Annotated in this window: 35 protein-coding genes and 16 pseudogenes (2 of these 51 only partly in view); all 51 read right to left on the minus strand. The window is 39.5% G+C overall.

Annotated features, from left to right (window positions below):
* Positions 1–763, minus strand: partial view of a PTS fructose transporter subunit IIABC gene (locus RGF10_RS17695; protein ID WP_318504347.1) — the start only. 1,121 nt of this gene lie to the left of the window's left edge; only the first 763 of its 1,884 coding nucleotides appear in the window; the start codon lies at positions 761–763; the stop codon falls past the left edge of the window.
* A pseudogene (pfkB, locus tag RGF10_RS17700) lies at positions 763–1,687 on the minus strand (1-phosphofructokinase). The gene RGF10_RS17695 and the pseudogene pfkB overlap by 1 nt, the downstream one beginning before the upstream one ends.
* Complete coding sequence (locus tag RGF10_RS17705) at positions 1,684–2,433, minus strand: DeoR/GlpR family DNA-binding transcription regulator (protein WP_318504354.1); 750 nt, start codon at positions 2,431–2,433, stop codon at positions 1,684–1,686. The pseudogene pfkB and the gene RGF10_RS17705 overlap by 4 nt, the downstream one beginning before the upstream one ends.
* 186 nt (positions 2,434–2,619) lie before the next feature.
* Positions 2,620–3,487, minus strand: a pseudogene (locus tag RGF10_RS17710) (2-oxoacid:ferredoxin oxidoreductase subunit beta).
* 1 nt (position 3,488) lies between these two features.
* Positions 3,489–5,225, minus strand: coding sequence for a 2-oxoacid:acceptor oxidoreductase subunit alpha (locus tag RGF10_RS17715; RefSeq protein ID WP_318504360.1), 1,737 nt, complete (start codon positions 5,223–5,225; stop codon positions 3,489–3,491).
* 590 nt (positions 5,226–5,815) lie between these two features.
* A complete protein-coding gene (spoVS, locus tag RGF10_RS17720) occupies positions 5,816–6,076 on the minus strand; it encodes a stage V sporulation protein SpoVS (protein WP_147532215.1) in 261 nt (86 codons plus the stop codon).
* Positions 6,077–6,259: 183 nt separating this feature from the next.
* Positions 6,260–7,058: pseudogene (locus RGF10_RS17725) on the minus strand (TIGR00282 family metallophosphoesterase).
* Positions 7,059–7,394: 336 nt separating this feature from the next.
* Entirely contained in the window at positions 7,395–8,954 is a 1,560-nt protein-coding gene (rny, locus tag RGF10_RS17730) for a ribonuclease Y (protein WP_318504376.1), read from the minus strand.
* Between the two features lie 767 nt (positions 8,955–9,721).
* Positions 9,722–10,153: pseudogene (locus tag RGF10_RS17735) on the minus strand (DNA recombination/repair protein RecA); the annotation flags it as partial.
* Between the two features lie 395 nt (positions 10,154–10,548).
* A pseudogene (locus tag RGF10_RS17740) lies at positions 10,549–10,965 on the minus strand (DNA recombination/repair protein RecA); the annotation flags it as partial.
* Positions 10,966–11,318: 353 nt separating this feature from the next.
* Positions 11,319–11,483: pseudogene (locus RGF10_RS17745) on the minus strand (DNA recombination/repair protein RecA); the annotation flags it as partial.
* 790 nt (positions 11,484–12,273) lie between these two features.
* Positions 12,274–13,524, minus strand: coding sequence for a competence/damage-inducible protein A (locus tag RGF10_RS17750; RefSeq protein ID WP_318504384.1), 1,251 nt, complete (start codon positions 13,522–13,524; stop codon positions 12,274–12,276).
* Positions 13,525–13,549: 25 nt separating this feature from the next.
* Positions 13,550–14,129 (minus strand): annotated as a pseudogene (gene pgsA, locus RGF10_RS17755) (CDP-diacylglycerol--glycerol-3-phosphate 3-phosphatidyltransferase).
* 174 nt (positions 14,130–14,303) lie between these two features.
* Complete coding sequence (locus RGF10_RS17760; RefSeq protein WP_318504403.1) at positions 14,304–15,230, minus strand: helix-turn-helix domain-containing protein; 927 nt, start codon at positions 15,228–15,230, stop codon at positions 14,304–14,306.
* 32 nt (positions 15,231–15,262) lie between these two features.
* The gene (locus tag RGF10_RS17765) at positions 15,263–15,970 is read right to left on the minus strand and encodes a DUF3388 domain-containing protein (protein WP_318504409.1); all 708 of its coding nucleotides are present in this window, start codon (positions 15,968–15,970) and stop codon (positions 15,263–15,265) included.
* A 263-nt stretch (positions 15,971–16,233) separates the two neighbouring features.
* Positions 16,234–16,492, minus strand: a pseudogene (locus RGF10_RS17770) (DUF3243 domain-containing protein).
* Positions 16,493–16,619: 127 nt separating this feature from the next.
* Positions 16,620–17,344 (minus strand): annotated as a pseudogene (gene ymfI, locus RGF10_RS17775) (elongation factor P 5-aminopentanone reductase).
* A 69-nt stretch (positions 17,345–17,413) separates the two neighbouring features.
* Positions 17,414–18,707, minus strand: a pseudogene (gene yfmH, locus RGF10_RS17780) (EF-P 5-aminopentanol modification-associated protein YfmH).
* Positions 18,707–19,987 carry an EF-P 5-aminopentanol modification-associated protein YfmF gene (gene yfmF, locus RGF10_RS17785; RefSeq protein ID WP_318509563.1) on the minus strand — a complete coding sequence of 427 codons (1,281 nt, stop codon included), beginning with the start codon at positions 19,985–19,987 and terminating at the stop codon, positions 18,707–18,709. Before yfmF ends, yfmH begins: the two are co-directional and overlap by 1 nt.
* 137 nt (positions 19,988–20,124) lie before the next feature.
* Positions 20,125–21,123: an ABC transporter permease gene (locus tag RGF10_RS17790; RefSeq protein ID WP_318504413.1), complete on the minus strand. Its 999-nt coding sequence runs from the start codon at positions 21,121–21,123 to the stop codon at positions 20,125–20,127.
* Between the two features lies 1 nt (position 21,124).
* Positions 21,125–21,961, minus strand: a pseudogene (locus RGF10_RS17795) (ABC transporter permease).
* 19 nt (positions 21,962–21,980) lie between these two features.
* Positions 21,981–22,202 carry a hypothetical protein gene (locus RGF10_RS17800; RefSeq protein WP_318504424.1) on the minus strand — a complete coding sequence of 74 codons (222 nt, stop codon included), beginning with the start codon at positions 22,200–22,202 and terminating at the stop codon, positions 21,981–21,983.
* Positions 22,199–23,722, minus strand: a complete 1,524-nt coding sequence (locus RGF10_RS17805) for an ABC transporter ATP-binding protein (protein ID WP_318504435.1) — start codon at positions 23,720–23,722, stop codon at positions 22,199–22,201. The genes RGF10_RS17800 and RGF10_RS17805 overlap by 4 nt, the downstream gene beginning before the upstream one ends.
* A 149-nt stretch (positions 23,723–23,871) precedes the next feature.
* Positions 23,872–24,978 (minus strand): BMP family lipoprotein, encoded by a 1,107-nt coding sequence (locus tag RGF10_RS17810; RefSeq protein ID WP_318504441.1) that lies wholly within the window; start codon positions 24,976–24,978, stop codon positions 23,872–23,874.
* A 75-nt stretch (positions 24,979–25,053) separates the two neighbouring features.
* Positions 25,054–25,780 (minus strand): annotated as a pseudogene (locus tag RGF10_RS17815) (GntR family transcriptional regulator).
* 369 nt (positions 25,781–26,149) lie between these two features.
* Positions 26,150–28,511: pseudogene (locus tag RGF10_RS17820) on the minus strand (DNA translocase FtsK).
* A 129-nt stretch (positions 28,512–28,640) separates the two neighbouring features.
* A complete protein-coding gene (locus tag RGF10_RS17825; protein ID WP_318504448.1) occupies positions 28,641–28,850 on the minus strand; it encodes a YlzJ-like family protein in 210 nt (69 codons plus the stop codon).
* A complete protein-coding gene (locus RGF10_RS17830) occupies positions 28,847–29,575 on the minus strand; it encodes a ClpP family protease (protein WP_318504454.1) in 729 nt (242 codons plus the stop codon). The genes RGF10_RS17825 and RGF10_RS17830 overlap by 4 nt, the downstream gene beginning before the upstream one ends.
* 121 nt (positions 29,576–29,696) lie before the next feature.
* Positions 29,697–31,363, minus strand: a pseudogene (locus RGF10_RS17835) (ribonuclease J).
* Positions 31,364–31,615: 252 nt separating this feature from the next.
* On the minus strand, positions 31,616–32,482 hold the full coding sequence (gene dapA / locus RGF10_RS17840) for a 4-hydroxy-tetrahydrodipicolinate synthase (protein ID WP_318504459.1): 867 nt from the start codon (positions 32,480–32,482) through the stop codon (positions 31,616–31,618).
* A gap of 23 nt (positions 32,483–32,505) precedes the next feature.
* A pseudogene (gene dapG / locus RGF10_RS17845) lies at positions 32,506–33,739 on the minus strand (aspartate kinase).
* A gap of 114 nt (positions 33,740–33,853) precedes the next feature.
* Entirely contained in the window at positions 33,854–34,909 is a 1,056-nt protein-coding gene (asd, locus tag RGF10_RS17850; protein ID WP_318504466.1) for an aspartate-semialdehyde dehydrogenase, read from the minus strand.
* Positions 34,910–35,098: 189 nt separating this feature from the next.
* Positions 35,099–35,692: a dipicolinate synthase subunit B gene (locus tag RGF10_RS17855; RefSeq protein ID WP_318504479.1), complete on the minus strand. Its 594-nt coding sequence runs from the start codon at positions 35,690–35,692 to the stop codon at positions 35,099–35,101.
* Positions 35,689–36,591, minus strand: a complete 903-nt coding sequence (gene dpaA / locus RGF10_RS17860) for a dipicolinic acid synthetase subunit A (RefSeq protein ID WP_318504492.1) — start codon at positions 36,589–36,591, stop codon at positions 35,689–35,691. Before dpaA ends, RGF10_RS17855 begins: the two co-directional genes overlap by 4 nt.
* A 662-nt stretch (positions 36,592–37,253) precedes the next feature.
* Entirely contained in the window at positions 37,254–37,502 is a 249-nt protein-coding gene (locus RGF10_RS17865) for a YlmC/YmxH family sporulation protein (RefSeq protein ID WP_318504498.1), read from the minus strand.
* Between the two features lie 118 nt (positions 37,503–37,620).
* On the minus strand, positions 37,621–38,856 hold the full coding sequence (locus tag RGF10_RS17870) for a M16 family metallopeptidase (RefSeq protein WP_318504503.1): 1,236 nt from the start codon (positions 38,854–38,856) through the stop codon (positions 37,621–37,623).
* A gap of 229 nt (positions 38,857–39,085) precedes the next feature.
* Complete coding sequence (locus RGF10_RS17875; protein WP_318504512.1) at positions 39,086–40,030, minus strand: polysaccharide deacetylase family protein; 945 nt, start codon at positions 40,028–40,030, stop codon at positions 39,086–39,088.
* A gap of 271 nt (positions 40,031–40,301) precedes the next feature.
* Entirely contained in the window at positions 40,302–42,422 is a 2,121-nt protein-coding gene (gene pnp, locus RGF10_RS17880; protein WP_318504519.1) for a polyribonucleotide nucleotidyltransferase, read from the minus strand.
* A gap of 281 nt (positions 42,423–42,703) precedes the next feature.
* Complete coding sequence (rpsO, locus tag RGF10_RS17885) at positions 42,704–42,973, minus strand: 30S ribosomal protein S15 (protein ID WP_318504525.1); 270 nt, start codon at positions 42,971–42,973, stop codon at positions 42,704–42,706.
* 146 nt (positions 42,974–43,119) lie between these two features.
* On the minus strand, positions 43,120–44,073 hold the full coding sequence (gene ribF, locus RGF10_RS17890) for a bifunctional riboflavin kinase/FAD synthetase (protein WP_318504530.1): 954 nt from the start codon (positions 44,071–44,073) through the stop codon (positions 43,120–43,122).
* Between the two features lie 28 nt (positions 44,074–44,101).
* Positions 44,102–45,025: a tRNA pseudouridine(55) synthase TruB gene (gene truB, locus RGF10_RS17895; RefSeq protein WP_318504535.1), complete on the minus strand. Its 924-nt coding sequence runs from the start codon at positions 45,023–45,025 to the stop codon at positions 44,102–44,104.
* Positions 45,026–45,259: 234 nt separating this feature from the next.
* Positions 45,260–45,628, minus strand: a complete 369-nt coding sequence (gene rbfA, locus RGF10_RS17900; RefSeq protein WP_318504540.1) for a 30S ribosome-binding factor RbfA — start codon at positions 45,626–45,628, stop codon at positions 45,260–45,262.
* A gap of 16 nt (positions 45,629–45,644) precedes the next feature.
* The gene (locus RGF10_RS17905) at positions 45,645–45,926 is read right to left on the minus strand and encodes a DUF503 domain-containing protein (RefSeq protein ID WP_318504546.1); all 282 of its coding nucleotides are present in this window, start codon (positions 45,924–45,926) and stop codon (positions 45,645–45,647) included.
* Complete coding sequence (infB, locus tag RGF10_RS17910) at positions 45,926–48,157, minus strand: translation initiation factor IF-2 (protein WP_318504552.1); 2,232 nt, start codon at positions 48,155–48,157, stop codon at positions 45,926–45,928. Before infB ends, RGF10_RS17905 begins: the two co-directional genes overlap by 1 nt.
* Before the next feature lie 19 nt (positions 48,158–48,176).
* On the minus strand, positions 48,177–48,479 hold the full coding sequence (locus RGF10_RS17915; RefSeq protein WP_318504558.1) for a YlxQ family RNA-binding protein: 303 nt from the start codon (positions 48,477–48,479) through the stop codon (positions 48,177–48,179).
* A complete protein-coding gene (gene rnpM, locus RGF10_RS17920; protein ID WP_318504564.1) occupies positions 48,479–48,760 on the minus strand; it encodes an RNase P modulator RnpM in 282 nt (93 codons plus the stop codon). The genes RGF10_RS17915 and rnpM overlap by 1 nt, the downstream gene beginning before the upstream one ends.
* Before the next feature lie 17 nt (positions 48,761–48,777).
* Positions 48,778–49,899, minus strand: coding sequence for a transcription termination factor NusA (nusA, locus tag RGF10_RS17925; protein WP_318504570.1), 1,122 nt, complete (start codon positions 49,897–49,899; stop codon positions 48,778–48,780).
* A gap of 107 nt (positions 49,900–50,006) precedes the next feature.
* Entirely contained in the window at positions 50,007–50,474 is a 468-nt protein-coding gene (gene rimP, locus RGF10_RS17930) for a ribosome maturation factor RimP (RefSeq protein WP_318504575.1), read from the minus strand.
* A 219-nt stretch (positions 50,475–50,693) separates the two neighbouring features.
* Positions 50,694–54,956: pseudogene (locus tag RGF10_RS17935) on the minus strand (PolC-type DNA polymerase III).
* Positions 54,957–55,271: 315 nt separating this feature from the next.
* Entirely contained in the window at positions 55,272–56,975 is a 1,704-nt protein-coding gene (locus tag RGF10_RS17940) for a proline--tRNA ligase (RefSeq protein ID WP_318504581.1), read from the minus strand.
* Between the two features lie 217 nt (positions 56,976–57,192).
* A protein-coding gene (gene rseP, locus RGF10_RS17945; protein ID WP_318504596.1) for an RIP metalloprotease RseP crosses the window boundary here: on the minus strand, positions 57,193–57,671 show its 3' end. Its footprint extends 781 nt past the window's final position; only the last 479 of its 1,260 coding nucleotides appear in the window; the start codon falls outside the window, past its right edge — the gene reads right to left on this strand; it ends in the stop codon at positions 57,193–57,195.

The following is a 57,671-nucleotide window of genomic DNA, read 5'->3' on the forward strand; positions in this document are numbered from 1 at the left end:
CCTGAGGTTTGCGAATTCCATCAGCAACAGCCGTTTCAATGACATGCTTTCCTTTAAAGCGAGCCATTTCCACTTTTGTATCCGCTGCAACAATAACCGCTGTTGCATTTTCAATTTCTTCTTGAGTTAACACATTCTTCGCTCCACCAGAACCGTTTGTTTCAACTTTAATCTCTACACCCAGTTCAGCTGCTTTCGCTCGAAGGGAATCTGCAGCCATATAAGTGTGGGCGATACCAGTTGGGCAAGCCGTTACAGCAACGATAAATTGCTTTTTACCCGCCATGCTTTGCTCTTCTTTTTCATCCTGGGAATCATAGCTATCGATAATCGAGATCACTTCTTGAGCAGTCTTAGCATTTCGTAACTTTTCACGTGCATCCTCATTCATTAATATAGAAGATAAACGAGACAACGCCTCTAAATGAGTATTGTTTGCACCTTCTGGGGCTGCAATCATAAAGAACAAATGGGCAGGCTGGCCATCAAGAGATTGATAGTCTACGCCTTGCGTTGATTTTCCAAAGGCAATCGCTGCTTGTTTCACAGCAGTCGTCTTTGCATGTGGGATTGCAATACCTTCCCCAATTCCCGTTGTACTTTGGCTTTCTCTTGCTAGAATAGCCTTTTTATATGCATTTTTATCTGTAAGTTTACCAGCTTTGTCAAGTACAGTAACAAGAGCATCAATCGCTGACTCTTTCGTCGTGCCTGGGATTGATAGAGTGATCGTATCCTGAGTTAATAATTCAGTAATTTTCATTAGGCTCTCTCCTTGTATGGTTGGATGTTTACTTCATGGCGTAATTGTTCTACTTTATCAAGCGTACAAAGTCCAATTGAAAAGGCCGTTGCACTACCTGATGCGACGCTATATTGAAAAGCAGCGTCAAAATCACCTGATTCTCTGTATTTCGCTAAAAATCCAGCTACCATAGAGTCACCAGCACCTACTGAACTTTTCACTTCTCCTACCTGGAACATTAGCGATCAATACTGTTTCTTTGTTGATAAAAACTGCCCCACTTCCTGCAAGTGAAACGATTACATTTTGAGCTCCTCTTTCAACGAGCTTTTTCCCATAATAAACCGCTTCTTCACAGGTTGTTATTTCAGCTTCGAAAATTTCTCCCAGTTCATGATGGTTAGGCTTAATCAGAAATGGATGATACGGCAATACCTTCATTAACAGTTCACCTTCAGCGTCGACAACAAATCCAGCCCCATTTTCAGCACAAATCTTAACAAGCTCTTCATAGGTCGTTTTTGGTAATGTCGATGGAATGCTTCCTGCTAAAACAAGGACATCTTCACGGGTTAATTTTTTAATTTTTTCCTTTAATGCATCAAAATCAGCCTGTTGAATGTTAGGTCCCTTTGCATTGATTTCTGTTTCTTTTTCTGTTCTAACCTTAATATTGATTCTTGTATCTTCTTTCACCTGAACAAAATCCGTAGAGATTGATTCATTTTGAAGATAATCTTCAATATACTTTCCAGTAAAACCACCAATGAAACCAAGGGATTTACTAGGTACACCCATTACATTTAAAACTCTTGAAACATTTATGCCTTTGCCACCAGGAAATTTGTCTTCTCGGCTTGAGCGATTCAACTCACCTGGATGAAATTCTTCTAATTGGACAATGTAGTCAACTGAAGGATTTAAAGTTAATGTGTAAATCATGTTGTCACAACCTTAATTGTAGTTTTGCTATGGTACGTTTCTATCGATTCATGATTCATTTCGTTTGTAATAATGACTGCTTCATGCAGATCGGCAATTTTCGCAAAAGCAATTTCCGAGAATTTTGAGTCATCGGCTAATACAAATGCCTCGCGCGATAATTCGATTGCTTTTTGTTTAATCATCGCCTCTTCCTGGTCTGGCGTAGTGTATCCATACTGAGGATGAATTCCGTTTACTCCCATAAAGCATTTATCAAACCGATAGTTTTCAAGACTTAGTAATGCACCCCGTCCGATGATGGCTCCGGTTTTCTTCTTGGCTTGACCACCGACGAGAAAAAGGTCAATTCCTTTTTCCATTATTGGACTGACATGCATTAATCCATTTGTTACAACGACAATATTATCTGGTAAGAATGGAATCATCTCAAAAATAGTCGAGCCTGCATCAAGATAAATACAATCGCCTTCTTCCACCAAGCCTGCTGCAAAATGAGCAATTTCTTTCTTCATTTGAAGGTTTTTGGATGATTTTTCTGTCATGCTCATTTCCTGCAGTTTTCCTTGGAGTAGTGCAGCACCTCCGTGAATTCTTTTTAGGAATTTCTCTTCCTCTAATTGAGTAAGATCACGACGAATCGTTGATTCAGAGCTATTTGTTAAATCAACAAGATCCTGTATTTTCACGGTGTTTTGTTCTTTTAAGATTTTTAAAATTAATTGATGTCTCTCTGGAGTTAACATATTCATCACCCCTTTGAACAATATATTACTGCAAACGATTCCATAAATCAATCACAATCTTTCAATTTCAATCAATTACCACCAAAATATTTGACAGATTGTGAACGTTTTTAGGATGTCCTTCATTTTCTAGAACATACTAAAAACCCGCTAGGTTAGAACCTAGCGGGTTTGGAAAGTCTATTTTTATACGAATTCTTCAACAAGCTTGTCAAAGTATTCTTGGTCTAATTCAAGGTTTGCTTGAGTTAGAGGTTTTTCTGAGTAGCCAGAAATTAAATCTTGGTAAGATTTTCTTTCTGTATTTTGATAAATTAGTCCAGTTAATAGACCTTTGTTTTCCATCAATGATTGCATCGCTTTTTCGCGATTTGATGGATCATAGCCTTCAATTGAGCTAGTTTTTGTTAAGTTTTCTTTAAACCAGTCATAAGTGTTCACTTTATTATAAGTTACACATGGACTAAACACATTGATTAAAGAGAAGCCTTCATGTTTGATTCCTGCTTCAATTAGAGCAGTTAAATCCTTCAAATCAGTAGAGAAGCTTTGAGCAACAAATGTTGCACCAACTGTTAAGGCAAGTTCAATTGGTGAAATCGCTTGTTCAACTGATCCCATAGGCGTTGATTTTGTTTTAAATCCAGCAGCTGAACGAGGAGATGTCTGCCCCTTCGTTAAACCATAGATTTGGTTATCCATTACAATGTAAGTAATGTTGATGTTACGACGGATTGCATGGACAGTATGACCCATACCAATTGCGAATCCATCACCGTCACCGCCTGAAGCGATAACCGTTACATCACGGTTTGCCATTTTCACCCCTTGGGCGATTGGCAATGCACGACCATGGATACCGTGGAAGCCATATGAGTTAATGTAACCGGAAATACGTCCAGGAACAACCGATACCAGAGATTACAGCTAAGTTTTCAGGCGTTAAACCGACATTTGCAGCTGCACGTTGAATTGCAGCTTGCACTGAAAAGTCTCCACATCCAGGACACCAGTTTGGTTTCACATCATTACGAAAGTCTTTAAATGTGGCCATTTTAGAACAACTCCTTGCATTTTGAATGAACTTCATGCGGCAAGAACGGATTTCCGTCATACTTCACAATTTTAACCAACTTATCAGCACATGGAACATTCATTTTAATGATGTTAGCAAGCTGACCAGTTGCGTTGTTTTCAACTACTGCAATTTTCTTAGCAGAATTGATTAGTGGTAGCATTTCATCAAGCGGGAATGGGTGGATTAGACGCATATGTGCGTGGTTTACCTTTAATCCATCTTGCTCTAAACGAACAATCGCTTCTTCAATTGCACCTCTAGTAGAGTTGAAACCAACAATTAGTAGATCGGCATCCTCATGCGGAGCGTTTTTGTAGACTGGTGTATTAAATTTCAAGTTTGCTATTTTTCTAAAACGCTTATCCATCTGTGCAATACGATTTGCAGCAGATTCAGACGGTTTACCTGTTTCAGCATGTTCTACCCCAGTTACATGGTGGATACCATTTTTCATACCAGGAATAGTACGTGGAGAAACTCCATCCTCTGTTACTTCATAACGTTTAAAGTAGCCTTTATTTTCAACCTCAGGAAGCTCTTCATTAACTAGCTTACCACGGCGAATTTCGATTTTACTATAATCTAGCGGTTCAACTGTTTGTTTACCAAGTGATAATTGCAGGTCTGTTAATAAGATGACTGGCAATTGGTACTCTTCTGCTAGATTAAATGCTTCAGCAGCATCATAGAATGCCTCTTCAACTGTACTTGGCGCCATTACAATCTTTGGAATTTCACCATGTGTTCCGTAGATCATTGCCATTAAATCTGATTGCTCTTGCTTAGTTGGTAGACCAGTAGATGGACCACCACGTTGTGTATCAACAATAACAATAGGAGTTTCTGTGATACCTGCTAGTCCGATTGCTTCCATTTTTAATGAAAGACCAGGACCTGCAGAAGCTGTAATAGAACGAACTCCAGCGTAGTTAGCACCGATAGCCATTGTTGCAGCTGCGATTTCATCTTCTGTTTGAATAACAGCTCCACCTAATGCTGGTAATTTCTTAATTAAATATTCCATAATTTCAGAAGCAGGTGTTATTGGATAAGCTGCCATGAAGCGACATCCACCAGCCATTGCTCCCATTGCGATTGCATCATTACCAATCATAAACAGACGCTTTTGGCCATCCGCTTTTTCAAGATGCATTGGTTCAATGCCATCATTAAGCTTTTCCTTCATATATTCAAAACCAGAACGAATTGCTTCCATGTTTTTGTCAACGACTTGCTGACCCTTTTTACCAAAGATCTCTGTTACTACTTCTTCGAATACATGAATATCAAGGTCTAGCACGGCACTAGTTGCCCCGATTGCTACCATGTTCTTCATTAATGAAGTACCAAGTTCAGTCGCGATTTCTGTGAATGGAACCGCATACAATGAAGCCTTTGTATCTGCTGGTTGTTGTGGATTAAACTTTGCATCTGCCATGATAACTCCGTTGTCGTGGAGTTCTTTATAGTTTAGATCAATCGTTTCTTGGTCAAATGCAACCAAAATGTCAAGATCATCTGAGATGGAACGAACTTCTTTCGTACTTACGCGGATTTTATTATTTGTGTGGCCGCCTTTAATACGAGATGAAAAGTGACGATATCCATACAAATAGTAGCCTAAACGATTTAAGGCTATGGAAAATATTTCCCCTGTACTTTCTATGCCTTCCCCTTGCTGCCCGCCAACTTTCCATGAAAGCTGATTAATCATTTCTTACACCCCTTTGGATACGTTAAGAAAATATGTAGAATATTTTTACATTCTCAGTGTAGCACCTTCCTCAGCAATTCACTAGAAATTAACCTTATTGAAAAAAGAATTTCCTATAAAATTTTTAAAGTATGGTACTAAACGATTACAATTCTAGACCTTACTGTCAAAAATTGCAACCCTTAAAGACTAAATTTTGACGAAAATGTGAATATTTTTTTATTTTAAGAAATATTATTGATTTGCTTCAAAAAAAGTGATTGATTACTCGTCTATTTAAGTGGAAAAACCCTATAAATACAAGGGATTATCTGTTTTATAACGATATTGGCATTTTGCCAAATTAAACATTTGTATTTGTATATGTATTTTAAAATAGTTTTTTTATGGAGTTGGAATATGATTCAATATTTGGGGTTTAGAAAATACACAAAAAAAACCCTGTTTGCAATTGCACCAAACAGGTATTTTGTGTATAACCTTCTATTGTTTTTTAAAAATAACACTTTAACCAATATTGAAAAGTGCGTTCCCATTTATAGCTAGCCTTCGAACAGTCACTAGCTAACTACAATTCTCATTACCTTTGTCTATCTTGGTTCTACAATTAGCTTTATCGCTGTACGTTCTTCGTTGTCAATTTTAATATCTGTAAATGCCGGGATACAAATTAAATCGACTCCACTTGGTGCAACGAAACCTCTTGCGATGGCAACCGCCTTTACGGCTTGATTCAATGCACCTGCGCCAATTGCTTGTATTTCCGCAGCTCCTCTTTCACGTAGAACACCAGCAAGCGCACCTGCTACAGAATTAGGATTAGATTTTGCTGAAACTTTTAATATTTCCATTCCTGGCTCCCCCTCGTTTAATTCCCGATCCCGCATGTTCAGTTACATGAACAAATCAGGTGTAAATCATTCCATTGCTACTATATTCGCTCAATGGAGGAGTTATTCCAGCTTGGACGAAAAAACAAGCATGGACGCTTATCCATGCTTTAAAAAGTAATTTTTGATTTAAACTGAATTTTATTATGAGAAAAACGGATGATCATCGTTGATAAGGATTCGTTCAATTTTCTTAGCTGTTCCGTTTTTCTTATCGATGTCAATTAAAACCGCACTCAGCTGAGTTCGACCTGCTTTTGGTACCTCAAATCGGCTTGGAAGACTAGTCAAAAACCTCCTAATAACCGCGTCGCGTTCAACACCTAGAATTCCATCATAAGGACCTGGTCATACCAACGTCGCTAATATAGGCAGCACCAGACGGCAGAATACGCTCATCAGCAGTCTGAACATGGGTATGAGTACCTACAATAGCTGATATTCTCCCATCCAAATACCACCCCATTGCTTGCTTTTCACTAGTTGCTTCTGCATGGAAATCAATAAAAATAATCGGTGTCCGCTTTCGTGCTTCTTCGACCAATTCATCTGCCTTTGTAAATGGACAATCAATTGTCGGCATAAAGGTCCGCCCCTGTAAATTTATAATTGCCACCTCATCTTGATTTACCTTTAGGTAGACAATTCCAGTTCCTGGTACGCCTTCTGGAAAGTTTGCCGGACGAACTAAATATTTCGCTTTATCAATGAACTCGAAAATCTCCCGATTATCCCAGGAATGATTACCAAGCGTTACGGCTTGGGCACCAATTTCAAGGAAGCTTCGATAAATTTCTTCCGTTATTCCTTTTCCACCTGCTGCGTTCTCACCATTTATGATCGTTAAAGTTGGTCGGTATTTCTCCTTTAGCTTCGGAACATACTCCTTGATCATATCTCGACCAGGGGATCCTACAACATCTCCTACAAACAAAATTCTCATCTTTATTTCCTTTCCAATTACAATGATTTCTGTGTTTCATTTTAGCATAGTTCCATATTGAAGCATACACAACGACTTGATGAAGCTAAGTACGTTTCAAGTATTCCATCACTTTCGCAGAGGATAAGAAAAGCGCAAGCGCCTCGCTCAGCGACGTATGGACTGGAGCCATCCCGACTGAGATAAAGGAAACACGATGAGCACGATAGTGCGAATCGATGTTGACTTAATGAGGGTGAAGTCCACTAGGCGCTAGGCGCTGAAGCTAGACACTGTTCTATTTCAAAAAGTTAAACTTTCTTATCCTATAAAAAAAGCGGTGCTTAGTGCACCGCTTTATTTTGCATATTCTACTGCTCTTGTTTCCCGAATAACCGTCACTTTTATATGACCTGGGTAATCAAGTTCTTCTTCAATTCTCTTTCGAATATCTCGCGCTAAGCGATGTGCTTCCAAGTCATCGATTTGTTCCGGTTTAGCAATAATCCGGATTTCTCGACCTGCTTGAATCGCAAACGACTTTTCAACGCCATCAAACGACTCTGAAATCTCTTCAAGCTTTTCGAGTCGACGAATATAGTTTTCAAGAGTTTCGCTACGTGCTCCTGGTCTCGCAGCAGATAATGCGTCTGCAGCAGCAACAAGGACGGCAATGGTTGAAGTTGGTTCAGTATCTCCATGATGGGAAGCAATACTGTTAATAACAACTGGGTGTTCCTTGTATTTCGTAGCAAGTTCTACCCCAATCTCAACATGGCTTCCTTCCACTTCATGGTCAATTGCCTTACCAATATCGTGAAGTAATCCGGCACGACGCGCTAATGTTTCATCTTCACCTAACTCAGCAGCCAATAATCCAGAAAGCTGAGCGACTTCAATTGAATGCTTTAACACGTTTTGGCCATAACTTGTCCGAAACTTCAATCGGCCAAGAATCTTAATTAGATCCGGATGGAGCCCATGAACGCCTACCTCGAAGGTAGTGTGTTCACCAATTTCGCGGATATGCTCATCAACCTCACGGCGAGCTTTATCCACCATTTCTTCAATACGTGCAGGATGGATACGTCCGTCTTGTACAAGCTTATCAAGAGCTAAGCGGGCCGTTTCTCTACGAATTGGGTCAAACCCTGACAAAATAACCGCTTCTGGAGTGTCATCAATAATGAGATCAATTCCAGTTAATGTTTCGAGAGTACGGATATTTCGTCCTTCGCGTCCAATAATTCGACCTTTCATCTCATCATTTGGTAGGTTTACAACAGAAACAGTCGTCTCTGCTACATGGTCAGCCGCACAACGTTGAATCGCAAGTGACAGTATTTCTTTTGCCTTCTTGTCCGATTCTTCTTTAATACGGTTTTCGCTTTCTTTGATCATGATTGCAGTATCATGGGCAAGTTCCTGTTCCATACGGTCCAAAATGATGTTCTTTGCCTCTTCACGCGATAAGCTTGAGATGCGTTCTAATTCAGCTTGTTGCATTCGTACCATCTCATCCACTTTGCTTTCCATCTCTTCAATATGCTGTTGTCTTTGGTTAAGAGTATCCTCTTTTCTTTCTAATTGGGCTTCACGCTTGTCTAACGATTCGTCCTTTCGATCAAGATTCTCCTCTTTTTGCAGCAAACGGTTTTCTTGTTTTTGCAGTTCATTTCTTCGCTCTCGAACCTCACGTTCAGCTTCTGTACGAAGCTTGTGAATTTCGTCCTTTGCTTCTAACAGTGCTTCCTTTTTTAACGCTTCAGCTTCTCGCTTTGCATCTTCTAAAATCTGCTCTGCAGCACTAGTTGCACCAGCAATCTTTGCTTCAGCAATGGACTTACGAATAAAATAGCCAACAACCGCACCGACGAATAGGCCAAGCAAAATGGAGATGATCGCAATAGGTTCCATCGTTTCACCTCCTCTTGCTATGATCTTTTAATACATTTCTTAACATGTCGGCATGTACACTGGTTTCTCACATCAATATACAGCACGAGGGCTTTTAACATTTCACATACTCATAAAAATGTAAAATATACATCTTCAATTGTAAAGCTGTGGAATTTTATTGTCAAGGGTTTCCCCCTTGTGATATCTAGTTTTCCCAATTAATGGGTTTTCTAATGCCGTATTTTGGAAATAATTTTTTGTTTGTAGTGCTGAGGCTTCATATTGGGTGTGTGGAGGTAAGATAATAGGATGAATTTAGGTATTTTCGGATGAACGTTATCATTTTTTTGATTTAAGAACTTGGATCATATTTCGAGAAAGTCGTGCATATCAGAAAAACTTGTATCATAAGGATTGGGAAACATGCATATTTTCTCGAAGTCGGATCATATCGGATTGAAAGTCGTGCATATTTTTTCAAAGTTTTATCATATATTTTTTGACTTGAATCATATATGGCTTTTCGCGTGCATATATGAAAAATCGGGTGCATATATTTCTGCAAAAATATCATTTCTTATTAAAAATACAGGTTATATTAAAGATATTTATTTGGAAGTTTAAAATAAGAACAACATTTTTTATTAAAACGATAGAAAATTACCCAGTTTATCGAAATTGACCTGTATATTAAAGGGGTTTCCTCTATTTGCCTCATTCTCTTTACTTTCTAACCAAATAATAGAAAAACAGCAAAGCCGAAATATGGCCTTGCTGCAAAATATTTAGTCTATTAAATCAAGTTCCTCTTGATCATCAGTCTCTGTAACGGTCTTTTCAGCGTCTAAGTTATAGTGATCGCGAATTTTTTGTTGAATCTCAGAACGGATTTCTTTGTTTTCTTTTAAATAAAGCTTCGCATTCTCACGACCTTGACCAACGCGTTCGTCATTGTATGAATACCAAGATCCGCTCTTTTGAACGATATCAAGCTCTGAGCCCATATCGATAATTTCGCCTTCTTTAGAGATACCTTCTCCGTACATAATATCAACTTCTGCGACACGGAAAGGAGGAGCCACTTTATTTTTAACAACTTTAATCTTTGTCTTGTTACCAACAATATCGTTACCTTGTTTTAATTGTTCAGCACGACGCACTTCAAGTCGAACAGTTGAGTAGAACTTAAGGGCGCGTCCACCTGGTGTTGTTTCTGGCATATTCTATAGATTTACCATTTCTATAGTGCGGACTATCTCTTCATCTCCAAAATAGAGAGCCTTGCACTTCCAGCAGCAGCCTATCCTCTGCCGTACCCTACTCAGTTTACTTAAATAGCACTTTTCGGTAGTCTCTACACCTTCCTTATGGATTTAATAAGGCTTGGCACGGTATTACCCATAAATATGGAGGGCTTCACCGTTAGCAGCTATTACAGCCACACCCCTAGGCAAAAGGGTTCACAAGGTTTTTTTCATGCTATCGCTAGCAAGGGAAACCCAGAGTAAACTCCTTAATTTTGTTAATTACACCGTTTAAATCTTCGAGTTCATTTTCATGGATAATCTAAGAATTAAATCGGTGAAAATCAAAATTAAGCAACTACAAGTTGATTTCCGAACATAACACCAACTTTTTCACGAATTTGGTTGATGAAAATGGCAATTGTTTTTGATTTGTTGATGGCACCTGATAATTTACGAAGTGCTTGTGACATTAAGCGGGCTTGTAAACCTACGTGGGCATCTCCCATTTCGCCTTCAATTTCCGCTTTTGGTACAAGTGCAGCTACAGAGTCGATGACAAGGATGTCAACTGCGCCACTGCGTACAAGTGCTTCAGCGATTTCTAATGCTTGCTCACCTGTATCTGGTTGAGAAAGAAGCAATTCATCAATGTTTACACCTAAATTTTGAGCATATACTGGATCAAGGGCGTGCTCAGCATCAATAAATGCTGCTTGACCGCCTTTTGCTTGAACTTCAGCAATTGCGTGTAGGGCTACAGTGGTTTTACCAGATGATTCGGGCAGGATTGTTATACACAAGGCTTTTTATCCTTGCTTCTGGAGGTCACCCTCATCATTACACGCTCTGGTAAACGTGTAACTACAGTTGGTCGTTTCCAACTCAGCTCAGCGTACATATTCTCCCTCAGCATGATCTGTTAGGGAAGGGACACTCTTGCCAGGATTATATTCTACATTTAGTAGGTTCACCTGGTACGCGTTACGGTACTTGATGCTTTTTAATTCATCCAGTTACCTCGGAATTTTCTCAAATTATGAGATGTTTTCCGATTTTGCCCCTTTCATCTTGCCAGTTTCCCAACAAGCGGGCGATATTCGTATCTTTAGAAAATCAATAAAGTTACGAATCACTCACCATAAATCTCAATAATTCTTCCTCGAGGGTACCCACCTACTCCTAGTGCTATGTCCAATGCAAGCGATCCACTTGGAATAGTGGAAATCTTGCGGTCGGTTTGCTCACCAAGTTTCATGATGGAGCCTTTACCGAATTGTTTTTCTATTTGTTTCAATGCCATTTCTAAGGCAGCTTGACGATCATTTGCCACTTCTGTTCCTCCTTTATAATAACAAGGAAGAAAAAGCAGTAATTCCTGTACGTTTCTATGATCAAACTTTGATTTGACCAAAACCTATTGGCTTTCACGTGGTGATTCTTGTGATCGCTGTTTTTAGTTAAACGTACTTTTCACCTCTTTCCCTTCCTTGTCTCATCTCAAAACCTATTTATAATATAACTGCTTTTTTTTTGTTTGTCCACAAAAACATCGAACATTTATTCGCTTTTTTCTATGCCAATATTTCGGGTAAAAATAAAACTTTCCCCTATGAAAAATTGAAATTCCGAGGGGATTTTTTACTATAAAATACAAATTCGCATACAAACAACAAAGTTACAAATATATCTTTTAAATTTGGTTGTTTATTGCTAGAGAGTCTTTCGATTTCAGGTCAAATCAACAGAATGGGAAAAAACAAAATTGACTTATTTAAAAAACACTTAAGGCAGCGGACATGTGTTCCGCTGATATGAACAAAAAGTGTTGTTTTGATAGGCTAAACGGACAACAGATTCTCTATTTAATCATTATTTGGGATATTTCAGTGGTTTTTATATAAATAAGGCACCATATGTCCTCTTAATTCTTGCAAAACGATTATATTATAAAATAAAGAACCATATGTCCGTTCCATAACCTATAGCTCAGACTAATCTGGGACTAAGCGGGGTCAAAAATCTTTCAACCAAAAGGGGTTCAGAATATGACATTCCGAACCCCTTTTGTCGACAATCACACAGAATGCCAACTAAGCATTCTGTGTCTCTGATAATTTTTTTATTAATAAGTAGAAGCCATGCTTCACGGTGCGACTGCGAACCGCATCACGGTTACCGGCAAGGAGAAGCTTTTTAACGAAGGTTGGTTTTCCTTCGATATGAAGGCCGATATAAACCGTTCCAACCGGCTTTCCTTCTGATTCGGTAGGTCCGGCAACACCTGTAAAGCTTATGCCGATATTCGCTCCCATTAGGTCTGCAACATTGCGCGCTAATTGTTCTGCGCAGGCTTCACTAACGACTCCGTCTGTATCTATAGTTTCTTTTTTCACATGGAGGATGTTTGCCTTCACTTCATTCGTGTAGCAAACGACTCCTCCTTTTAAAATCTGACTGGATCCAGCGACAGATGTAATGTTCTGCTGATACAAGCCTCCTGTTAGTGATTCAGCGCAAGCAATGGTCAGACCTTGCTGCTGTAATAGTTTCATTGCTTCCTCGAGCAGAGAGGTTTCATCATAACCATAGAGAAACTCACCAACACGTTTCCTGATTTCAGCTTCCGTTGAATCAAGTAATCTCTCAGCCTCTGAAACTTCTGCGTGCTTGGCAGTTAATCGCAATGTCACTTCCCCATCAGCTGCGAGCGGTGCAATGGTCGGATTCGTTTGTTGTTCTATTAAGTCATCAATTTCTGTTTCGAGTGTTGCCTCGCCAATTCCGAAGAAACGGAGCACTCTTGATACAATTTTTTCTCGATCGGTTTGTTTTGATAATAAATAGTTAAATCCGTAATGAGCCATCATTGGACCCATTTCACTTGGTGGTCCCGGAAACAGCATATATACACGCTTATCGTGTGCTAAGGCCATGCCAGGTGCCATGCCATTATCATTTGGTAAGACATGTGCGCCTTCTAATACTAAGGCCTGCTTACGATTATTTTCGGTCATCGTCCGATTCGTTTTCGCAAAATAATCCTCAATGGATTTTAAGGCATCTTGATCAAAGACGAGTTTTTTGCCTAAATGGGCCGCAATCGTTTCCTTAGTTAAATCATCTTTTGTTGGTCCAAGTCCACCGGTAAAAATAATTAAATCTGAGCGAGCTTCAGCAATTTCCAGTGCAGATTTCAACCGTAATGAATTATCACCAACAACGGTGTGATAGAAAACATTTATCCCTAGATCAGCGAGCTGCTTTGAGATAAACTGCGCATTCGAATTCACAATTTGACCTAGTAAAAGCTCTGTTCCTACCGCAATGATTTCTGCGTTCAAGATGATGCCCCCTTAGTTGATCCTATTATTTTGAATTCACTAGTACTTCTTTATTTTTTGCAAAATAGTCCCAACCTGACCAAATCGTAAAGATTAACGCCACCCATAGTGCAATTAAATCAAAACGAATATTGATTAGTTCAAAGATCGTATTATGTAGTAGTAATGCAGAAATGGCGACGATTTGCGCCCAGGTTTTGATTTTTCCTAACATATTTGCGGCAACCACTTCTCCAGTGCCTGCAAGAATCAAACGAAGTCCAGGTAACAGCAAATTCACGGCTGATGATGATAATAACAATCCATGAAGGTGCAAATCCAAGCTCAACCAACACGATTAAGGCTGCAGAAACTAACAGTTTGTCAGCAAGTGGGTCTAAAAATTTGCCCATATTGGTAACCAAATTATATTTTCTGGCAAGATGGCCATCAATCCAATCTGTTGTAGAAGCAATAATGAAAATAAGCGCTCCGACAAAATGGGTAACCGGCATCTCAGCCCCGATAAAGCTCATCTCTCCCCAATTAAAATCTACAACCATTACAATAAGGAATAATGGGATTAAACAAATTCTCGACACAGTAATCTTATTAGGTAAATTCATATTATATTTCCTCCCAAAAATAGAAAAGCGGAAGCGGCTTGCTTAGGGGCGACAGGCATAAGGCGAGCCCTGCAGGAAATCCTGATTTCCGGAAGGGATTGACTTATGACCCCGAGCCCCTAGCCGCTGCAGCTAGACAAATAGAAAAGCGAAAAATAGCCATCGGGTTGATGACTATTGGTTCGTTAATACGTAGCGAATCGTAATATCTTGACGAACTTCATCTGCAGGTGGCACAGCATATTCAAGCTTTTGCCCGTTCACGTAAATCTGGGTATCAAGTGTGCGGCCTACCACGATGACAGCTTCAGTTTCTTTTGAAAAATCAAAGGTTTGACTATCGGTTGCTCCAGCTTTTAGCATCCCTTGATAGAAAGATGTCCCTTTGCCATTTAAAATATTTACCCAAGTTTCTCCAGTCGTTGCCACCTTTAATTCAAACTTGTCCGTATTTTTAAGCTCATAGGTGGTCTCGCTACCTTGAGCTGTTACAACAGCTAAGGCTTGGGTTGTTGTTTTATCCTTTTTTTCTTCTTTATCACTGCTAGACTGTTCTTTGTCAGTGGCAGCTTCATCCGTTTTTTTGTCTTCATTTGTTGTCTTTTCTTTTTCAGTTTCTGCTTCTGTTTTCTTTAAGTCCTCAGACTCTTCATCAACCACGACAGTTTGGTTGCCCTTGGCTGTTTCATTTTTGTCATCCTCGCTTGCACCTCTTTGGGCAAACATATAAAAGACAGCAATAAGACCTATAACGAAAGCGCCAATAAGAATTTTTGGAAGCATATCGATTACTTTAGAGCTCCCTGCAGGAAGTGCTTTTTTCGTTTGAACACGAGAGATATTCTCAGTAATTTGTTCATCATGAGCGGATGGGATATCTGCTTTGAATTGATCAAATAATTCATCTGCTTCTAGTCCTACTGCTTCCGCATATTGTTTAATAAATGCGCGCACGTAAAATTTACCAGGCATCATTGCATAGTTTCCTTCTTCTATGCCCTGGAGGTATCGTTTTTGAATTTTCGTTATAGTTTGTAAATCATCTAAGCTTAGCCCTCTCAATTCGCGGGCTTCCTTTAGCTTAATTCCTAATTCAGTCACTGAAATCACCACCAATAATTGCTGAATAAAAGTTAAAAATCAAACCCGCCAAACTCTGAAACAGGGTTATGCTCGACTAATTCATAGGTTATTTCCTCGCTAGGGTCATTTCTAAGTTCAATAATATAGTCGAAATCATCCATGGTATACTCGGTGTTTTGAACAAAAACATCTGGGTGTTCAATTACCTTCACAGTTGGCATGCGCATAATTTCACGAATAAGCTGCCAATGTCTTTCATTAGCTCTCCGTGTAGAAACAATTCCATCGATAATGAACACATTGTTTTCGCTATATTCATCCTCGATTAATTGATTTCGGATTGTCTGCTTAAGCAAGGTTGAAGAAACGAACAACCACCTCTTACTAGCACAAACACTTGATGCAACAATCGATTCTGTTTTCCCGACACGAGGCATTCCACGAATTCCAATTAGCTTATGTCCATCCTGCTTCATTAATTCTGCCATAAAATCAACTAAAACACCAAGCTCGTCACGAATAAAGCGGAACGTTTTTTTATCATCTGCATCTCTTTGTATGTATCGTCCGTGGCGGACTGCTAACCGATCCATAAGCTTAGGCTCTCTTAGCTTAATTATTTTTATTGTGTCCATTGTATTTAAAATTGACTCTAAGCGTTGAATACGTTCGTTATCTTCTGCTTTTATTAGCAGACCTCTACGGCCAGCATCAATTCCATTGATCGTCACAATATTGATTTTTAACATACCTAGCAATGAGGAAATATCACCTAGTAGACCAGGGCGGTTTTTCTGTATTTCATATTCTAGATACCATTCTTTTTCTCCAACATTACCCCTCCATCTCCAGTCAAGAGATATTTATCCCCTTTTTTTCACTCTAGGTACTATAATAAATGATTTTGAATGAAGATGAAAGGAAAAACAAAACAAGCTATCCATATTTAAGGAATATCATTATTATGGTCAAATTATCCATTAAAAAAGAGAGGAATTCCTCTCTTTTTAAAATCAGCTTATCACTGAGTTCCATCATTGGAGACAAGCTTCACCATGAGATTAGCGATCGCATGCTGCTCATCCAGGAGATGCAACTGACCATAAGTCAGCTAGAATCTTTTCCTGCTCGTTTTTTGGCTCAACCTGCTTTGCCAAATAATCACCAATTTGATAAGCAAGATCTGTAACGATTTCCTTGTTCATCCCTGTGTTTTGAGCTTGATGAAGACGATCTCCTAAGAAATCCTTCCATTGTGACCAGTTATCTAAAACAGACATCGTGAAACCTCCTTAAAAAGTAGTCGTTGTTATTTTGTTTAAAGAGGGTAGATTCTATACATTGGTTTTATAAAATCATTCGTTATTTTAAGCTTGGATGTTGATTCCCGCTCCAATCAACAATTAGTTAAATATACCAGCCACCATTTATACTAAGTGTTTGACCTGTTATGTAGACGGCTTGATCGGATAGAAGGAATGCAACGGCATCGCTAATATTTTCCAGGTGTGCCGAGTTTCCCTACCAGGTATATCAGCCTTGAGCATTTCTAATTCTTGATCATTAAACTGGCTTAGCATTTCTGTATAGATTGCGCCTGGAGCAATCGCATTGGCCCGGATACCATTTAGTGCTACCTCTTTACTTAACGCCTTTATAAAGGACAATTGCCCCCCTTTAACCGTTGAATAAGCCACTTCACAGGCTGCGCCCGTTTGTCCCCAAATCGAAGAGATCACAATAATATTTCCCTGTCTCTTAGCCAGCATTTTCGGAAGTAATTCTTTTGTCAAAAGCATTGGTGTCCGCAGGTGCAGAGTCATTAAATAATCCAGATCGTTTTCAGCCAAATCAACAAGTAAACCATAATGACTACTGCCGCTATTATGAACAATTGCATCAATCCCGAAAATATTTGCCGCTACTTGTTTGTAACCGTCTGGTTCTGCTAAATTGGCTTGGATTGGGATGTATTCTCCCGGAAATTTCTTAAGCTGTGTCAAGAGCTCCTGTATCGCCCCTTCATTTTGGTGATAATGTAAATACAACGAATACCCTTCCTCGGCAAGCTTCAGAGCGATCGCTCGTCCAATTCCCCCACTAGCACCTGTAATTAATACATATTTTTTCATTTCTTCTCCTCCAGAATTTGCTCTATCTATTGAAAAAAGCGTCGAGGCTTTCCGACGCTTTCACGTATTCTATTTTGAGTTTGGTACTACTTGGCAAACTGCAAATCGCTCTTGTGAAACAAGCTCTGAACATGCTGCCTTAACATCTTCTAGCGTTATTTGTTCAAGTGTTGGCACGACCGCAAATAGGTCCATCTCATTGAAGGCGTAGCGTGTAAATTGATTCGCTATATATTCAGGCGAGTTAACCGCTCGTAGGAATGCCCCAATTTTTTTCTTTTTCGAGCGACTTAATGCTTCCTCCGAGAAGGCATTGCCATTCTTTGCGTCAAAAAACATTGCTTTAAGCGTTTCAGCCAACTTATCTGGTTCATTTGTATCGCCACCGACCATTGCAAACCCAAAGCCCTTTTCTAATGTGTAATCAAACGAAAACGTTTCATCAATTAAACCTTCACTATATAACTTGTGATAGTTTTCAGTGCTTTTACTAAACAAGAGATCCATTAAGACATTCACCGTTAATTCGTGCTTGAGCATCTGCTCCCCAGCTAAATCAACATTTGGAGCCTTAATCCCGACTAAGCATTTTGAAGTTTGGACATTCATCTTTAATACCTTGTTTGGTTCAGCAACTGGAGCCGGCTCAGCATCGTATTTTCGCTGAATGTCTGTCTGCTTGTCATATTTTTTCTTCGCTTGGTTGTCAACCACCTGCTTCATGATTGCCTCAGGATCTACAGGACCAACAATGAACAGCAACATATTACTAGGATGATAAAAGGTATGGTAGCATTCATACAGCATATCCTTGGTAATGTGAGAAATCGACTCGATTGTTCCCGCAATATCAATTTTTACCGGGTGCGTATGGTACATACTCTCGATGAGACCAAAATATAGACGCCAATCGGGATTGTCATCATACATCGTTATTTCCTGGCCAATAATTCCTTTTTCCTTTTCAACAGTTTGCTCAGAAAAATATGGTTCTTGAACAAAGTCAATTAACGTTTCTAAGTTTCTCTCAACATCTGCAGTACTTGAAAATAAATAAGCCGTCCAGGGTAAAGGATGTAAATGCATTTGCAGATGCACCTTGTCGACTAAATTGCTGAAACACATCGCCATCTTCTTTTTCGAACAGTTTATGCTCAAGGAAATGGGCTATTCCATCTGGGACCTTAGCAAAATCTGATTTTCCATGCGCAACAAAATGATTATCAATCGACCCGTACTTCGTTGTAAACGTAGCAAACGTTTTGTTAAACCCTTTTTTTGGTAAAATGTAAACATCTAAACCATTATCCATTTTTTGATAAAATAATTCTTCTTGGAGCTGGTCAAAGGTTATTTTCTCCATCATTTGCCCGCCTCCGTTCCAGTTAGAAAATAAATGGTGTCTAGCTCTATTTTTTCAGCAACCTTAATGATTTGCTCACGGTTCGTTTTATCCATTTGCTCAAGCCATTCAGACAAGGCAATATTCGTGTGAGAAACAACATTATGGTAAAGGATTTCAATCATACCACGAGATGTATCAATGGTTTCAAGCAATTGGTTTTTTATCACAGCTTTTGTTTGCTCTAGCTCCTGGTCGGTAAAATCTCCTTGTTTCATCGCTTGCATTTGCTCTTTAATAATCGATACCGCTTGATCATAATGATTATGGTCGATACCCGACATCACCATCATTAGCCCTTTATGGCTTTCAAGTCGACTAGCACAGTAGTACGCTAGGCTGGCTTTTTCTCGGACATTAATGAAAAGCTTGGAGTGTGAGAAGCCGCCATAAATACCATTAAACACCTGCAGCGCAAAATAATCCTCATCACCGTAAGCTACATTAGTGCGATAACCAATATTCAGCTTTCCTTGCTTTACATCTTGAACTTCCTGTACTTCCTTCACTTCAAGTGACTGATAGGTTCGGTGATTTTCGGCTGTTTTAGGTGTTCTTGCTTCAAATTGCAAAAGCTCATTTGCAATTGCTTGAACTTCCTCGGCTTTAACATCACCAATCACATAAAAGTCCATTTCGTCTTCGGAAAAAGCTTGCTGGTAATATTGATAGAGTCGTTGGGGTGTAATTTTGTCGACATCCTCCATCTGACCATGCACACTTAAGGCATACGGCTCTTCTTTACACATTTCTTCTACCAATCGGAAGCTTGAATAGCGCATTTTATCATCATATACAGATTGAATCCGTTGCTTCAGCGTTCGCTTTTCACTTTCCACTGTTGTTTGGTCAAATGTTGAATTGTCAGCGTTCGGCTTCGTTAATATTTCAGAAAAAAACTCAATTGCTTTCTTTAATAATGGTGTAGGGTCAGATAAAAACTTTTCATTAGCTACTTCTAATGAAAAGCTAATGATATGGTATTCTCCCTTTTTTGCTAAATCAACATAAAGGGAGGCGCCGTATAATTCATCTAAATATGAACGTAAATGGGTAGTTGATGGGTAGGCTTTTGAGCTACTTTGTAACACATATGGTAAAAGTGCTCGCAGTGTATTATCTTCCTTATTCAGAGGGGATTTCATTTTCCAAACAAAGGTATTGGTTTTGTATTTTTCCGTTTGCACGATATGTAGCCTGTAGCCGTGCATTTCTTTTACAGTTTCAGAAATCACAGTCATCATGAGCCCTCCTAAAATAAGTCTTCCTATAATAACGTATGTAAAAAGTTGTCATGTTATTTTTTATCTTACCCAAATTCCTTATAATCTTACAACTCATTTGCTGCTTTCATACCTTTAAACCTTTAAATACTTGTCTAGAGTATGAAAAAATCCTCCAAGTTCGGAGGATTTTCGTGTTCGTTATCGTTTAGCTGAATCAAATGGTTCCCGGCTGCTTTTGGTGCTTGTGATGATTTTGAGAAAGCAACTAAGGCAATTAAGGTAACCACGTATGGAAATGTCTTTAGGATAATTGGTGGAATGACAGCAAACTCAGGGATAACCTGTGATACGTTTGCAATCGTACTCGCAAACCCAAAGAAGAAGGTGGCTCCTAACACGCCATATGGTCTCCATTGTCCAAAAATCAAGGCAGCCAGCGCTAAAAATCCTAAACCTGAAACGGTACCTGTAAATTCGCCGGCATACGTTACAATAATCAACGCACCACCAAGGCCGGCAAAAGCACCGGAAATGATGACACCACTATAACGAATACCACGTACATTCACTCCTGCTGCTTCAGCTGCTTGTGGATACTCCCCACAAGCTCGTAATCGAAGTCCGTACTTTGTCTTATATAAGATAAAAGTACTTACAACAAGAACCAATAAAATAAACCATGTTGTTGGATAGGTCTTTGTAAAGAATAAATTTCCTATAACTGGTATAGATGAAAGAACCGGAATATCCATTGGTGAAAACCCACTCGTTAAGCGAATGTTCCCACTACCAGTAATATTTCGTGCTAAAAATACAGTTAACGCTGAGGCAATTAAGTTAATGGCTGTACCACTAATAATTTGATTCGCACTTAAATTAATGCTGGCAAATGCATGCAGCAACGAAAACAGGATGCCTGCCACCATTGCCGCTAACAATCCAACCCATAATACCCATGTTTGATTGGGATAGGTTTGTTGAAGAGAGTAAATAGAAAGCGCACTAGAGAAGGCTCCAATGACCATCAATCCCTCTAAGCCAATGTTGACAACACCGCTTCGTTCACTAAATAGCCCCCCTAAAGCAGTGATAAGAAGAGGGATCGTAAATACAATCGCATATGGAAAGATTTGTTGAATGATTGTCCACATCTTATGATTCCCCCTTCTTTACATCAGGGACAACAATTTCTTTACTAGAACGTGTCTTCCAAAATCTTTTAAGCACTCGCTCAATGAGGATACTGGTTGCAGCAAAATAAATTATAATGGCGATAATCGTGTTTGCTAACTCGGGTGGAATTTCAGTCATCGCATTCATAAACCCAGTACCTGAGTATAAAATACCAAAAAGAATGGCTGCAAAAAATACACCGATAGGCGTATTTGCACCTAATAGAGAGACGGCGATTCCATCATACCCAGCAGTTGGCAATATCCCAATCTGAATGGTTGAGGCATTTCCAGCATACAATGCTACTCCACCAAGACCAGCAAGCGCTCCGGAAATCAGCATCGAAAGAATAATATTTCGATTTACATGCATACCTGCATATTCTGCAGCATGTCGGTTAAAGCCAACCGCTTTTAACTCAAAGCCTAAAGTTGTTTTATTAATGATAAAAGCAACGATAATGACTGCAATAACAGCTAAGAAAATTCCTAAGTTAATATAAGATCCATCAAACATTTCTGTCAAAAACGGCACTTTTAATGTAGCTGCATCCAGGTAATTTACGGGATTCTGTTTCCAGGAATTCACCTTTGAAATAACTCGGCACCACATAATAAACCGTCCAATAGGCAATCCAGTTCATCATAATCGTTGAGACAACCTCGTGCACGTTGAATTTAGCCTTAAACAACCGGGGATAAACGCCCAAAGCGCACCACCCGCAAATCCTGCTAAAATCATAACCAATAGGAGTATCGGTCTAGAAAAATCATAAGTTAAGCCGACTGCGGAAGCACAAAGACCACCGATTAGCATTTGACCAGACGCACCGATATTAAACAGGCCAGTCCAGGAAGGCAAAGGCTACTGACAGCCCTGTGAAGACTAATGGAGTTGCAGTCGCTAATGTATCCCCAATTCGAGCAATATTCTTCAATGCCCCTTGGAATAAATACATATACCCTTCAATCGGATTACTGCCGATAAAGAGCATTAGTATTCCACCAGCAATTAATCCTAAGATAATGGCGATTATTGATACGATGAAGTTTCTCATACGCTTCTCTCCTTACTAACACCAGCCATCATTAACCCTACTTCATTTTCATTTGTTTCAGAAGCATTAACGATTCCGACAAGCTCTCCGTTATTAACAATTGCAATACGATCCGATAGCTGTAATACTTCATCCAGTTCTAAAGATACTAACAGGACGGCATTCCCTTTATCTCGATGTTCAATTAATCTTTTATGAATATACTCAATCGAGCCGACGTCCAGTCCGCGCGTCGGTTGAACAGCAATTAGAAGATTTGGATCGAGCTCAATTTCACGACCAATAATCGCCTTTTGCTGATTTCCACCAGACAGTGTTCTAGCAATAGAGGCAGCCCCTTCACCTGAACGGACATCAAAATTATCTAAAATTTTCTTCGCATATTTGCGAATAGCTCCCCCGTTTAAAAGACCGTACTTGGCAAATGGCGGCTTTTTATAAACTTCTAAAACCATATTTGATTCAAGCGTATAGTCTAAAACAAGACCTCTTTTTTGACGGTCTTCAGGGATGTGACCAATCCCTTTTTCTATTCGTTGATAGATCGGGATATTCGTGATTTCTTCACCATTCACATAGATTTTTCCTGATTCCACCTTGCGAAGACCGGTAATCGATTCAACAAGCTCTGATTGACCATTCCCTTCAACACCTGCGATTCCAACAATTTCTCCCTTTTTCACTTCGAGTGAGAAATCCTTAAGCCCCATTACTTTTCGATTGTTTTTAGCAGAAACAGAATCTATTTTAAGTACCACTTCACCAGGTGTACTTTCTTTCTTATCCACTTTAAATGAAACATGTCGCCCTACCATCATTTCTGCAAGGCTTGCCTCACTAGCATCCGCAACATTCACGGTTCCAATTCCTTTTCCACGTCTTATTACTGTACAACGATCGGCTACAGCCTTAATTTCCTTCAATTTATGTGTAATAATAATAATCGATTTACCTTCTTTAATCAGGTTCCGCATGATTTTCATTAATTCTTCAATTTCATTAGGTGTTAACACGGCAGTTGGTTCATCAAAGATCAACACCTCTGCCTCACGGTAAAGCATTTTCATAATTTCAACTCGTTGCTGCATTCCAACGGAAATATCCTCAATCTTAGCATGGGGATCAACATTTAATCCGTAATGCTTCGATAGTTCTGCAATTCTTTTCGATGCCTTGTCAATATCAAGGGAAAGACCTTTAAGTGGCTCACTACCCAAAATAATATTTTCTGTAACGGTAAAATTATCAACAAGCTTAAAATGCTGGTGAACCATTCCAATCCCTAATCGGTTTGCTACATTTGGATTAGCGATTCGAACTTCCTTCCCACGTATTTTCACTTGTCCTTTTTCTGGCTGATACATCCCAAATAATACACCCATTAACGTTGATTTCCCTGCACCATTTTCACCTAATAGAGCATGGATTTCTCCTTTTTTTAACGTGAGGGTAATATTATCATTTGCAACAATACCCGGAAACTCCTTCCGTATATTCAGCATTTCTACAACATAATCCATAGTAGCACTCACCTTTTTATCTAGACTTAATCAATAGGGAGCCCCCTATCACCGATAATGTTTCTTCACTTGAAGCGTTCGAATGCTATTCTTTTTAAACTAATATAATTTCAAAAGAGACGGAGGAACCGTCTCTTTTGTATTCGAGTTTACTTCAATAGATCGCCTTGCTCTGAAGCTACTTTGATATCACCAGATTTAATCTTTTCGAAGATATCATTTACTGATTTGATTGTGTCGTCACTTAAGTTCGGATTTTTCTCTGGTAATCCAATTCCATCGTTTTTAGCATCAAACGTTAATGTGTCTCCACCAGGGAATTTCCCATCAAGCTCAGCTTGTACCATATCAAATGATACTTTATCGACCTTTTTCATTGCAGATGTTAAGACAACGGATTTGTCACCTTCATATTTACCATCATCGTATTGGTCAACGTCTACCCCAACCATCCATACTTTTTCTCCAGCCTTGACGCGAGTTTTTGCTTCGTTGATTGCACCAACGCCAACTCCACCAGCAGCTGCGAAAATTACATCTACACCACGGTCAAACATTTGAGCAGCAATTTGTCCACCAGCTGCAGCATTATCAAATGATCCTTGATATACAACGTTTTCTGCTTTAATCGTAATCTTCGTGCCTAAATTTTCATTTGCATATTTTAATCCTTGTTGGAAGCCCCAGTTAAACTTTTGTACTGCAGGGATTTCCATACCACCGATAAAGCCTGCTTCGCCTTCTTTTAATTGAAGCGCAGTCGCTACACCAGCTAAGAATCCTGATTCATGCTCTGCAAAGAAAACAGCAACAGTATTATCTTTTACCACAGGTTTGTAGTCACCTTTATGAGGGTTTCCATCAATAATGACAAATTTTGCATCCTTATATTTATCCTGTGCTTGATATACAGCTGTTTCAAATTTAAAACCTGGTGTCACGATAAATTTATATCCCGCATCATACAGGTTACCAATTTCTTTTAAGTATTCTGCTTCTGTTGTACCAGCTGGTTTAAGGTATTTAGCATCAATGCCAAGCTCATCTTTCGCTTGTTGAATCCCTTCCCAAGTTCCTTGATTAAACGATTTATCATCGATTGTTCCTGCATCTGTAACCATACCTACTTTAAGGTCTGCTTTATCACCGTTACCGCCTTTATCATCGCCACTCTTGTCCTTGCCGCCACAAGCAGCTAAAAACATGCTAACTACCAAGAGCAATGATAAAACAATACTAAATTTACGCTTTTTCAAGGCTTGTACCCCCTAATTTTTGATTTAGTAAGAATGTTTTAAAACGTATAAGTATAGTTTACTCATCCATTTCGATTAAATTCGTTTTCTTAGGACGTTAAATTCAAACTTATCCGCTTTAAAATAGTTAACTGAATACAAAATAGGTTCATCAGATTCGTCAAAATGCATTTGCTTAAGTACAAGCAAAGCAGTTTCCAGGTTCGCATTTAAGAATCGGAGATACTTTTTCGTGAAAGCCTAGTGGCTTAATTTCTGCCACTGCATATGTAATTCTCCGATTTGATACGGCCTCTAGGATTGAAAAAATAGATTCCTGACCTGCTACGTACGATTCGGGTAAAATCGATTCTCGTATCTTATCGATACAATAGACGACTGGCTCCCCACTTGCTGTACGGACACGCTCGCTCATCACAATTTTTTCATCCGCTGAACAGGTGAAACGATGAACATCTGCCTCAGTTGGATCGAGTGTCTGTGATTTTAAGAAAATCGTTCCTGGAGTCATTCCAGCATTGATAATCATACTCGTTACACTGTTTAGTTGTTCGATTCCGGAAGTAAACAATGGCTTTGAATTCACAAACGTTCCTACGCCATGGCGACGAATGATAACGCTTTCTTCTTCTAATATGCGCAGTGCCTCCAGGAGTGTTGCTCTGCTTACTCCAAGCTGTTTAGCAAGCTCGAACTCAGACGGAAGTTTTTCCTTTTCCCGAAAGATTCCTTGTTCGATGTTTTGCTTTATCCGATCGATAACTTGTAAATATAAGTGTCGACTATCTTGCCTAATTGACATCCTAGTTCCTTCACCTGCTTTCTTAAAGACATCAGACCTCTGATGTTTAACCATTCTACTAATCGAAAATACTATAACATACTTTTCTAGTATAAATAAATAAGGTTTTACCTTTTATAAAAAAAAATAACAAACCGTATAAATACAATGGTTTTCGCTTGACAAATTAAGTGTAAACCCATCATAAACTTCGATATATATACTATATTTGACAAGTTTTTTATAGTACTTTCTGGGTGATTAAGCGTAGTGTAATAGTAGTATGCTCAACGGAGGAAAAAAGATTATTCTGGACGCGTCATTCATTGGTAAAGAAAAAGCTTAGTCCTTGATATATGTCTCATCAAGGACTAAGCTTTTTAAATCACTCTATGCTTCTTGGTCAATTTCATCTTTAATTTTTCCTACAAGGACTGCTCTTGGTTTGCTTCCTTCATAAGGACCCACTACTCCCCGCAATTCCATCTCATCAATCAATCTTGCTGCTCTCGTATAGCCAATCCTAAATCTTCGTTGTAGCATTGAAACGGACGCTGTTTGCATTTCCGTAATAAGCTGGACCGCATCGTCGTATAAATCATCTTCAACCTCAGAGTAATTTGTTGGTTGATCATCTGGAATCATTTCTTCCTGATACTGTGCTTTCTGTTGAGAGATAACAAATTCGACAATCTCTTCAACCTCAGAATCAGATAGGAATGCCCCTTGGACACGAACTGGCTTTGAAGCTCCTACCAGGTAGGAACAGCATGTCGCCTCTTCCAAGTAATTTTTCTGCACCGCCCATATCCAAAATCGTTCGCGAATCCGTCATCGAGGACACTGCAAAGGCAATTCGCGATGGAATGTTTGCTTTTATTACCCAGGTAATAACGTCAACCGATGGTCGCTGCGTCGCAATAATCAAATGGATTCCTGCTGCACGAGCCATTTGTGCTAAGCGCGTGATTGCATCCTCAACATCAGATGAAGCGACCATCATTAGGTCAGCCAACTCATCAACAATGACCACTATGTAGGGAAGCAATGGTTGCTTCGCTTCCTCCTCGGCATTGTATCGCTTAATGTAATCATTATAGCCTTCAATATTTCTTGTGCCTGTGTGTGAAAATAGCTCATAGCGACGTTCCATTTCATTTACGACCTTTTTTAAAGCCTGCGAAGCTTTTTTCGCATCCGTTACGACAGGTGCCAATAAATGAGGAATTCCATTATAAACATTTAATTCGACCATTTTCGGATCAATCATCATCATTTTAACTTCATGAGGCTTAGCACGCATTAGGATACTTGTAATAATTCCGTTAATACAAACACTTTTCCCACTACCAGGTTGATCCAGCAACAAGTAAATGTGGCATCTTGTTTAATTCGGCAAGCATCGCTTCACCAGGTAATATCACGACCAAGACCGATTAACAACTTCGCATCTGGGCGATTATTTTGTTTTGATTCCAATACCTCACGCAAGGAAACAATGGCAACCTCTGAGTTCGGTACCTCAATCCCAATTGCAGATTTCCCTGGAATTGGTGCTTCAATCCGAATGTCCTTAGCTGCTAATGCAAGGGCCAAATCATCACTAAGACTGACGATTTTACTCACCTTAACCCCAACATCAGGGTGAACTTCATACTTTGTAACGGCTGGACCTAAATGGACCTGTGTGACGCGTGCTTTGACACCAAAGCTTTGGAATGTCCTTTCAAGTTTTGCGGCGTTTGCATGGATTAACTCATATTCACCGCTTTGGTCTGTGTGTCGAGGAAAGTTTAATAAATCGATTGACGGAAGCTCATACGAAACATTCTCAACTTCTGCAAACGAAATGATTGGTACTACCTCATCCTGTTCTTCCACTTCGGTGTTTGAAGGTTGTTTACTTTCTGTTTTAGGCTCTTGAGTCTCATGATTTGCCGGATAAGCACGTTCAGCAAAGCTCGAAATAATTGGTTCGGGCTTTAGAATCGCATCATCCTCAATCATCGGTTGTTCTGAAATAGGAACAATTACCTCTTCTTCTGCCTTTGATTTTTTCGCTCGCGTTTTCTTTTCTTTTTTTAGATTGGATTTTTTCTGTTTGCGCGCTTCGCTCCAATCCTTCATATCATTCGTAAAAGCGATCCATTGTTCTTGGATGAACATCCAGAGCTTTGAAAATATCTTTCCAAGCAATACACTTATTGATTTTCCAGGTCATTAACGTAATCCCGATGATCACTAATACAAATGCAACAATCTTCGTTCCAGCTTCTGCAAAGAGAAAATTGAATAGTGCAAATAGAATTGCACCAATCATGCCTCCACCCAATTCGCGCGTACTCGTTTGGTTTTGGACTTCGCCATTCCACCAAATATCAAAGGTCTTCGCGATGACGCTTGGATTTTTAAATTGGCCACTATTTGAAAGAATCTCAATAAAGTTAATATGATCAAACAGTAAAATCGCACTGATTAAAATGTATACACCAATTAATTTTACATGATATAAATTCGGTATTTCCCGTCTAATCATAATATACAAGCTAAAAATGATGAGCCCGATTAAACTTAAAATATACCATTCGCCCATAAAAAAGCGAAAAAATAGAATGAAGGCTGCTCCGGCTTTTCCTAAGTTCGCAATCGCAATTAAGGAGAGAGCTATAATGATCAAACCCACCAGTTCGTATTGTATTGTCTTTTTTATTTCCGTTCTCTTTTTAGTTTTACGTTTTTTTGTTTTGGCCATTTTCTATCACCAGGTGTTTTTGGTCAATTTTAATTTCGATGAAAAATAAAGCAGCCCAATAAATGGCTGCTCATTCGTTTAAATCTTATTATACCATATTCTTCCCCAAACGGTTGTTTGCAAAAATAGTCAGAACGAAATTTTTGCTCCTGGGCTAAAACGTTCATCCAGATAATGCATCGGATCTGTACTAATAACCCTAACAACCCGATAATCCATTTCTTCCGTTCTTTCAACCATTAACGGTACACCCTGATATGTAACGAGCTGCTGCTGTGGTTCGACCTGTTGTTGGGCTGGAAAGATTAATTCTTGCGGCATCATCGTATATAAAATCATTGGATGATCCCCTCATCTTCCTTTTTCTTCAAATCAATAAGCTCGTTTAATTTCCTAAGTGCCTGCCCTACACCACCGACCTCATCAATTAACCCATATTCAACAGCATCAGCGCCAATGACATTTGTTCCAATATCTCTCGTTAAATTCCCCTTTGCGAACATTAAATCCTTAAATTTTTCCTCCGTAATCTTCGAATGCTTTTTCACGAAATTAACGACCCGCTCCTGCATTTTATCCAAGTATTCAAAGGTTGCTGGGACCCCAATCACCATACCAGTTAATCGGATTGGATGAATGGTCATGGTTGCCGTTTCTGCAATATAAGAATAATCACAGGAAACAGCGATCGGGACACCAATTGAATGTCCACCGCCTAAGACGATGGAGACAGTTGGCTTTGATAAAGATGCCAACATTTCGGATATTGCTAGTCCTGCCTCAACATCTCCGCCGACTGTGTTCAAGATAACAAGCAATCCTTCGATTTTTGGATTTTGTTCGATGGCCACGATTTGCGGGATTAGATGCTCATATTTGGTTGTTTTGTTTTGTGGCGGCAGTTGTAAATGTCCTTCAATCTGTCCGATAATTGTTAAGCAATGTATGGTTGAGTCTTGTGATAATTGAGGTACATTTGTTTGCCCAAGCTGCTGTATTTTTTCTAAAAGACCGGGAGCCTTTTCTTCATTCGGTTGCTCTTGCTCTTGTTTAAAGAAGTCCATCTAATATTCTCCCTTCAAACAGTAATAGTGTTAGTATGAACTGGGAAAATATTTTCATTCTTAAAAAATAAACAAAGGAGTCAGACTCATCTTTTAGAGATGTCTGACTCCATTGTTGTAGTTAGACTTCCATGATGATTGGTAGGATCATTGGACGTCTTTTTGTTTTTTCAAATAAATATTGATTGAGTGTGTCTCTCATTTCTTGCTTTAATGTAGTCCAATCAAACGCATCCTTCGCGATTGTTTTTTCAACAATATCTCGTACTTTTGCAGTTGATTCTTCCATCAGTTTTTCTGACTCACGTACATAAACAAAACCACGAGAGATAATTTCAGGACCCGCTACAATCGACTTATCATGTTTATTTAAGGTTACCACGACGATTAATATTCCATCCTGTGAGAGAAGGCGACGATCTCTTAACACGATGTTCCCGACATCACCTACCCCGATTCCATCAATTAAAACATTTCCAGATGGAACCTTTGCTCCAGGCTGTAGTTTGCCGCCTTTGATTTCAACTACCTCTCCTTTTTCAGGAATATAGATATTTTCATCTGGAATACCACAAGCTTTTGCAACCTTGCTGTGTGCCTTTAGCATTTTATATTCGCCATGGATCGGAATAAAGAATTTTGGCTGCATCAAATTGATCATTAGCTTTAATTCCTCTTGATGTCCATGACTAGAAATTTGGACAATTTCCCGCCCTGATATAACATTTGCTCCTGCCCGGAAAAGCATATCGACCGTTTTCGATAAAAGCAGCTCGCTGCCACGTAAAGGTGAAGCAGCAAATAAGACGGTATCACCCTTTTGGATGTTCACATATTTATGGGCCTGCTTCGCCATTTTTTGCAATGCCTCAAGTGGTTCCCCCTGACTACCAGTGGTTAGGACAACAATTTCCTGGTCGGAATATTTTTTCACTTCTGCTAGGGGAATCATAACATCTTCAGGTACTTGAATGTATTCCAGCTTTAATGCGATATCAAATATTCTTTTTAAGCTTTTACCCACGACTGCAACTTTGCGGTTCGTTAAATGAGCCGCATCAAACACATGCTGGATCCGGTTTAAATCGGATGCAAAACATGCTGCAATAATTCTACCCTTTGCCGTAAAGAAAACATCGTTCATTTCACGGACAACCTTTGCCTCTGTAGTGGAATAACCTGGTTTTTCTGCTCCCATACTATCTGATAAAAGACATAGGACTCCTGCTTCGCCGATATTGGCCATTTTCCCAATCTCAGGTTTATACAATTCTGTTGCAGCCTGATCAAATTTAAAATCACCAGTGTGAACAATTTGACCATATGGGGTATGAAAGGAAATTCCAACTGAATCTGGGATACTATGATTTGTTTTAAAAAATGATACGGTTGTGGTCGGGAAGGTTAAAATCGTATTGGAATGGATTTCTCTGAAATCTGCTGAACCAGTAAACTCCTGTTCCTTTAATTTTGCCTCTGTCAATGCTATCGTCAATCTTGTCGCATATACAGGCACCGAGATGCTTTTTAACAAATAGGATAAGGCACCAATATGGTCTTCATGTCCATGTGTTAAAAAACAAGCTTTGACTCGTTCCTTATTTGCTTGCAAATATGTAATCTCAGGAATAACGATGTCGATACCGAGCATTTCGTCCTCCGGGAACATTAACCGGCATCTACAATGTAAATATCCTCGTTTATCTCCACTAAATACATATTTTTTCCGATTTCCCCTACTCCCCCGAGAGCAATCAGTTTTACATTTTCATTTTGGCTATTATTCAAGTTTGCTTCCTCCTAAAAGTCTTTCGCCCGACCATAATATATTACCGTTATTATACTTGAAGGAAGAAAGCCTTTACAACATTTATTGTTCGGAAGCCAACAGGTTGATGTATATTGGCATAGTTTGAAATGTAATTATGCTGATTAGGAGTTTTAATTTATTCAGGAGTTTTGTGCATTGAGTGTGGTTTTCTGAGAAAAATTTAAACAGTAAAGAGGCTGCATGGTTTGCAGCCTCTTGTTTAAAGAATATTATTTGATTAATTTTGCTAATGTTGCACGCTCTTGCTCTGTTAACGGCACAAGAGGTAAGCGTACCGATCCTACATCTAAGCCTTTTAATTGCAGTGCTGTTTTAACGGGAACAGGGTTTGGCGCTTTAAACAGTCCTTGCATAATCGGTAGCAGTTGCTGATGAAGCTTTGCCGCCTTTTGAGTTTCCCCATTAAGGAAGGCTTGAACTAATTCCTGCATTTCATTACCGATTACATGGGCTGCAACGGAAATAACCCCGACACCACCAATTGCTAATATAGGCAGTGCTAGACCATCGTCTCCACTATACACTGCAAAAGAATCATCTGTTTCCGCGATGATTTTCGTCATCGCACCTAAATCCCCACTAGCTTCTTTTACGGCAACAATATTGGGAATGGCAGATAGGCGAATAATGGTTTCTGGTTGAATATTTACAACTGAACGCCCTGGTATATTGTAAACCATGACAGGGAGTGTTGTGCTTTCTGCGATTGCTTTAAAATGCTGATATAGTCCTTCTTGGTTCGGCTTATTGTAATAAGGTCCGACAAGCATGACAGCATCCACGCCGATTTGTTCTGCCTTTTTCGTCAATTCGATTGATTCATAAGTATTATAGCTACCGGTTCCAGCAATAACTGGGACTCGCTTATCTACAATGCTTACTACATGTTGAAACAAGGCCAATTTTTCTTCTTTTGAAAGTGTTGGAGATTCACCAGTTGTACCTGCTACGACGAGGGAATCTGACCCATTGTCGAGTAAATAATTCACCAATTGTGTTGTTTTTGCAAAATCAATATGTCCATTTTTATCAAACGGGGTTACCATAGCGGTTGAAACCCGACCGAAAATAGTCATTTTGCCACTCCCTTAAAACCTACTTATTCAAAATCTATGAGTTCTTTTTCTAGCTGGAATGCATCGTGTAATGCATTAACAGCTTTGACTAAGTCTTCCTGCTTAACAAGCACCCATATGGTTGTATGACTATCTGCTGATTGAAGGATTCTTATTTCTTTTTCTGAAAGTGCTGTAACGATTTTTGCAGTGATTCCTGGAACTCCGGCCATTCCAGCACCGACAACTGAAACCTTTGCACAATTTCGCTCCACCGCAGGCTCATGTCCTAGATCCTGTAGAATAGCAATCGCTGAATCGGCCATCTCATTTGTCACTGTGTATACGACACCATTCGGAGAGATATTAATGAAATCTACACTAATATTTTCATTTGCCATTGCCTTAAACACTTCTGCTTGAAGATTGTACTGGTCTTTTTTGGCAAATACTTTAATTTGAGTTACATTTGCTACATGGGCGATACCTGTAACAGGACGTTCCCTTAGGTCGCTGCCGTGTTTGTCTTTATTAGCTGTTGTTACGAGTGTTCCGGTACCATCACTATAGGTCGAACGAATTCGAATTGGAACCTTTGCTTGCATCGCGATTTCCACTGCGCGCGGATGAATCACTTTGGCGCCTTGATAAGCCATATTGCACACTTCTGTATAGGTAACGACCGTTAGGGGCCTGGCATTCTCTGCAATGCGTGGATCTGCGGTCATGATCCCTTCTACATCCGTAAAAATATCGATCACATCTGCATTAAGGGCTGCACCTAGCGCAGCTGCTGAAGTATCACTACCACCACGGCCAATTGTTGTGATATCACCGTTTTTAGCAGCACCTTGGAAGCCAGCCACTACGACAACATCAGCATCCTCAAGCTCTCTTAACAAGCGATCGCATTTCATTTCAATAATTTTAGCGTTGGTATGATCATTGTTTGTCATAAATCCTGCTTGTGCACCTGTAAGGGACACTGCTTTAATGCCATTTTCCAGAAGCATGTTGGTGAACACGATGCTTGAGATCGATTCTCCACAAGATAGAAGTAAATCCTGTTCTCGTTTTGAGATTTTACTCAAATTCCCACCAATTAATGATAGAAGTGTATCAGTTGCGTATGGTTCTCCTGGAACGGCCCATTGCCGAAACGACTACCACCACTTTATACCCTTCCTTTAACGCTCTTTCAATATGACGTTTTGCATTTTGACGGGATTCATGATCCCGTACAGATGTGCCACCAAACTTTTGAACGATCATTTTCATTCGTAACACCTTCTATGTTGAATTGGGCAGACCAAACCTAAAGCACAGAGAAAAACATTCTGTGCTTTGTTATCTGGAACTATTCCGTGCAACTGATTTCGCTTAACACTATTATTATTTTTCAGATACTAATCCTAATTTAATTAAGCTTTCAGCAATTTGAACTGAGTTCCAAGCTGCTCCTTTTAGTAGGTTATCAGAAACAACCCACATATGGAACCCTTTTTCCTCGTTTAAATCATTGCGAATACGTCCAACAAAAACATCATTTTTGCCAACACAATCAGCAGGCATAGGATATACTTGCTGGCTTGGGTCATCCTGAAGAACAACGCCTGGCGCATTTTCTAGCAATGCTTTAATTTCTGAAGCTTGAATTCCTGGCTGATCCACTTCAAAATAAACAGATTCGGAATGTCCTGTAGCAACTGGGATACGAACGCAAGTAGCTGCAACAGATAGCTCAGGTAAATGCATGATTTTCTTTGTTTCATTAATCATTTTCATTTCTTCATATGTGTAGCCATTTTCCTGGAATTTATCAATTTGCGGAATGGCGTTGAAGGCAATTTGAAAATGCTTTACATCTGATTTTACTGGAAGAATTTTTGGTTCAAATTCTTCTCCGTTCACGATTGCTTTTGTTTGTTGTTGTAATTCTTCAATTGCAACCGCTCCAGAACCTGATACTGCTTGGTAAGTTGAGACAATTACTTTATTTAAACCGTATTTTTCTCTGATTGGTTCAAGCGCAACAACCATTTGGATAGTTGAACAGTTTGGATTGGCAATAATGCCATTATGCTGATGAAGATCTGCTTCGTTTACTTCAGGTACAACAAGTGGAACATTCGGATCCATACGGAATGCACTTGTATTGTCGACACAAATTGCACCGCGTTTTGCTGCTTCTGGTGCTAGCTCTAATGAAACACTTCCGCCTGCACTGAATAATGCGATATCGATTCCTTCAAAGCTTTCAGGTTTTGCTTCTTGTACGGTAATTTCTTCGCCTTTGAAGGTAATCTTTTTACCTGCAGAACGTGCAGAAGAAAGTAATGTTAGTTTGGAAATTGGAAAATTTCTGTTTTCAAGTGTTTGAAGCATTTGTTGTCCTACTGCACCAGTCGCACCAACAACTGCGACATTATATCCTTTTGTCTGGCTCATAGATAGAGACCCCTTCCCGTGTCATTAAGTATGATTTTTCTAGCATTTAGTACAATGAATTGAGGAGACGGCATCCTTAACCTTAAAGGAATACCATCATTTTTTATAATATCATTTATTTTAACATAATGAGTTCGGTCTGGTCTCATCTTTTTTGCAGGTTTGCTAGAAAAAGCACGAAGATTCTGTTTAGTCACGGAATTTTTCAACTAAAACGGGTTGCAGCTGTTTTCCTTCTATAGCTGCGATTATGGTTTGATCAAGCATCGACATTCTAGCGACCATCGAGTTTGGTTTTTTTATCGGATCATCCTGACCAAATGGAATAAAATAAATATTTTTTGTTGCCATTAATCTCATGATATTAACTCCATTTAAACCAAGCGCATCATTCGTTGAAATACCTAACACAACTGGTTTGCCGTTTCTTAATGTGGCTTTGGCAGCCATCAAAACTGGGGAATCCGTCATCGCATTAGCGAATTTACTCATTGAGTTACCAGTTAGAGGTGCGATGACCATACAATCGAGTGGGATTTTTGGTCCCAGTGGTTCTGCCTTTACAATGGAATCAATCACCTTATTGCCTGTTACGGCTTCTATTTTTGCAATCCAGTCCTCCCCTTTACCAAAGCGTGTGTCTGTATTCTTTACGGTAAACGTAACGACTGGCATTACTTCTGCACCAGCATTTACTAGTTTTTCTATTTCAGGATAAATTTCTTCATACGTACAATGGGATCCTGTAATCCCAAAGCCAATTCGCTTTCCTTTCAAGCTCATTTTGTTTTCCCCTTCCGTTTCATAAGATCATCTTTTAGCAATTGAACAAGGACGTTCGCTAAGATTTGACCAGCCGTTTTAGGAGCTACGATACCTGGAAGCCCTGGGGCAAGAATCGCCTTGATTCCTCTTTTTTCCGCATAGCGAAAATCGGTCCCACCTGGTTTAGAAGCTAAATCAAGAATCAATGTATGAGCGGGCATTTTTGAAATAACCGTAGCTGTCACAACCGGGTATGGGATGGTATTGATACAAATATCAGTATCGATGACTGATTGTTGAATATCCTTCAATAAAAATGGGGTTAATCCCATTTCGGTAATTCGAGCAATGTGTTCGCTTTTTCTTGCGCCTACTTTCACCTTTGCACCAAGCGCTTGAAAGGTTCTTGCTACGCTCATTCCAACCCTTCCCAATCCTAATACCACTATATTGGAACCATGAATCGTAAAATCAGTATGTTGAATCGCAAGCATAATCGTTCCCTCTACTGTGGGGATGGAATTGTAGATCGCAACATCATCCCGTTCGAACAATTGAACTAAACGACGACCTGAATTTTTTATGATTTCATTGAGGTACGTATTGCTAATACCTGAATAAATCGTGCAATGCTCAGGTGTTTTTGCAAGCATTTCATCCGTCAATACGACCTTTTCATTCGAAAAAATCGATTCAATATGTCCATCAAGTGTTGTTCCGGGAACAGGCAGGATTATTGCATCTACATTTGCAAAATCTAATTCTTCAATTTTTTCTTTAATTGCACCAGTGAAGGCATGGTCAAGCTGTTCAAAACCAATTAACGAGAGCTTTGCATCCATCTCAGTCAGCTTTCTGATGATCTCGAGCTGTCTTGCATCGCCGCCAACGACTGCGATTTGCAACCCTGTCAGCATGAGAATAATCACCTTCTTTTTCTAAAAATCCAAACAGGAATTGGTTTAACTTCAGTATTTTATGATGAAAGTTGGGAATCGGTGAGTTTTCCGCGAAAAGACTTAGAAAATATCGCTTTGATTTGTTAAAATGGGCGTTTATCATAGGTGGAGTTGTGGAGGATTGGTTTGATGTTGGTGGGGGAAGTTGAGCGAGTGACGATCAGGCTTCGATTGTTACCCGGTTCTCGCCTTTTTGGAGCTTGGCGGGCACGATCAGACTTCCATCGTTACCGGTTCTCGCTTTTTTGGAGCTTGGCGGGCACGATCAGGCTTCCATCGTTACCCGGTTCCCGCCTTTTTTGGAGCTTGGCGGGCACGATCAGGCTTCCATCGTTACCCGGTTCCCGCCTTTTTTAGGCTTGGCGGGCATGATCAGGCTTCCATCGTTACCGGTTCCCGCTTTTTTTAGGCTTGGCGGGCACGATCAGACTTCCATCGTTACCGGTTCCCGTTTTTATAGCTTGGCGGGCACGATCGTTCACTAGATTTCAAAAATATTTGTATTTTTTTTTGGAGCTTATAGTCGTTGTCATATTTATTTAATTTACATACAAAAGCAAAATGACGTGAACCATTTGTCACGTCATTTCCTCATGTTAGTATTTTGTTAATAATGCATTTTAGTCTATTTCACTATCTGGTATATCAATGATGATCATATCATTTCCAATTTTTTTAATGTGCTGCCACGGCACACGCACTTCATTTCCTTGCTTCCTTAACCCGAACCATTTTAACGTTGGAATAAGCAGCGCCTCAATTTGACCTGTTTGTTCGTTAATTTCAAGGTCGGTTTGACCTAATACGCCCAGACGTTCTGCTCGTTTCACATCGACGATTTCTTTTCCACTTAACTCACTTAACTTCATTCTTCTAGCCTCCGTTTCGATGTCCTCTTTATATATTTATCGAACGAAGAGGTTTTTTAGAATCAAGAATAAAACGCAAAACGCCCTCGAATTCGTTCGAGGGCGATTACAAGTGTTCTTATTTCATTTTCGGAAGTTCGCCGTCTGGGCTTACTAAGGCGATGGAATATTCATCTGTGAAAATGGTATTGGCCATTTGGTCCACGCCAGTCTTGGTCACTTGGTCGATTTGCTCGACTATTTCATCAAGTGAGCGGTGACGACTTAATAACAATTCATTTTTACCGTTACGGCTCATGCGGCTATTTGTACTTTCGAGACTTAGCATTAAACTGCCTTTTAATTGTTCCTTACTATTGTTTAATTCCTTTTCCGAAATGCCCTCATGTTTGAGCTTGTTCAAGGTTTCCTGAATCGTTTCAAACAAGACATCCAGCTGCTTTGCACCTGTTCCACCATAGATGGTTACGATGCCTGAGTCCTGGTAGGCAGAATGGTAGGAAAAGACTGAATAAGCCAAACCGCGCTGCTCTCTTACCTCTTGGAACAGACGGCTACTCATGCTTCCACCTAGAATATTATTTAATACAATCAACTGGTAAATGTCGTCATGACCGACCTGAAGACCGTTGAAGCCAATACATAAATGGGCTTGCTCCGTTTCTTTTTTACGAGAAATCTGGTTCGCAAAGAAATTCGGTTTTTCATCTGCTGGGACTGATTTTTGCCCTTGATAGCCGCCAAAATAAGACTCGACTTCCTTAATGAAGGAATCCGAGATATTTCCGGCAATGGATACAACCACATTCTCAGGAGTATAGGCATCTGCCATATATTGTTTCAATGTTTCACCAGTAAACGTTTGAAGTGTTTCCTCTGTCCCTAAAATTGGATATCCAAGCGGGTGGTTTTGATACACGGCTTTGCTTAATAAATCGTGCACGATGTCATCAGGAGTATCTTCATACATCTTAATTTCTTCGTAAACAACATTTTTTTCCTTCAGAAGCTCTTCTTCATCGAAGGTTGAATTAAAGAACATATCTGCTAATACCTCTAAGGCAAATGGAGCATGAGTGTCCAATACCTTGGCGTAATAACAGGTATATTCTTTAGAAGTAAAGGCGTTTACCTGTCCACCGATACTATCAAACGATTCAGCGATTTCTCTTGCTGATCTTGTTTTTGTCCCTTTGAAGAACATATGCTCTAGAAAATGGGATATCCCGTTAAGTTCAGGTGTTTCATTTCTTGATCCTGTTCCAATCCAAATACCAATTGCAACAGAACGAACAGTAGGAATATTTTCTAGCACCACTCTTATTCCATTTTGACAAGTATGTTTAGTAATCAAAGAAACTCCTCCAGTTCTCAAAAAACATAAGCGACATTCTCTCGAACGATCATGTTATAACTACGTCTATCAAAAAACCTTTATAGACTGTAAAAATAGTACCGTTTTATTTCGGAGATCAGTATCCGTTTAAGCTATTGAAGCGATCAAATAAATTCATTATCGTGCTAAATAAGTATAACTTATTATGCATTTTTTTGCCAAAATGATGTATTTTGACTAACATTTACTAATTAATTCGATTCTCACTTAAGGTTTCAGAAACTGTTCCAATCTTTAAGCTTTTTGATTCAATAATGGTAATCATCCGATCAAGCGCTTTAGCAGTAGGGGCGGTCGGGTGCATTAAAACTAATGCGCCAGGATGAATTTTTGACTCAACCCGCTGAATGACCGTTTCCGGCGCTGGTCTTTGCCAATCGATTGTATCCACACTCCAAATAATCGTCCCTAGACCCATAATATCTGCAATTTTAACCACTTCATCACGATAGCTGCCACTCGGTGGACCAAACCACGTTGGAACACGTCCTGTTGTCGCTTCAATGACATCATTTGTTTTCTGTAATTGATTTTTTATTTCAGCTGCAGATAGATTTTTCATATCGGGATGTGTATATGAATGATTGCCAATTTCATGCCCGGCCTCTGAAATCATTTTAGCCAAATCTGGATTTTCCTTTACCCATCTGCCTTCTAGGAAAAAGCTTGCTTGTATATTATGCTTTTTTAATGTTGCTAACATATCTGGTAAATATTCATTACCCCATGCTACATTGATAATAAATCCGACCATTGGTTTATCCGGATTCCCTCGATAAATTGGTGAAGCAGCCAAATCTTGCAAATGGACCTTTGGTTTGATTTGTTTATAGATAAGCTTTTCTTCATTAAAATGGCCTTGATCCTTCATTTTTTCATAGGATGCTTTGATGTCCACCTCACGTCCATTATAACCAGGGGTGGCTTTCCAAACGGGGTCTATCCGTGCATCAACGGCTGGTACGTAATATAGTTTACGTTTACTTGTTATTTCCTCAAGAAGAGGATTACTATGTTTACCGACTTGAACAGATTCTGCCTTTAAATATGCGACATAGTGATCTGATATCGGATTATAGATAATACAAAGAGCTGTCACTGCAATAATGCAAATTAACTTAATTTTCTTCATTTCCTTGCCCCCTTCAAATAAAGATTATGAAAAGGATGGACAAGGTAGAACAAGGGTTGCTTACATTTGTATAGATCGTCAAACAGTCATGGCATTCACTGACAATAAGATCGAACCCTAAAAGATCACTAGCCCATGCGATAAACACGTTACATATTAAGAAAAAGCCAGGGTTTCCCCTGACTTTTTTTAATGTTTTAGGAAATGATCGCCAAGTAAAAGCGGACAGTTACTAGTGTACAATCGCTACTCAGGCACTTCCGCTTTTGTATTAGGATTGTGCTTGCTCTTTTTGTTCACGTTGTTCTTTTAATACGGCTTTACGCGAAAGGTTGACACGACCTTGTTTATCAATTTCTGTAACCTTCACAAGAATTTCATCGCCGAGTGAAAGAACGTCTTCCACCTTGCCGACACGTTCTTCAGCTAACTCTGAAATATGGACAAGTCCATCTTTGCCAGCAAAAATCTCAACAAATGCACCGAACTTTTCAATTCGCTTAACTTTACCTAAGTACATTTGACCAACTTCAACTTCACGAACGATATCTTCAATAATTTTCTTAGCCTTTTGGTTCATTTCTTCATTTGTAGATGAAATGAAGATGGTTCCATCTTGCTCGATATCAATTTTTACGCCAGTTTCTTCAATGATTTTGTTGATTTGTTTTCCGCTTGGTCCAATGACATCACGGATTTTGTCTGGATTAATATTCATTGTAAAGATTTTTGGTGCGTATTTTGAAAGCTCTGATTTTGGTTCAGAAATCGTTTTAAGCATTGAATCTAAAATATGCATCCGACCAAGTTTTGCTTGTTGTAGAGCTTCTTCTAATATTTCACGAGAAAGTCCGTCAATTTTAATATCCATTTGTAAAGCTGTTACGCCTTTAGCTGTACCAGCTACTTTAAAGTCCATATCACCTAAATGATCTTCCATTCCTTGAATGTCAGTTAAAATTGTATAATGTTCACCTGACTTAACAAGACCCATTGCAATCCCAGCTACAGGCGCCTTAATCGGAACCCCTGCATCCATCATAGCCAATGTACTTGCACAAATACTTGCTTGTGAAGTCGAACCATTTGATTCTAAAACCTCTGAAACAAGACGTACTGTATATGGGAAATCCTTTTCATCTGGGATAATTGGTTCAAGAGCACGTTCACCTAATGCACCATGCCCAATTTCACGACGACCTGGTCCACGCATTGGCCCTGTTTCCCCTACGCTAAAATTAGGGAAATTATAGTGGTGCATAAAGCGTTTTTCTTCTTCAATACCTAGACCATCTAGGATTTGAACATCTCCTAGTGCACCTAATGTACAAATGCTGAGTGCTTGAGTTTGTCCACGTGTAAATAAGCCAGAACCATGCGTACGCGGTAACAAACCAGTTTCAGATGACAGTGGGCGAATTTCATCGGGTTTCCGACCATCTGGACGTACTTTTTCCACCGTAATTAAACGACGCACTTCACCTTTTACAATTTTATCAAGGATTTGCTTCACTTGTTTAAGATCATCTGGTTCAGCTTCTGCCTCTTCGTATTTTGCCATTACTTTATCTTTTACTGCTTTAATGGCTTCTTCACGAGCATGCTTTTCTTGTACTTGAATCGCTGCGATCATTTCTTCCTCGCAGAATTCACGGATTTCCGTCTCTAAATCTTTATCTAATTCAAATAACGTAATTTCTCTTTTTGCTTTTCCGATTTGAGCAACAATTTCCTCTTGGAAAGCGATTAAACGTTTGATTTCATCATGACCAAACATGATTGCTTCAAGCATCACTTCTTCAGGAACTTCTTTTGCACCAGCTTCGACCATGTTGATGGCGTCTTTCGTACCAGCTACAGATAGGTGCATATCACTTTTCTCTGATTCTTCAACTGTTGGGTTAATAACGAATTTTCCATCTACTCGACCCACTACAACACCAGCAATTGGTCCTTCAAATGGAATATCAGAAACGCATAGCGCTAATGATGAACCAAACATAGCAGCCATTTCTGATGAACAATCTTGATCAACACTCATCACGATGCTGACTACTTGTACATCATTACGGAACCCATCCGCAAATAACGGACGAATTGGACGGTCAATTAAGCGGCTAGCGAGAATCGCTTTTTCGCTTGGACGTCCTTCACGTTTGATGAAACCGCCTGGGATTTTCCCGACAGCATATAGTCTTTCTTCATAATTCACAGTTAGTGGGAAGAAATCTAATGGCTTTGGTTCTTTTGATGCTGTTGCCGTGCTTAATACTACTGTATCACCATAGCGAACTAAAGCAGCACCATTTGCTTGTTTTGCTAGTTGGCCAATTTCAACTGATAATTTGCGACCAGCCCAATCAATGGAAAAGATTTGTTTTTCTTGATCCATTCTGTTTGTACCCCTCTCTACCTGAATTTATATCAGGCCTATCCTTTTACTTTTATAAAAAATTACGCACGATTACGTAAAGTTACTGAGCTTTTGGTTGAACACTTATATTTCTCAGTGATTATGATAAAGAAGCCAATGACAACGGCTTTTCTTATTATTATGACCAATTGTATTCTATCTTAAAATAATGACAAAAATATGTATTATTATGTATGAAATTATGAATAAAGAGGCTTAAAAATATAATAAAAAAGCGGGAAAAATCCCGCTTCCTGTGACTATCGACGTAGACCAAGTTTGTTAATTAAAACACGGTAACGTTGAACGTCTTTGTTACGTAGGTATGTTAGTAGATTACGACGCTTACCTACCATTTTTAATAGACCGCGACGTGAGTGGTGGTCTTTCTTGTGCGTACGCAAATGGTCGTTCAAATTGTTGATCTGTTCTGTAAGGACAGCGATTTGAACCTCTGGAGAACCAGTATCAGATTCATGTGTTTTGAACTCGTTGATAAGTTCGTTTTTACGCTCTTGTGTGATTGCCATCCTGTTCACCTCCTAATTAATAATCCCCAATTACTGAGCAAGCGTCGGTGACTCGACTTGCCAAGCAATGGTTCGTCATACGTTTATTAGAATACAACGTTTTTTGACAAAAAGCAAGTTTTATTTAGAGTCGGTACGATTAACCATTACTCCGCTGAAAATTTGCACATAAAGTATGAAAGGGCATTTTGTTTATCCTTCTCGATTTGTGTCACTAGCTCTTCGATCCCATTAAATTTTTGCTCTGAACGAAGTCTTAGATGCCATTCAACCGTGACACTTTGATCGTAAATTTGTCCGTCAAAATCGAAAATATGAACTTCAATTGTTTCTTTGTTTAAATTTTGATGAAATGTCGGTTTATAGCCTCGATTACAAACTCCACCGTACCAGGTTTGGCCTACTTTGATCCTAACAGCGTATACACCTGTTGGTGGGAGTAGATAATCTTCGCCAACGTCAATGTTTGCTGTCGGAAAACCGATTGTGCGTCCTCTTTTTTCACCGTGTATAACTGTTCCCGTTGTTGCATAATGTCTACCGAGGAGAGTTGGTAGAACTTCAACATTTCCAGCGTTAAGCTCTGCGCGAATTCGGGTTGTACTTACCTTTTCCTCGTCTAACACAAATTTCGGTATGATTGTAGAATCAAACATACCTCTAGAATGAAAGGGAATGGTCTCCATATTTCCTTTACCCATTCTTCCATAAGCATAATCAAAGCCTGCAACCACATGCTTTACATTTAATCCAATGATATATTGATCAATAAATTCCTGTGGCAATAGATTTGCGAATTCCAATGTAAAGTGGACAATAAACAAGTAATCTATCCCGAGGTTCTCGATAAGATTAATCTTTTCCGATAATGGTGTGATATAAGAAACACGTTGATCACTTTTTCCTAAAACAACGGAAGGGTGTGGGTCAAACGTCATGACTGCACTTTTCCAGCCATGATTATTCGCTTTTTTTATCGCTTCTTTTATCACAAGCTGATGTCCTAGATGGACTCCATCAAAATAGCCTAATGCCACTGCTATTTCAGGAAATTCTGATTGCAAATACTGATGGGGATGATTTATTCTTATTACTTTCACGCTTGAACTCACCTTTTCTAAAACTTACCTAAATCTCAGCATCATTACGTAGCACTTTTTCCGGCTTCATAAAACCAATCTTACTTGTATGCGGGCGATAGAGCGCCAGTGCTAACCCTTGTTCCGTTTCAATGACGATTGGACCAGATAGCTCCTGCAAATGTGTTGGAATCGGCAAAACAGCTCCATTTTTTACTTTCTCTGCTAATTTATCATTAATTATTAGTTTCGGCAAATATGAAAGTGCTTCTTCAATCGGTCTTAACACTTCATCGAATGACCCATTTGCTACCATTTCTTCAATTTGTGAAAGTGTATAGCAGTCCTCCAAAGAGAATGAAGCCGATTTGATTCTTGTTAGCGCAGACATATGTGCCGGGAAGCCCAAACGCTCACCAATCATAACCGCTAATGTGCGAATATAAGTTCCTTTGCTGCAAGCAACGCGAAAACGAAATGAAATGGTATTTCCATTAAAGATTTCCCGATCATCCAGCAGATCAAGTGAATAAATGGTCACCGTTCTAGATGGCCGCTCAATTTCGATGCCCTGTCTTGCGTATTCATACAATCGCTTGCCGTTTACCTTTACAGCCGAAAACATCGGTGGTGTTTGAATAATTTCACCTGTTAGAGACTTTAGGACTGCTTCAATCTCTTGCCGGGTAAACTCTGAAGCAACGTTTTTCGTTTCGACCACTTCTCCGGTAGCATCCTCAGTTGTCGTAGAAAAACCAATGGTTACTTCCCCTTCATATGACTTCCCGGCATTGGTTATGTATTCCGCAACCTTGGTTGCTCGACCAATACAAATCGGTAATACACCATCCACTTCTGGATCCAATGTTCCTGTATGACCAATTCGTTTTATTCTAAGGATTTTTCGTAGTTTAAAAACACAATCATGTGAAGTTAATCCTTTTGGTTTAAAAAGCGGTAAAATACCCTCCACTTTGATTTCCTCCATATTTAAAGAAAGGCGCAAGGCGCCCGCCTATCGGCGACAAGCACAAGACGAGCCGGCTAAAAGGTCGTTTTTTGACCTTTTGGACGGATTGGCTTGTGACCTCGAGCCGATGGCGCCTGGAGCTAGACACCCATCAAATTTTTTATACTTTCTTATCTTTGAAAAAAGGCTGACTCAAACGAAGTCAGCCTCTTACCGTTTTATTGACAGATGGGAATTCTATTCCCCGTCTGGATGCTTTTGTTTATCTTCTTCGTGAATTTCATGCAATAACGTTTCGATACGATTTCCGTAATCAATGGATTCATCAAATTCAAAAATAATTTCAGGAGTTTTGCGCAGACGAATTCGTTGGCCGATTTCGGTTCGGATAAAACCCTTCGCTTTTGCTAATCCCTTTAAAGTATTCTCTCTTTGTGCTTCATCACCTAACACGGAAATAAATACTTTTGCTTGTTGGAGATCGCCTGAAACCTCGACATCTGTAACGGTAACAAAACCAATTCTTGGATCTTTGATTTTTCTACCGATAATGTCGCCAAGCTCTTTTTTCATTTGCTCCCCAACGCGATTTGCTCTAAGGCTCATGTTATTCACCTCTTTATCAAAGCCACTCTAGATCAGTAATGGTTCGTTCGATTTCCGGAAACGAATCAATTAATTTCAATGCATTTTGCAGTTCTTTTTCAACTGCTACCTTAGCAGAAGCCACCGAGACAATGGCAATCTTTGTCCGTTGCCAAACATCCTGGAAATCCACCTCAGCTACGGATACATTGTATCTTTGCTTCAATCTTGTCATAATTCGAAGAAGAACAGCCCGCTTTTCCTTTAATGAATGGGCATCATAAATAATGCATTCACAATTGGCAAGGCCGATTATCATTAACGTTCCACTTCTTCCATAATATATGCTTCAATTACATCTTCTTCTTTTAAATCGTTAAAGTTTTTAATGGTAATACCACATTCATAGTTCGTAGCAACTTCTTTCACATCATCCTTGAAACGTTTTAGAGCGTCGATTTGACCTTCAAATACGACAACACCGTTCCGAATGACACGAACACCACTGTCTCTTGTAATCTTACCATCCGTAACATATGAACCAGCAATTGTACCAATTTTGGATACTTTGAAGGTTTGACGAACAACCGCCTGTCCGATTACTTTTTCTGCGTATTCTGGATCAAGCATTCCTTTCATCGCTGCTTCAATTTCTTCGATTACTTTATAAATAATGCGGTGTAAGCGAACATCAACTTTTTCTTCATCTGCTGCACGCTTTGCATTTACATCAGGACGAACGTTGAAGCCGATCACAATCGCATTAGAAGCGGCAGCAAGCGTAATATCTGACTCATTGATCGCTCCAACAGCGGAATGGATGATCTTAATATTAACGCCTTCGACATCAATTTTCATTAATGATGCAGCAAGTGCTTCAGCGGAACCTTGAACGTCAGACTTGATGATTAGATTAAGATCCTTCATCTCGCCTTGCTTCATTTGCTCAAACAACGTATCAAGGCTTACTCGGGATTTTTCACCGCGAGAAGCTTGAAGAGCTACGGATGCACGTGCTTCACCGATTTGACGTGCTGTTTTCTCATCTTCAAAGACAACAAAGCGATCGCCTGCTTGTGGAACATCATTTAAACCTGTAATTTCAACTGGCGTTGATGGTCCAGCATCTTTAACTCGGCGACCTTTATCATTTACCATCGCACGAACGCGGCCAAATGTGTTACCTACAACAATTGGATCCCCGATTTTTAATGTCCCGTTTTGTACTAATAAAGTAGCGACAGATCCACGACCCTTATCAAGCTGCGCTTCGATAACTGTTCCAATTGCATTACGGTTCGGGTTCGCCTTCCATTCCTCTACTTCACCTACAAGCAAAATCATTTCCAGTAGGTTATCAATACCTTCGCCTGTTTTAGCAGAAAGCTGTACGAAAATCGTGTCTCCACCCCACGCTTCAGGAACAAGACCATGCTCGGTTAATTCCTGCATAACGCGATCTGGATTAGCTGCAGGTTTATCCATTTTATTGACTGCTACAATAATTGGAACCTCTGCTGCTTTGGCATGGTTTATTGCTTCAATTGTTTGTGGCATAACACCATCATCAGCAGCAACAACCAGGATCGTAATATCCGTGATTTTTGCTCCACGAGCACGCATCGTTGTGAAGGCAGCGTGTCCTGGGGTATCTAAGAAAGTGATTTTTTTACCATTCTCAACCACTTGGTAGGCACCGATATGTTGTGTAATCCCACCAGCTTCGCCTTCTGTTACTTTTGTATGACGAATGGAGTCAAGTAAAGTGGTTTTACCATGGTCAACGTGGCCCATGATAGTTACAACAGATGGTCTCTCAACTTGATTTGCTTCATCATCTTCGGTGAAGTATACTTCAAGATCGGTAGTATCAATCTTGATTTCCTCTTCAACCTCAACACCATAATCCGTACAAATCAACTCGATTGAATCCTTATCCAATTCAACATTAATCGTTGCCATAACTCCAAGCATGAACAGCTTCTTAATGATTTCAGAAGGTTCGCGGTGTAGCTTTTTCGCAAGCTCGGCTACAGTTAAAGACTCAATAAAAGTAATTTTAGCTGGAAGTTCTCTTTCTTTTCTCGGTGTTGGTGGAGCTTGATGAGTTTGTTGTCTACCTTTATTTTGGAAATTTGATTTCCCTCTGTTGTTTTGCTTATTTTTCGCTTGAAAGCCCTGTGGCTTTGAATCTCGTTTTGGTGGTCCAGATTGAACCTTCACTACTTTTGATGGTGCAACATTCTTATCATCATCTTCAAATGCACTTGCTTTTGATTTTGGGACAACTTGTGGCTGTGGTTTATTTCCTGGTTGTTGAGTGGTAGGTTTTTTATTCCCCATTTGGACAGATTGCTGCTTTGTGTTATTCTGTCCCTGCTTTTTGTCTTTGTTAGTATTGTAGATTCCTTCTAACTTTTTAACCGTATCGTCCTCGATTGTTGCCATATGGTTTGTTACCTCTATATTCATTTCTTTTAGTTTAGCAATAATGTCCTTGCTGGACACATTATGCTTTTTTGCATATTCATAAACGCGTATTTTACTCATTCTTTCACCCCCGCTAAAATTAATCGAGCAACGTCAGCAGCTTTTTGGCAAATCCTTCGTCTAAAACAGTTACCACTACGCGGGCTTCTTTCCCTATTGACTTCCCGAGCAAAAAGCGATCTTCTACTAATTTTACAGGAACATGATAGGATTTACATTTATCAGTGATTTTTTTTGTTGTATTAGCGGACGCATCCGCTGATAACAAGACGAGTTTTGCTTTTCCACTCCGAATTTCTTTAACGGACAACTCTTCACCCGAAATTATTTTCCGTGCTCGATTTGCTAAGCCAAGTAATGACATCCACCCAGTTGAGTTCATTAGGAAAGTCGATTCTCCTTCTCGATCAAATCTAGTAACTCATCATATAAAGCATCTTCAATCGATGCTTGTAACTGATTGGCCAACGTATTTTTTTTCTTGGCTAGTATTACCGCTTCTTTTTGTTTCGAAAGGTAAGCACCACGACCTGATTTTTTACCCGTTAGATCGATGGATACTTCTCCTTCCTTTGTGCGAACGATGCGAACGAGTTCTTTTTTCGGTTTCATTTCACCGGTTGCAATGCATTTTCGCATCGGAACTTTTTTAGGTTTGTTCACGATCATTCACCTCGTAATTAATCTAAATCGTCCGCGAAATCGAAATCAGAATCATCATCCGGCGTGAAAGTTAATAGCGCTTCCTCACGTGGGAAAATTCCTTTTTCTCTTGCTTCCGTCTCTGATTTGATATCAATTTTCCAGCCTGTTAGCTTTGCAGCAAGACGGGCATTTTGACCCCGCTTACCGATGGCTAAAGAAAGCTGATAATCTGGCACTACAACGGTTGTAGCCTTGTCAGCTTCACTAACAATGACATCCAAGACCTTTGATGGACTAAGTGCATTTGCAACGAATACAACTGGATCATTTGACCATTTTACAATGTCAATTTTTTCACCCTTCAACTCGTTTACAATGGCTTGAACACGTGTTCCTTTTGGACCAACACATGAGCCAACAGGATCTACCTCTGAGTTTTCAGAGTGAACTGAGATTTTAGAACGGTCACCCGCTTCACGAGCTACCGATTTGATTTCAACTGTTCCATCATAAATTTCTGGAACTTCAATTTCAAAAAGTCTCTTTAACAACCCTGGATGTGTACGTGATACAAAAATTTGTGGTCCTTTAGTTGTTTTTTCAACCTTTGTAATGAATACTTTAATCCGATCATGCGGCTTATAACGCTCGTTTGGCATTTGTTCATTAGCTGGTAAAATTGCTTCTATTTTACCAAGGCTTACATAAATAAATTTTGCATCTTGTCGCTGTACAATACCTGTCATTATGTCTTCTTCACGATCGATAAATTCAGAATAAATAATTCCTCTTTCTGCCTCTCGAACACGTTGAGTCACGACTTGCTTTGCTGTTTGTGCAGCAATTCGACCGAAGTCTTTTGGAGTTACTTCCATTTCCACGACATCTTCTTCTTGATAATTGGGATTAATTCGTTGTGCATCCTCAATCGAAATTTCTAAGCGTGGATCAAAAACTTCTTCAACTACTTCTTTTCTGGCAAAAACGCGCATCGAACCATTTTCTAAGTTTAAATCAATCCGAACATTCTGTGCTTGATTAAAGTTCCGGCGATAGGCAGATACAAGGGCTGCCTCGATTGCATCAATCAGAACGTCCCGAGAAATGCCTTTCTCCTTTTCAAGCAAGGTTAGAGCATCTAATAATTCACTGCTCATTTGAGCGTATCCCCCTTTAATCTAAATAAAAAAATATCGATTATTTTTTTATAACATTTATACCCTAAATTGAGGTTTAGCCTCTTACAACCCAGGTTCTAGGCGAATTAGAATGTAACTGCTAAACGGGCATTTGCTATTTTTGCATAAGGTATCTCAATACTTTTCTTTCGTGTCTTAATTTTCACTTCTACCTTTACTGTCTCGCCATCAAAATCGGTCAATAGCCCTTCAAAGGTTTTTTCTCCATCAATTGGTTCATATGTTTTGATGAAAACATTTTTGCCGATTGCTTTTTCGAAATCCTTGTCTTTCTTTAAAGGGCGTTCGGCACCCGGTGATGAAACTTCCAAAAAATAATTGTGTGGAATTGGATCAACTTCATCGAGCTTTTCGCTTAATTTTTCACTGACGATCCCACACTCTTCAATATCTATACCGGCCTCTTTATCAATAAATACGCGAAGAAAATAATCTCTTCCTTCCTTTACGTACTCAATATCTACTAGTTCTAATCCGATTTCATCTAAGATAGGGGTAACCATGCTTTCCACTACTTCAGCCACTTTGCTCATATGATCCCTCCTTTACTTGAAATGCATAAAATAATACAAGATTTTCCTTAGAAAAACATGTTGACACAACGAAAGAGTGGGTTGCCCCACTCTTGTTTGCGAGAGTATATCTTAAGTATTTCCACTAAAACTATACCATAACCAAATATTTTATGCAAATGGAAAGATTGCTAAATCAACATTTGTCAAGTTATTTTGTCCGATTTTTATACATAATCTTTAAAATAATGACAACTGATTTTGATCTGGCATCGCTTCTAAACAACCGTGATTATCAAGGAATTCGATAATCGTCTTAGATACTTTCCCACGTTGCTGTAAATCTTCTTTTGAAAGGAATTCTCCTTCTGCACGCGCTTTGACTATGTTTAAAGCTACGTTTGTTCCAAGTCCTGGAATAGCATTAAACGGCGGAATAAGCGTATTCCCATCAATAATAAATTCATTTGCACTTGAGCGATATAAATCTATTTTGCTAAAGCTAAATCCCCGTTCACACATTTCAAGAGCTAACTCCATAACCGTTAACAGGTTTTTTTCTTTTGTCGAAGCTTCCAAGCCTTTATTGTTAATTTCGTCAATTTTTGCACGAATTGATTGAGAGCCGCGAACCATGGATTCAAGATCAAAGTCCTCTGCACGGACCGTGAAATATGCTGCGTAATAAAGAAGCGGGTGATGGACTTTGAAATAAGCAATCCGCACGGCCATCAATACATACGCTGAGGCATGCGCTTTCGGGAACATATATTTTATTTTCTTACAAGAATCAATGTACCATTCAGGAACAGTATTTTTACGCATTTCCTCTTCCATTTCATCTGAAAGACCTTTCCCTTTACGAACTGATTCCATAATTTTAAAAGCAAAGGATGGCTCTAAGCCCTGATATATTAAATAAACCATAATATCGTCACGACAGCCGATTACTTCACTAAGGTTACAGATTTTTTGATGAATGAGTTCTTGCGCATTTCCAAGCCAAACATCAGTACCATGTGACAGACCTGAAATTTGGACGAGCTCAGAGAACGTTGTTGGCTTTGTATCCTCGAGCATTTGGCGAACAAATCGCGTCCCGAATTCAGGAATACCCAGCGTTCCCGTTTTACACATGATTTGTTCTTCTGTCACACCAAGCGACTCTGTACCACTAAAGATTTTCATAACCTCAGGATCATCGGTCGGAATCGTTTTCGGATCAATCCCACTTAGGTCTTGAAGCATCCGGATTACTGTTGGGTCGTCGTGTCCAAGAATATCAAGTTTTAAGACATTATCATGAATCGAATGGAAATCAAAATGAGTTGTTTTCCATTCAGAATTGCGATCGTCTGCCGGAAATTGAATGGGTGTAAAATCATACACGTCCATATAATCTGGAATTACGATAATACCGCCTGGGTGCTGACCTGTTGTTCGTTTAACACCAGTACAGCCAGAGGCCAATCGTTCAACTTCGGCACCGCGCATTTGCAGATTGTTATCCTGCTGATACGCTTTGACATAACCGAACGCTGTTTTATCAGCAACAGTACCAATCGTACCAGCACGGTAAACATACTCTTCACCAAACAATACCTTCGTATAGTTATGCGCCCGCGGCTGATACTCCCCAGAGAAGTTCAAATCTATATCGGGAACCTTATCTCCTTTGAAGCCTAGGAACGTTTCAAACGGGATATCCTGACCATCCTTACGGTATTTCGCTCCACATTGCGGACAATCTTTGTCTGGTAGATCATATCCTGAACCAACTGAACCATCATTAAAGAATTCAGAATGCTTGCATGTTGGGCAAACATAATGTGGTGGCAAAGGATTAACTTCTGTTATCTCGGTCATCGTCGCAACAAAGGACGAACCTACCGATCCCCGTGATCCAACAAGATATCCGTCATCCAGTGATTTTTTCACGAGCTTATGTGAGATCAAATAAATAACGGCAAATCCGTGCCCGATAATACTTTTTAATTCTTTTTCAAGACGCGCTTCAACGATTTCCGGCAGATCGTCACCGTATATTTTCCGGGCCATCGAGTAACTCATTTCCCGCATTTCCTCATCGGCACCCTCAATCTTCGGTGTATACAAATCATCCTTAATTGGTTTGATGTTATCGATCATATCAGCAATTTTATTCGTATTCGTGACAACAATTTCTTTCGCCTTCTCAGCTCCTAAAAACGAAAAAGCATCCAACATTTCATTTGTTGTTCGAAAGTGTACATCTGGAAGCTCATGGCGATTTAAAGGATTGGCTCCACCTTGTGAGTTAATCAAGATTTTGCGGTAGATCTTATCGTTTTCATTTAAATAATGAACATTTCCTGTTGCCACAACTGGAATTCCTAACTTATCACCAAGTGCGACGATGTTGCCAATAATTTGTTCAAGCGCTTTTTCATCTCGAACTAGTTCCATTTCAATTAATGGTGCGTTTACTTCCTTCGGCATGACTTCGAGATAATCATAAAAGTGGGCAACTGCCTCCACCTCATCAGGAGATTTTTGCATCATCCCCTCAAAGACTTCCCCTTTGTTACAGGCCGAACCTACGAGAATACCTTCGCGATATTTTTGAAGAACCGACCGTGGAATTCTTGGAACTCGATAAAAATAGTTAATATGGGAAATCGAGATGAGTTTAAATAAATTCTTTCAGCCGGCTTCTGTCTGCGCTAACAGTGTACAATGATATGGACGAGCCCGTTGGTAAGCATTTCCCTTTCCCATGTTGTCGTTAAACTCATCATGGAATTGGATTCCCTTCTCCAGTGCATCCTTAAGCATTTTCAATAACAAATAGCCTGTTGCTTCAGCATCGTAAATTGCCCGGTGATGCTGGGTTAATTCGATATCAAATTTCTTTGCTAAGGTATTTAAACGATGATTCTTTAATTCTGGATAAAGAAAACGTCCAAGCTCTAGCGTATCGATAACAGGATTTTTTGCTTTTTCGTAGCCAATCTTTTTATACCCTACATTGAGGAAGCCCATATCAAAGGAAGCATTATGAGCAACTAGGATGGCGTCCCCAGTCCAATCACAGAATCGCTTTAATACATCTTCCACTTCTGGCGCATTTTGGACCATTTCGTCAGTGATTCCAGTTAGGTTAATCGTAGTGGCTGACAGTTGGTGATGAGGGTTTGCGAAAGACTCAAATCGGTCAACGATTTCTCCACCGGTAATCTTAACTGCGGCAAGCTCAATGATTGTGTCATAAACGGCTGAAAGTCCAGGTCGTTTCAACGTCAAAAACGACGTACGTATCCTCCGTAAGTAAACGATGAGCATCATTATAAGCAATCGGCACACCATCATCGACTAAGTTTGCCTCAACACCGTATAGAATTTTAATATCATTTTTCTTTCCAGCTCCAAAGGCTTCTGGAAACGATTGAGCAATCGCATGATCGGTTACAGCAATCGCTTTATGTCCCCACTTTTTTGCCTGGGCAACTAGTGCACTAACTGATGTTACAGCATCCATTTGACTCATTGGTGTATGAAGATGGAGCTCGACTCGTTTTTGGTCCTCTGGAGCTGTATCCTTTCGGCCAATCGGCTTAATTTCGTTAAGATCATTTCCAATCATGACTAGGTCACGGACGAATGTGTCATTTTGAACACTTCCTCTTACCTTCAACCACATTCCCTTTTTTACCCGCTCAAAAAGGTTTGCATCCTCTTTATCGCGAGAGAACATTTTGACCATAATGGAGCTTGTATAGTCAGTGATTTTAAAGGTTAACAAGGTGCGGCCACTACGCAATTCCTTTGTTTCAGCAGCAAATACATATCCTTCAATGGCGACGCGTCGCTCTTCCTCTGTAATATCTTCAAGCTTTCGGAAGTCTGCATCATCCTTAATCGTAAGACCCACCATAAGCGGACCACTTTGATCGGGCTCTCCACCTTTATCTTTTTCTGCATCCTTTTTCTGCATCTCGACTAAAGCAAGCAATGCTTTTTCTTGGTCTTCCTTTTCCTTTTGCTTCATGAACATTTCAACCTGAGTTGTATCCTTTGAAACCTCCGTATCAAGCATCAGCTGTGGAAAACCAAACGATTGATAAATCGAAGAAATAAGTCCTGTGTATTTATTTTTAATACTTTGACCTTCAGGCTCATTGTTTACTTTTATGGTCAGTTTATTGCCGATGACATTTGGCATTTGCTCATGAAGAAGCTTTTGAATCGGGGAGACATACCATCGATTTCTTGAACACATAGCTTCCAGTAATCCTGAACAGCCTCTGAGTGAAATTGCGGATCCAGTACTTGCAGTGAGAAAGTAGATGATTTCGCGATATACGAAAATGTGCTTTGTAATCTAGCAGCTAGCAATTGATAAATGGTTGCCGGCAATATGTTTTCTAGTAAGAACTGAAAATGATATTTACCTAAGTCACGCTCTACTACGACTTTTTGTAGCTGGGCATTATCAAAGTGCTTTACAATCGCATCCTCCGTCATTTCAAGCTGCTGAAGCAAAAGCTGGAGTCGCTCTTTTTTCCCTTTAGTATCACTCAATAAATCTCACTCCCATCTATCTAAAAATCTATATATTATCTTTTTTTTGGCTTTGTTAAATATGTCTGTTGATTTCCGCTCCAATCAACAGAGTGCTATTAAATAAATCGTTCTTTTACACAGCCTTTTTATTAGAAAGTAATTAAGGAACAAAGGCTATTATATCATAACGGTGCATCGGAAAAATGCAGGATTTTTTTACATAATGCTTAATTAAGAAAGAGGATGACTCAAAGCAAGGAGTCATCCTCTTTATCATTATAAATTAGTTAATAGTTCTGTTAAGCGAGCTACTAATTCATCTGTATGCAATTCAAGAACTTCTCCTGTTTTGCGGATTTTTACCTCGACGATGCCTTCGCTTGCTTTCTTACCAATCGTAACACGGATTGGCAAACCAATTAAATCTGAATCAGCAAACTTTACACCTGGTCGTTCAATACGGTCATCCATTAAAACATCAAAACGGTTTTGTTTTAATGTAGCATAAAGCGAATCTGCTAATGACTTTTGTGTTTCATCTTTCATATTAACCGGAATTAAGTGAAGATCGAATGGCGCAATATTAGCCGGCCATACTAAGCCTTTTTCATCATTATATTGTTCGGCTACCGCTGCCATTGTCCGTGAAACACCGATACCGTAACAACCCATAATCATCGGTTGAGTTTTACCGTTCTCATCTAAATAAGTGGCATTCATTGCTTCACTGTAACGAGTTCCAAGTTTGAAGACATGACCAACTTCAATTCCTTCGGCAAATAGGATTTTTCCGTTACCATCTGGTGAAGGGTCACCCACTTGAATGAAACGAAGATCGGCATACTGGCTTACTGAAAAATCGCGACCTGGGTTCACATTTGTAAAATGGTAGTGCTCTTCATTTGCACCGCAAACGCCATTAACAACTGCCTCCACAGCATGATCCGCAACGATTTCAACGTTTTCTACACCAATTGGGCCCAGGGATCCTACAGGGCAACCAAGAATTTCTGCTGTTTCTTGTGCATCTGCAAGCTCAACACTGCTAGCTTCAAAAAGATTTTTAAGCTTAATATCATTGATTTCGTGATCTCCACGAGCAAGAACAAGAACGTACTTATCGTCAATCTTGAACATTAACGATTTAATGCATTGTTCTGGTTTTACACTGAGATAAGCTGCCACTTCATCAATTGTCCGTTGATTTTCTGTTTTAATTTTTTCAAGGCCAATCGGAGCTTCACTGGATTTTTCGTAGGTTGTTACCACTGGCGCCATTTCAATATTGGCAGCGTAATCTGATGTATCGGAATAGGCAATCGTATCCTCGCCAACTTCAGATAAAACCATGAATTCGTGTGTATCTTTTCCTCCCATTGCACCGGAATCAGCAATTACAGCACGGAAGTTTAAACCACAGCGTGTGAAAACATTCGAATATCCCTTAAAGAGCGCATTATATACTTCATCTAGGCTTTCACTTGAAGAATGGAACGAATAAGCATCCTTCATAATAAACTCACGACCACGCAATAATCCAAACCGAGGTCGTTTTTCGTCACGAAACTTCGTTTGAATTTGGTAAAGTGTTAAAGGTAAACGCTTATAGGATTTGACTTCATCACGGACAAGGCTTGTGATAACTTCTTCATGTGTTGCACCCAATGCAAATTCACGCTCATGACGATCCTTCATTCGCATTAATTCTGGACCATAAGTGTACCAACGTCCAGATTCTTGCCATAATTCCGCTTGTTGAAGCGCAGGCATTAATAATTCTACGGCACCTGCATTATTCATTTCCTCACGGACAATCGTTTCGATTTTTTGTAACACTTTTGTTGCTAATGGAAGATAGCTGTAAATTCCACTAGCATTTTGGCGCATAAATCCTGCGCGTAGCAGTAATTGATGGCTCTTTATTTCGGCATCCGCAGGAACTTCACGGAGAGTTGGAATAAGCGTCATACTCTGTTTCATTAATTAGCACCTCAAACTTTGTTTTATAAAGAAGGCTTTGTTAACTATGTCTGTTGATTTCCACTCCAGGTGCTCCCTTTCCGCGGGGAGTCCGGGAGCCTCCTCGGCGCTTTAGCGCCTGTGGGGTCTCCCGTGACACCTTCTCCCGCAGGAGTCTCGCACCTTCCGTTCCAATCAACAGGTTGCTCAAAAATTAAACACTGTACTTTAACCCAGCCTATAAGAAAAATCGTTGGATATCATTCCAAGTAACTACTAACATTAGTAGCATTAGTAAAGCAAAACCAATAAAGTGGACCATTCCTTCTTTTTGACGATCAATGGGTTTGCCTCTTAACGCCTCTACAGCAAAGAACATTAATCTTCCACCATCAAGTGCAGGAATTGGCAATAGGTTCATAATCCCTAAATTAATACTCAAAATTCCTGCCCATTTCATTAAATAGTAAATTCCTGATTTTGCAACTGTATCTGTGGATTTATATATTCCAACAGGACCTGATAAAGCATCAATTGAAAATTCTCCAGTCACTAGCTTTCCTAGCATGAGGAAAATTTCTTTCGTCCAAAAATAGGTTTCTTTAAATCCATAGCTGATTGCTTTAAGTGGTGATTTTTCAACTGGACTATAAACACCGATTAGACCAATCTTTTCACCATCCACTTCAGTGGATTCAGGGGTAACAGAAATATCCT

It is taken from the genome of Bacillus sp. T3 (assembly GCF_033449965.1).
Lineage (GTDB): Bacteria > Bacillota > Bacilli > Bacillales > Cytobacillaceae > Bacillus_BU.

Coding starts and splice junctions, on each gene's coding strand:
- rimP (WP_318504575.1), bottom strand. CDS start 50,474: ATGAGCAAAGTGGCTGAAGTAGTGGAAAGCATGGTTACCCCTATCTTA.
- RGF10_RS17905 (WP_318504546.1), bottom strand. CDS start 45,926: ATGATAATCGGCCTTGCCAATTGTGAATGCATTATTTATGATGCCCAT.
- RGF10_RS17800 (WP_318504424.1), bottom strand. CDS start 22,202: ATGAGAAACTTCATCGTATCAATAATCGCCATTATCTTAGGATTAATT.
- RGF10_RS17805 (WP_318504435.1), bottom strand. CDS start 23,722: ATGGATTATGTTGTAGAAATGCTGAATATACGGAAGGAGTTTCCGGGT.
- pnp (WP_318504519.1), bottom strand. CDS start 42,422: ATGGATCAAGAAAAACAAATCTTTTCCATTGATTGGGCTGGTCGCAAA.
- dpaA (WP_318504492.1), bottom strand. CDS start 36,591: ATGCTGACAGGGTTGCAAATCGCAGTCGTTGGCGGCGATGCAAGACAG.
- yfmF (WP_318509563.1), bottom strand. CDS start 19,987: ATGACTGTGATTTCTGAAACTGTAAAAGAAATGCACGGCTACAGGCTA.
- RGF10_RS17915 (WP_318504558.1), bottom strand. CDS start 48,479: ATGAACTCAACTGGGTGGATGTCATTACTTGGCTTAGCAAATCGAGCA.
- spoVS (WP_147532215.1), bottom strand. CDS start 6,076: ATGGAAATATTAAAAGTTTCAGCAAAATCTAATCCTAATTCTGTAGCA.
- rny (WP_318504376.1), bottom strand. CDS start 8,954: ATGGAACCTATTGCGATCATCTCCATTTTGCTTGGCCTATTCGTCGGT.
- RGF10_RS17855 (WP_318504479.1), bottom strand. CDS start 35,692: ATGAGCTTGAAAGGAAAGCGAATTGGCTTTGGGATTACAGGATCCCAT.
- RGF10_RS17715 (WP_318504360.1), bottom strand. CDS start 5,225: ATGATTAATCAGCTTTCATGGAAAGTTGGCGGGCAGCAAGGGGAAGGC.
- infB (WP_318504552.1), bottom strand. CDS start 48,157: ATGAGTAAAATACGCGTTTATGAATATGCAAAAAAGCATAATGTGTCC.
- RGF10_RS17705 (WP_318504354.1), bottom strand. CDS start 2,433: ATGTTAACTCCAGAGAGACATCAATTAATTTTAAAAATCTTAAAAGAA.
- RGF10_RS17875 (WP_318504512.1), bottom strand. CDS start 40,030: ATGAAGAAAATTAAGTTAATTTGCATTATTGCAGTGACAGCTCTTTGT.
- rbfA (WP_318504540.1), bottom strand. CDS start 45,628: ATGAGCCTTAGAGCAAATCGCGTTGGGGAGCAAATGAAAAAAGAGCTT.
- RGF10_RS17865 (WP_318504498.1), bottom strand. CDS start 37,502: ATGAAGTTAAGTGAGTTAAGTGGAAAAGAAATCGTCGATGTGAAACGA.
- RGF10_RS17790 (WP_318504413.1), bottom strand. CDS start 21,123: ATGTGGACAATCATTCAACAAATCTTTCCATATGCGATTGTATTTACG.
- rpsO (WP_318504525.1), bottom strand. CDS start 42,973: ATGGCAATCACACAAGAGCGTAAAAACGAACTTATCAACGAGTTCAAA.
- dapA (WP_318504459.1), bottom strand. CDS start 32,482: ATGACTATTTTCGGTCGGGTTTCAACCGCTATGGTAACCCCGTTTGAT.
- RGF10_RS17825 (WP_318504448.1), bottom strand. CDS start 28,850: ATGATTTTATATACGATGATGCCGCAAGAATTAATCTTTCCAGCCCAA.
- nusA (WP_318504570.1), bottom strand. CDS start 49,899: ATGAGCAGTGAATTATTAGATGCTCTAACCTTGCTTGAAAAGGAGAAA.
- RGF10_RS17830 (WP_318504454.1), bottom strand. CDS start 29,575: ATGGACTTCTTTAAACAAGAGCAAGAGCAACCGAATGAAGAAAAGGCT.
- asd (WP_318504466.1), bottom strand. CDS start 34,909: ATGAGCCAGACAAAAGGATATAATGTCGCAGTTGTTGGTGCGACTGGT.
- RGF10_RS17940 (WP_318504581.1), bottom strand. CDS start 56,975: ATGAAACAGAGTATGACGCTTATTCCAACTCTCCGTGAAGTTCCTGCG.